Genomic DNA, 57671 nt, shown 5'->3' with positions numbered 1-57671 from the left:
ATTTTTCGCGCCGGAAGTGTTTGGCAGCAGGGTGACGCCCGCGTCTATCAGCGGCTGCAAAATAGCGTCATTACGCTGGCGTAAATCGACGCGCTTCATTGCCAGCGTCACCAGCTCGCTGCCCGCCGCCTGAATCGACTCCACCATCAGCTGCGGTGTGGCGAATTTCCCCGTGCCGGTAAAGAGGCGTGAAGAAAAGCTTTTATCTGCAATACGTAACATCTCAACCCCCTGCGATAACCTGAAACAGCAGGATGCGATCGCCATCCTGCAACTGTTGCTCTCCCCAGCGATCGCGCGGCAGAATCGCCTCGTTTAGCGCCAGCGCGACGCCCGGCTTTAACTGTTCAAGCGCCTTAAGCAGGTCGGCAACACTGAGCGCCTGTGCGCAGCTCATCGGTTCGTCATTAACGCGTATTTGCATGATGTCCTCCGCAGACCGGGCAGGTGCTGGCGCGCTGTAATGCGAGGGTGCGCCACAGGTTGGTGCGGGCGTCAAACAGCCGCAGCTCTCCCTGTGCCGCCTGCATGCCGGTTAACAACTTGATCGCTTCCAGCGCCTGCATCGCCCCCATGATGCCAACCACCGGGCCGAGAATGCCCGCCGTGCGGCAGTTGCGTTCCGGCTCGCGCTCGTCGGGCCACAAACAGCGGTAACAGCCCTGCTCCCAGGGCGGGGTGAGCACCAGTAACTGGCCGCCAAAACCGACGGCGCTAGCGGAAACCAGCGGCGTATTACGCGCCACGCAGGCGGCGTTGATCGCCTGGCGGGTCTGCATGTTATCGCTGCAATCAAGCACCACATCGGCGCGTGACACCTCTTCCAGCAGCGCGTCGCCGCTGAGCCGCTGTGAGAGAGAGACCAGTTCAATCTCCGGGTTCAACTGATGCAGCCGCTCGGCCGTCACCCTGGCTTTGGGCTGATTAATATCGCGCGAGGTAAAGAGGATCTGCCGTTGCAGGTTGCTCAGGTGCACGGCGTCATCATCCGCCAGCACCAGCATGCCGACACCCGCGCCCGCCAGGTAGGCGGCGGCAGGCGCACCAAGACCGCCAAGTCCGACAATCAACACCCGGCTGTCGAGCAGCTTCTGTTGTCCGGCGATGGCGATCTCCTCCAGCAAGATCTGGCGGCTGTAGCGCATAAAGTCGTGATCATTCATCGCCCACCCCCGCGAGATCCAACAGCTGCCGCGTGGCCTGCTGCCACTCATCCGCCTGGGTAATGGCGCTCACCACGGCGATGCTGCCGACGCCCGTAGCCAACACCTCTGGCGCGCGCGCGAGGCTGATGCCGCCAATTGCCACTGTCGGGTAGTCGCCGAGCCGCGCAACGTGGCGTGTCAGTTGTGCCAGCCCCTGCGGAGCGGAAGGCATCTGCTTGGTTTGCGTCGGGAAAACGTGCCCGAGGGCGATGTAGGAGGGGCGTGCCGCCAGCGCGACATCAATTTCCATATCATCATGGGTCGAGAGGCCGAGCCGCAGCCCGGCCTGGCGAATGGCGCTTAAGTCGGTGGTGGCCAGATCCTCCTGACCGAGATGCACGCCGTAGGCCTGGTGTTTAATCGCTAGCTGCCAGTAATCATTGATAAACAGCCGCGCGTTGTAACGGCGCGCAAGGGCAATGGCAGCTATCACCTCCGCTTCCACCTCTTCGTCGCGCTTGTCTTTGATCCGCAGTTGCACGGTACGCACGCCTGCATCCAGCAGACGGGCGATCCACTCTACGCTATCGACCACCGGATAGAGTCCGAGGCGAAAGGGCACCGGCGGGAAATCAGGCTGGTACATTACGCCTCCTCCTGTTTCAGGTAGATCTCCCCGCCGCGGGCGCGGAAGTCACTGGCTTTATCCGCCATGCCCGCGTCGATGCTCTGCGCGGCGGCGTAATCACGCACCTCCTGCGAAATCTTCATCGAGCAGAATTTCGGCCCGCACATCGAGCAGAAGTGCGCCACTTTGCCCGACTCCTGCGGCAGGGTTTCATCGTGATAGGCGCGGGCGGTGAAGGGGTCGAGGGCGAGGTTGAACTGATCTTCCCAGCGGAACTCAAATCGCGCTTTTGACATGGCGTTATCGCGGATCTGCGCGCCAGGATGGCCTTTGGCCAGATCTGCGGCATGGGCGGCAATCTTGTAGGTAATCAGCCCCTGTTTGACATCCTCTTTGTTCGGCAGGCCTAAGTGCTCTTTCGGCGTGACGTAGCAGAGCATCGCGCAGCCAAACCAGCCAATCATTGCCGCGCCGATACCAGAGGTGAAGTGGTCATAACCCGGCGCGATATCGGTAGTGAGCGGCCCAAGAGTGTAGAAGGGCGCTTCGTGGCAGCTCTCCAGCTCCTCGGTCATATTGCGGCGGATCATCTGCATCGGCACATGGCCGGGGCCTTCAATCATCACCTGCACGTCATACTCCCAGGCGATTTTGGTCAGTTCACCGAGCGTATGTAGCTCGGCGAATTGCGCTTCGTCATTGGCGTCCTGAATCGATCCCGGCCGCAGGCCGTCGCCGAGTGATAAAGAGACATCGTAAGCCGCGCAGATTTCGCAGATTTCACGGAAATGGGTGTAGAGGAAGTTCTCCTGGTGGTGCGAGAGGCACCACTTCGCCATGATCGAGCCGCCGCGCGAGACAATGCCCGTCAGGCGCTGCGCGGTCATCGGCACATAGCGCAGCAGCACACCGGCGTGGATGGTGAAGTAGTCGACCCCCTGTTCCGCCTGCTCCAGCAGGGTGTCGCGGAAGACTGACCAGCTCAGATCTTCAGCGATCCCGTTGACCTTCTCCAGTGCCTGATAGATCGGAACCGTGCCGATCGGCACCGGGCTATTACGCAAGATCCACTCGCGGGTTTCATGAATGTAGCGCCCGGTGGAGAGATCCATCACCGTATCCGCGCCCCAGCGGGTTGACCACACCAGCTTCTCCACTTCTTCTTCAATCGATGAGGTGACGGCAGAGTTGCCGATATTGGCGTTCACCTTTACGAGGAAGTTGCGACCAATGATCATCGGCTCTGATTCTGGATGGTTGATGTTGGCGGGAATGATGGCCCGGCCCGCCGCCACTTCCGCGCGGACAAACTCCGGCGTAATGTTCTCCGGCAGCCGCGCGCCAAACCCTTCGCCCGGGTGCTGTCGGCGCAGCACTTCACTACGAATGCGCTCGCGCCCCATGTTTTCACGCAGGGCGATAAACTCCATCTCCGGGGTAATGATGCCCAAACGGGCATAGTGCAACTGCGTCACGCATTTACCCGCTTTGGCGCGGCGCGGCGTCAGCAGGCCGTTAAAACGCAAGGCATCAAGGCCGTCATCTGCCAGGCGTTGGTTGGTATAGGCTGAACTGCGATGGTCCAGCTCTTCGCTATCATCACGCGCCGCGATCCACGCTGCGCGCAGCTTAGCCAGGCCCTGCTGCACATTGATGGCAATCGCCGGATCGCCGTAGGGGCCAGAGGTGTCATACACCGGCACCGCTTCGTTCTCTTCGTACTGCGGGGCGGTTTTGGAGCCGCCGACAAGCGTCGGGCTGAGCTGGATTTCGCGCATCGGCACGCGAATATCGGGCTGTGAGCCGGTGAGGTAGATGCGGCGGGAGTTGGGGAAAGCGGTGCCTTCCAGCGTATCGATAAAGTGTTGCGCCTGGGCGCGTTGTTCACGGCGTGAACGTTGAGTAGTAGACATAGCTCATTCCAGTGTCAAAGGAGATGGCTTGTCAGACGACGGATGGAGTAATGGCAGCAAACCGCCCGTAAGGGTGGTGTTGAGGATGGATTACTCTTGTTCCCTTCGCAGGTATTAGCCTGATCAGGTTCCGCGGATCCCGAATTAACGGTCTCAGCCTTTTTACACTTCAACTTTCAGCAAGCGTGGGTGTAAAAGAGTGGCACTCCGACAAGAAAAACCCCCGCCCGAAGCGGGGGACTGTTTTTTAAACTACGCGTTAATGCTTAAGAACTCAAGCCGGGCGCGCCATCCCGCTTTCATCATTGGCGCTTTCGCTGAGCTGGTTGTCGTACGCCAGTGTGATCAGCTGATCTTCCAGCGTAAAACGCGCCGCCAGCGCTTCACCGATGTCTGAGAGAGCCTGCTGGAACTCCATGCAGTTATCATCATCGATGGATTGTTCGAGGCTGGAATCATAATGTTTCATGATTTCAACAGTGTTAGCCTCCAGCTGTGGGTAGAGCTGGGTAGCCGCTAAAAGGGGGCTGGCACCTTCCATTTCCTTGATGATGCGTTCATAAATAGTGAAATGACCGGCGGAAAGATATTCAACCAGATTATGGCAAAAATCATCCAGCGCTTTTTCGTTGAGCTGCATGTACGATCCTTTGCCCGGCTTGATCCCCACCAGGTTGTAATAGGAGATAAGAAGCTGCTTACGCTCGTTGAGCCAGAAATCGACAAGCTTGTTACTTCCCCCCAGTCGTTCTGTCAGGCTTTCTAACTGGTTCAGCATAAATGACTCCGCAAAATGTAAGATTAAAAATGATGTAATAATAATGTTAATAACATGCCAGTGAAGCTAAGGTCGCGCAATGGTACAAACTCTTGAAGCTCATCACCGTGGCTGGTGGATAGTCAGCCATGAACAAAAATTATGGTTGCCCGCTGGAGAATTACCACATGGAGAGGCAGGAAATTTCGATCTTGTGGGTCAACCCGCGCAAATTATCGGCGAATGGCAGGGAGAGAGCGTTTGGCTTGTTCGCCAGCAGCGTTCCCACGAGATGGGATCGGTACGTTTACTGATCGATCAGGATACCGCGCTGTTCCAGTTAGCCGGGCGCGGCGTACAGCTGGCCGAGTTTTACCGATCGCATAAGTTTTGCGGCTACTGCGGGCACACCATGCACCCCAGTAAAACCGAATGGGCGATGCTCTGCGACCACTGCCGGGAACGCTACTATCCACAAATTGCCCCCTGCATTATTGTCGCTATTCGCCGCGATGACAGTCTACTACTTGCCCAGCATACGCGTCATCGCAATGGCGTGTATACCGTGCTGGCCGGATTTGTTGAAGTCGGCGAGACGCTGGAGCAGGCGGTAGCGCGCGAGGTGATGGAGGAGAGCGGGATTAAAATCAAGAACCTGCGTTATGTCACCTCTCAGCCGTGGCCCTTCCCGCAATCATTAATGACTGCCTTTATGGCCGAGTACGAGAGCGGGGAGATCGTCATTGATACCAAAGAGCTAATTGATGCTGGCTGGTATCGCTATGACGACCTGCCGCTGCTTCCGCCGCCGGGTACCGTCGCGCGCCGCCTGATCGAGGATACCGTGGCGATGTGTCGGGCAGAGAGCGAATAAGGTGTATATACTGGCGGCCTGACGCTTGAGGAACTGACAATGACCGAACTGAAAAACGATCGTTACCTGCGCGCGCTTCAGCGCCAGCCAGTAGATATGACGCCGGTATGGATGATGCGCCAGGCAGGCCGCTATTTGCCGGAATATAAGGCAACCCGTGCGCAAGCGGGCGATTTTATGTCGCTGTGCCGCAATGCGGAGCTGGCCTGTGAAGTGACGATGCAACCCCTGCGCCGCTACAAGCTGGATGCGGCGATCCTCTTCTCCGACATTCTGACCGTGCCAGACGCGATGGGGCTGGGGCTCTATTTCGAAGCCGGTGAAGGGCCGCGTTTTAGCCATCCCATCACCTGTAAAGCGGACGTCGATAAGCTGCCGATTCCCGATCCGGAAGATGAGCTGGGTTACGTAATGAACGCTGTGCGTACGATTCGCCGTGAACTGAAAGGCGAAGTGCCGCTGATTGGCTTCTCCGGCAGCCCGTGGACGCTGGCGACCTACATGATCGAAGGCGGCAGCAGCAAAGCGTTCACAAAAATCAAAAAGATGATGTACGCCGAGCCGCTGGTGCTCCATGCGCTGCTGGATAAGCTGGCGCAGAGCGTGACCTCCTATCTCAACGCGCAAATCCGCGCGGGCGCGCAGTCGGTAATGATTTTCGACACCTGGGGCGGCGTGCTGACCGGGCGCGACTATCAGCAGTTCTCTCTCTACTACATGCATAAAATCGTCGATGGCCTGCTGCGTGAAAACGAAGGGCGTCGCGTGCCGGTGACCCTGTTTACTAAAGGCGGTGGCCAGTGGCTGGAAGCGATGGCGGCAACCGGCTGCGACGCGCTCGGCCTCGACTGGACCACCGACATTGGCGATGCGCGCCGCCGCGTTGGCGACAAAGTGGCGCTGCAGGGCAACATGGATCCCTCCATGCTTTATGCCCCGCCCGCACGGATTGAGGAAGAAGTGTCTACAATTCTCTCTGGCTTTGGCAAAGGCGAAGGCCATGTGTTTAACCTCGGTCACGGCATCCATCAGGATGTGCCACCAGAACATGCAGGAGTCTTTGTCGAGGCGGTTCACCGTCTGTCGGCCCCCTGGCATCAATAAGGAGTGAATATGGATCTCGCGTCGCTACGCGCACAACAACTTGAACTGGCCTCTTCCGTGATCCGCGAGGATCGTCTTGATAAAGATCCGCCGACGTTGATCGGCGGGGCGGATGTCGGTTTCGAGCAGGGTGGCGAAGTGACGCGGGCGGCAATGGTGCTGCTTACCTGGCCTTCGCTGGAACTGGTTGAGTACCAGGTGGCGCGGATCGCCACTACCATGCCCTATATTCCCGGCTTCCTTTCGTTCCGTGAATATCCCGCGCTGCTGGCGGCGTGGGAGATGCTGTCGCAAAAACCCGATTTACTCTTTGTCGACGGGCATGGGATCTCCCACCCGCGTCGTCTTGGCGTCGCCAGCCATTTTGGCCTGCTGGTGGATGTACCAACCATTGGCGTGGCAAAAAAACGGCTGTGCGGCAAGTTCGAACCGCTGGCCGATGAGCCGGGTGCGCTGTCGCCGCTGGTGGATAAAGGTGAACAGCTGGCGTGGGTATGGCGTAGTAAAGCGCGCTGCAATCCGCTCTTTGTCGCCACCGGCCATCGCGTCAGCCAGGATACCGCGCTGGCGTGGGTGCAGCGCTGCATGAAGGGCTACCGCTTGCCGGAGCCAACGCGCTGGGCAGATGCCGTGGCATCGGGTCGCCCCGCCTTTGCGCGATGGCAGGCAATTCAGCGCGATATCGGGTAAACTGCGGCGCATTACCGTTTTTGAGAAGCGATCATGTTACAAAACCCGATTCATCTGCGACTGGAAAAGCAGGAAAGCTGGCAGCACGTTGTTTTCATGGCCTGCCTGTGTGAGCGCATGTACCCCAACTATGCGCTCTTCTGCCGCCAGACCGGCTTTGGCGATGCGCAGCTCTATCGCCGTATCCTTGACCTGGTGTGGGAAACAGAGACCGTCAAAGATGCGAAGGTCAATTTCGACAGCCAGCTTGAGAAGCTGGAAGAGGGGATCCCCTCGGCAGAGGACTACGATCTCTACGGTGTCTACCCGGCGATTGACGCCTGTGTTGCACTGAGCGAATTGATTCATTCGCGCCTGAGCGGTGAAACGCTGGAACACGCCATTGAGGTCAGCAAGACCTCGATCACCACCGTGGCGATGCTGGAAATGACGCAGCAGGGCCGCGAAATGAGCGACGAAGAGCTGGGTCTCAACCCCGCTGTAGAGCAGGAATGGGACATTCAGTGGGAGATTTTCCGCCTTTTGGCCGCCTGCGAAGAGCGTGATGTTGACCTGATCAAAGGCTTGCGCGCCGACCTGCGTGAGGCAGGCGAGAGTAATATCGGTATAAATTTGCAGCAATGAGACAATAAAACGTGATTTAAGGCCTGTTTTGTCGCGCCTGAAGGCTTCCCTTCTGACCCCCGTCTGGTCTACATTTGGGGGGCGAAAAAAAGTGGCTATCGGTGCGTGTATGCAGGAGAGTGCTTTTGAGGCATTTCCGTCGCACTCGATGCTTAGCAAGCGATAAACACATTGAAAGGATAACTTATGAACAAGACTCAACTGATTGATGTAATTGCAGACAAGGCTGATCTGTCTAAAGCGCAAGCGAAAGCTGCACTGGAATCCACCCTGGCTGCCATTACTGAGTCTCTGAAAGAAGGCGATGCGGTACAACTGGTTGGTTTCGGCACTTTCAAAGTGAACCACCGCGCTGAGCGTACTGGCCGCAACCCGCAGACCGGTAAAGAAATCAAAATCGCCGCAGCTAACGTGCCGGCATTTGTTTCTGGCAAAGCACTGAAAGACGCTGTTAAGTAAGACAGCATGGCAGTGAACAGTTTTGTCGAAGGGGCGGTAACGCCCCTTTTGTCATACTGGCGTCGCCCGCTTTTGCTGGTCGGCGCACTGCTGCTTGCCGCCTGTAGCCACGATTCGTCACTGCCGCCCTTTACTGCCAGCGGTTTTGCCGGCGATCAGGGCGCGATACGTATCTGGCGTAAAGATTCAGGCGGTGAGACCCATCTGCTTTCCGCATTTAGCCCGTGGCACCGCGGGAACACCTCTTTAGCTGAGTATCGCTGGCAAGGCGATGCGCTCACCCTTATTGAACTCAATATCTACACTAAGCCGCCTGAGCATATTCGCGTGCGTTTCGACGATCGCGGCGAGTTGAGCTTTATGCAGCGTGAAGTGGACGGCCAGAAGCAGCAGCTCTCGAGCGATCAGATCGCGCTGTATCGCTACCGCGCCGAGCAGATCCGCCAGACCAGCGATGCGCTGCGTCAGGGACGGGTGGTGCTGCGCCAGGGGCGCTGGCAGGCAAACAACACGGTACAGACCTGCGAAGGGCAGACCGTGAAGCCTGAACTCGATACGTGGGCGTTAAACCATATTGCGCAGCGCCAGAGCCGTTCGTCGCTGGCCGTGAGCGTGGCGTGGCTGGAAGCGCCGGAAGGGGCGCAGCTGTTGTTGGTGGCGAATGAGGATTTCTGTCACTGGCAGCCGACAGAGAAGACCTTTTAGCGAAGGCGTCATCTGCGTGTTGCCGATGGCGGCGATGCTTTATCGGGCCTACGAAAAGCGATCTCACGGAAATAATGTAGGCCGGATAAGCGAAGCGCCATCCGGCAATGGTTGCTCCCTGGGTCGGGTTCGAAAAACGCCACCCGACCGTTAACCACATACTACTTGTTGCCCTGCTCGCGGGCGATCGCGCGGTAACCAATATCGCTGCGGCTAAAGCTGCCATCCCAGTGAATATCGGTCATCAGGGCGTAAGCGCGCTGCTGCGCTTCGGCAACGGTGTCACCCAGCGCGGTTACACACAGCACACGCCCGCCGTTGGTCAGCACCCGATCGTCATCAGCAAGCGTGGTACCGGCGTGGAACACTTTCCCATCCATAACCTCTTCTAACGGCAGACCGTGGATCTGGTCCCCATTGCGATAGTTGCCTGGATAGCCTCCGGCTGCCATCACCACGCCAAGCGACGCGCGTGGATCCCATTTCGAGACCTTCTCATCCAACTTGCCGTCACAGGCCGCCAGGCAGAGCTCAACCAGGTCCGACTGCAGGCGCAGCATGATCGGCTGCGTCTCCGGATCGCCAAAGCGGCAGTTGAACTCAATCACCTTCGGGTTGCCCTGCTTATCGATCATCAGCCCGGCATAGAGGAAACCGGTATAGGTGTTTCCTTCTGCCGCCATGCCGCGCACGGTTGGCCAGATAACCTGGTCCATTGCCCGCTGATGGACTTCATCGGTCACTACCGGCGCGGGGGAATACGCGCCCATACCGCCGGTATTCGGGCCGGTATCGCCGTCGCCGACGCGCTTGTGATCCTGGCTGGTCGCCATCGGCAGCACATGCTCGCCGTCGACCATCACAATAAAGCTCGCCTCTTCGCCGTCGAGAAACTCCTCAATCACAATGCGATGACCCGCATCGCCAAAGGCGTTACCGGCCAGCATATCGTGGACTGCCGCTTCCGCCTCTTCCTGCGTCATGGCGACAATTACCCCTTTGCCCGCTGCCAGACCGTCAGCTTTAATGACGATCGGCGCGCCTTTCTCGCGCAGGTAAGCCAGTGCGGGCTCAATCTCGGTGAAGTTCTGATATTCCGCCGTCGGAATGTTGTGGCGGGCGAGGAAATCTTTGGTGAAGGCTTTTGAGCCTTCCAGCTGTGCCGCGGCCTGCGTTGGACCAAAGATTTTCAGCCCCTGCGCACGAAATGCATCGACCACGCCAATCACCAGCGGCGCTTCCGGGCCGACGATGGTCAGATCGATGCCCTCGTTCTGGGCGAAGCTGAGTAGTGCAGGAATATCCGTCGCGCTAATCGCCACGTTTTGCAGCGTCGGCTCGAGCGCCGTGCCGGCGTTACCCGGTGCGACAAAGACAGTTTCAACCCGCGGTGACTGCGCCGCTTTCCAGGCCAGCGCGTGTTCGCGCCCGCCGTTACCAATCACTAATACTTTCATTCTCTGCTCCGTGGATTAATGGCGGAAGTGACGCATGTCGGTGAAGATCATCGCGATGCCGTGCTCGTCGGCGGCGGCAATCACTTCATCATCGCGGATAGATCCGCCCGGCTGGATAACGCAGCTCACGCCGACAGCGGCGGCGGCATCGATACCATCACGGAACGGGAAGAAGGCGTCAGAGGCCATTGCTGAACCTTTTACTTCCAGCCCTTCGTCCGCGGCTTTGATACCGGCGATCTTTGCAGAGTAGACGCGGCTCATCTGGCCTGCGCCAATGCCGATGGTCACATTCTCTTTGGCATAGACGATCGCGTTGGATTTAACGAACTTCGCCACTTTCCAGCAGAAGAGCGCATCGCGCAGCTCCTGCTCTGTCGGTTGGCGCTTGCTGACCACGCGCAGCTCATTGGCGGTCACCATGCCCAGATCGCGATCCTGAACCAGCAGGCCGCCATTAACGCGTTTGAAATCGAGGCCCGGCACGCGCGCTGCCCACTGACCGCAGACCAGCACACGGACGTTCTGTTTGGTGGCGGTGATGCTCAGCGCTTCTTCAGTGGCAGAAGGGGCAATAATCACCTCCACAAACTGGCGGGAAATAATGGCTTGCGCCGTTTCAGCATCCAACTCGCGGTTGAAGGCAATGATGCCGCCGAACGCTGAGGTTGGGTCGGTTTTATAAGCGCGGTCGTAGGCCTCGAGGATCGAGCCGCCAACGGCAACGCCGCACGGGTTGGCGTGTTTCACAATCACGCAGGCGGGTTCATCAAACTCTTTTACGCACTCCAGCGCCGCGTCGGTATCGGCGATGTTGTTATAGGAGAGCGCTTTGCCCTGCAGCTGCTGCGCGGTGGCAACGGAAGCCTCTTTGATCTCTTCTTCTATATAGAAGGCCGCGTGCTGGTGGCTGTTTTCACCGTAGCGCATATCCTGCTTCTTGATGAAGTTGAGGTTCAACGTGCGCGGGAAGCGGCCGGCTGGCTCTTTGCTCTCTCCATGATAGGCGGGTACCAGGCTGCCGAAGTAGTTGGCGATCATGCTGTCGTAAGCGGCGGTGTGCTCAAAGGCTTTGATCGCGAGGTCGAAACGGGTTTCCAGCGTCAGCGAGCCATCGTTGGCATCCATTTCATTAATGATGGTGGTGTAGTCGCTGCTCTTAACCACGATGGCGACATCTTTATGGTTCTTCGCGGCGGAGCGCACCATGGTCGGGCCGCCGATATCAATATTCTCAACGGCGTCTTCCAGCGAACACCCTTCACGGGCAACGGTCTGGGCGAAGGGGTAGAGGTTAACCACTACCATATCGATTGGCGCAATGGCGTGCTGCGCCATGATGTCATCATCCTGGCCGCGACGGCCAAGAATACCGCCGTGCACTTTCGGGTGCAGGGTTTTTACGCGTCCATCCATCATTTCCGGGAAACCGGTGTAGTCGGAGACTTCGGTCACCGGCAGGCCTTTATCTGCCAGCAGACGAGCGGTCCCGCCAGTAGAGAGCAGTTCGACGCCGCGCTGGGAGAGCGCCTGGGCGAATTCGACGATACCGGCCTTATCAGAAACACTGAGCAGGGCGCGGCGGACTGGACGAGGTTGTTGCATGGTAAATCCCCTGGATTTGACTTTAACAGAGAGCGTTAGCTGAATTTTCGCTTCTTTATTATGGGAAGATTCAGCTAACACCCCAGGCAGGGCGGATTAATTTTGCGCGGGCATTGTAACGAAAACGTTTGCGCAACGCTCGGGAATTTTTCCACTTTTGGCGCTTTGTGGATAACTCTGTGTGTAAACGCGTATAAGGGCGGCTTTTGCTGTGGAATGCAGCAGTCAGTCATTTTTATGTCATTTTTCTATTGCGGGGTGCGGAGAACTCCCTATAATGCGCCTCCATCGACACGGCGCTAAGCAAACAACAGCTTGCAGCGACGTTAAGTCGGAAGAGAAAAAATCCTGAAATTGAGGGTTGACTCTGAAAGAGGAAAGCGTAATATACGCCACCTCGCGACAGAGCGCTGAAGCGCGTCGCAACTGCTCTTTAACAATTTATCAGACAATCTGTGTGGGCACTCAGGTGACATGGATTCTTAATGTCCTCGGACACTAAATGAATACCAAGTCTCACGGGTGAACACGTAATTCATTACGGTTTAATTCGATGAGCATCAAACTTTAAATTGAAGAGTTTGATCATGGCTCAGATTGAACGCTGGCGGCAGGCCTAACACATGCAAGTCGAACGGTAACAGGAAGCAGCTTGCTGCTTTGCTGACGAGTGGCGGACGGGTGAGTAATGTCTGGGAAACTGCCTGATGGAGGGGGATAACTACTGGAAACGGTAGCTAATACCGCATAACGTCGCAAGACCAAAGAGGGGGACCTTCGGGCCTCTTGCCATCAGATGTGCCCAGATGGGATTAGCTAGTAGGTGGGGTAACGGCTCACCTAGGCGACGATCCCTAGCTGGTCTGAGAGGATGACCAGCCACACTGGAACTGAGACACGGTCCAGACTCCTACGGGAGGCAGCAGTGGGGAATATTGCACAATGGGCGCAAGCCTGATGCAGCCATGCCGCGTGTATGAAGAAGGCCTTCGGGTTGTAAAGTACTTTCAGCGGGGAGGAAGGCGATGCGGTTAATAACCGCGTCGATTGACGTTACCCGCAGAAGAAGCACCGGCTAACTCCGTGCCAGCAGCCGCGGTAATACGGAGGGTGCAAGCGTTAATCGGAATTACTGGGCGTAAAGCGCACGCAGGCGGTCTGTCAAGTCGGATGTGAAATCCCCGGGCTCAACCTGGGAACTGCATCCGAAACTGGCAGGCTTGAGTCTCGTAGAGGGGGGTAGAATTCCAGGTGTAGCGGTGAAATGCGTAGAGATCTGGAGGAATACCGGTGGCGAAGGCGGCCCCCTGGACGAAGACTGACGCTCAGGTGCGAAAGCGTGGGGAGCAAACAGGATTAGATACCCTGGTAGTCCACGCCGTAAACGATGTCGACTTGGAGGTTGTGCCCTTGAGGCGTGGCTTCCGGAGCTAACGCGTTAAGTCGACCGCCTGGGGAGTACGGCCGCAAGGTTAAAACTCAAATGAATTGACGGGGGCCCGCACAAGCGGTGGAGCATGTGGTTTAATTCGATGCAACGCGAAGAACCTTACCTGGTCTTGACATCCACAGAACTTTCCAGAGATGGATTGGTGCCTTCGGGAACTGTGAGACAGGTGCTGCATGGCTGTCGTCAGCTCGTGTTGTGAAATGTTGGGTTAAGTCCCGCAACGAGCGCAACCCTTATCCTTTGTTGCCAGCGGTTAGGCCGGGAACTCAAAGGAGACTGCCAGTGATAAACTGGAGGAAGGTGGGGATGACGTCAAGTCATCATGGCCCTTACGACCAGGGCTACACACGTGCTACAATGGCGCATACAAAGAGAAGCGACCTCGCGAGAGCAAGCGGACCTCATAAAGTGCGTCGTAGTCCGGATTGGAGTCTGCAACTCGACTCCATGAAGTCGGAATCGCTAGTAATCGTGAATCAGAATGTCACGGTGAATACGTTCCCGGGCCTTGTACACACCGCCCGTCACACCATGGGAGTGGGTTGCAAAAGAAGTAGGTAGCTTAACCTTCGGGAGGGCGCTTACCACTTTGTGATTCATGACTGGGGTGAAGTCGTAACAAGGTAACCGTAGGGGAACCTGCGGTTGGATCACCTCCTTACCTTAAAGAACCTTTCCCTGTAGTGCTCACACAGATTGTCTGATGAAAAGTAAATAGCAAGGCGTCTTGCGAGTGAGACTTTGTGTCCCCTTCGTCTAGAGGCCCAGGACACCGCCCTTTCACGGCGGTAACAGGGGTTCGAATCCCCTAGGGGACGCCACTTGCTGGTCTGTGAGTGAAAGTCACCTGCCGATGTATCTCAAACCTGATTCCTGTGTGAACAGCGAGTCATGTCTGAGATATTTGCTCTTTAAAAATCTGGATCAAGCTGAAAATTGAAACACTGAACAATGCGAATTGTTCGTGAGTCTCTCAAATTTTCGCAACTTAAGGTGTTCTCGAAACATCTTCGGGTTGTGAGGTTAAGCGACTAAGCGTACACGGTGGATGCCCTGGCAGTCAGAGGCGATGAAGGACGTGCTAATCTGCGAAAAGCGCCGGTAAGGTGATATGAACCGTTACAGCCGGCGATGTCCGAATGGGGAAACCCAGTGCAATCCGTTGCACTATCGTTAACTGAATACATAGGTTAACGAGGCGAACCGGGGGAACTGAAACATCTAAGTACCCCGAGGAAAAGAAATCAACCGAGATTCCCCCAGTAGCGGCGAGCGAACGGGGAACAGCCCAGAGCCTGAATCAGCCTGAGTGTTAGTGGAAGCGTCTGGAAAGTCGCGCGATACAGGGTGACAGCCCCGTACACAAAAGCACTCTGGCTGTGAGCTCGATGAGTAGGGCGGGACACGTGGTATCCTGTCTGAATATGGGGGGACCATCCTCCAAGGCTAAATACTCCTGACTGACCGATAGTGAACCAGTACCGTGAGGGAAAGGCGAAAAGAACCCCGGCGAGGGGAGTGAAAAAGAACCTGAAACCGTGTACGTACAAGCAGTGGGAGCCTCTTTATGGGGTGACTGCGTACCTTTTGTATAATGGGTCAGCGACTTATATTCTGTAGCAAGGTTAACCGTATAGGGGAGCCGAAGGGAAACCGAGTCTTAACTGGGCGTTAAGTTGCAGGGTATAGACCCGAAACCCGGTGATCTAGCCATGGGCAGGTTGAAGGTTGGGTAACACTAACTGGAGGACCGAACCGACTAATGTTGAAAAATTAGCGGATGACCTGTGGCTGGGGGTGAAAGGCCAATCAAACCGGGAGATAGCTGGTTCTCCCCGAAAGCTATTTAGGTAGCGCCTCGTGAATTCATCTCCGGGGGTAGAGCACTGTTTCGGCTAGGGGGCCATCCCGGCTTACCAACCCGATGCAAACTACGAATACCGGAGAATGTTATCACGGGAGACACACGGCGGGTGCTAACGTCCGTCGTGAAGAGGGAAACAACCCAGACCGCCAGCTAAGGTCCCAAAGTCATGGTTAAGTGGGAAACGATGTGGGAAGGCCCAGACAGCCAGGATGTTGGCTTAGAAGCAGCCATCATTTAAAGAAAGCGTAATAGCTCACTGGTCGAGTCGGCCTGCGCGGAAGATGTAACGGGGCTAAACCATGCACCGAAGCTGCGGCAGCGACACTATGTGTTGTTGGGTAGGGGAGCGTTCTGTAAGCCTGCGAAGGTGTGCTGTGAGGCATGCTGGAGGTATCAGAAGTGCGAATGCTGACATAAGTAACGATAAAGCGGGTGAAAAGCCCGCTCGCCGGAAGACCAAGGGTTCCTGTCCAACGTTAATCGGGGCAGGGTGAGTCGACCCCTAAGGCGAGGCCGAAAGGCGTAGTCGATGGGAAACAGGTTAATATTCCTGTACTTGGTGTTACTGCGAAGGGGGGACGGAGAAGGCTATGTCGGCCGGGCGACGGTTGTCCCGGTTTAAGCGTGTAGGTGTGTGTTCCAGGTAAATCCGGTTCACTCTAACACTGAGGCGTGATGACGAGGCACTACGGTGCTGAAGTGACAAATGCCCTGCTTCCAGGAAAAGCCTCTAAGCATCAGGTAACACGAAATCGTACCCCAAACCGACACAGGTGGTCAGGTAGAGAATACCAAGGCGCTTGAGAGAACTCGGGTGAAGGAACTAGGCAAAATGGTGCCGTAACTTCGGGAGAAGGCACGCTGGTGCGTAGGTGAAGTGACTTGCTCACGGAGCTGAAACCAGTCGAAGATACCAGCTGGCTGCAACTGTTTATTAAAAACACAGCACTGTGCAAACACGAAAGTGGACGTATACGGTGTGACGCCTGCCCGGTGCCGGAAGGTTAATTGATGGGGTCAACCGCAAGGTGAAGCTCTTGATCGAAGCCCCGGTAAACGGCGGCCGTAACTATAACGGTCCTAAGGTAGCGAAATTCCTTGTCGGGTAAGTTCCGACCTGCACGAATGGCGTAATGATGGCCAGGCTGTCTCCACCCGAGACTCAGTGAAATTGAACTCGCTGTGAAGATGCAGTGTACCCGCGGCAAGACGGAAAGACCCCGTGAACCTTTACTATAGCTTGACACTGAACATTGAGCCTTGATGTGTAGGATAGGTGGGAGGCTTTGAAGCGTGGACGCCAGTCTGCGTGGAGCCAACCTTGAAATACCACCCTTTAATGTTTGATGTTCTAACGTGGACCCGTGATCCGGGTTGCGGACAGTGTCTGGTGGGTAGTTTGACTGGGGCGGTCTCCTCCTAAAGCGTAACGGAGGAGCACGAAGGTCAGCTAATCCTGGTCGGACATCAGGAGGTTAGTGCAATGGCATAAGCTGGCTTGACTGCGAGCGTGACGGCGCGAGCAGGTGCGAAAGCAGGTCATAGTGATCCGGTGGTTCTGAATGGAAGGGCCATCGCTCAACGGATAAAAGGTACTCCGGGGATAACAGGCTGATACCGCCCAAGAGTTCATATCGACGGCGGTGTTTGGCACCTCGATGTCGGCTCATCACATCCTGGGGCTGAAGTAGGTCCCAAGGGTATGGCTGTTCGCCATTTAAAGTGGTACGCGAGCTGGGTTTAGAACGTCGTGAGACAGTTCGGTCCCTATCTGCCGTGGGCGCTGGAGAATTGAGGGGGGCTGCTCCTAGTACGAGAGGACCGGAGTGGACGCATCACTGGTGTTCGGGTTGTCATGCCAATGGCACTGCCCGGTAGCTAAATGCGGAAGAGATAAGTGCTGAAAGCATCTAAGCACGAAACTTGCCCCGAGATGAGTTCTCCCTGAGACTTTAAGTCTCCTGAAGGAACGTTGAAGACGACGACGTTGATAGGCCGGGTGTGTAAGCGCAGCGATGCGTTGAGCTAACCGGTACTAATGAACCGTGAGGCTTAACCTTACAACGCCGAAGATGTTTTGGCGTGAGAGACAGATTTTCAGCTGATACCAGATTTGAAGGAACGAACGCTTTTGCGCTGAGGCAAGGCGGCCAGTGACGGAAAGGAAGGAGCATACTGAAGTATGTGACTGACTTTACGAGCGCAGCCAACGCCGCATCAGGGTAAAAGAGACGTTCCGGGCACAAAGAATTTGCCTGGCGGCACTAGCGCGGTGGTCCCACCTGACCCCATGCCGAACTCAGAAGTGAAACGCCGTAGCGCCGATGGTAGTGTGGGGTCTCCCCATGCGAGAGTAGGGAACTGCCAGGCATCAAACAAAGCGAAAGCCTCATGCGAAAGCATGAGGCTTTTTGCTATTCTTTTTCCACGCGTTTTAATCCTCCCCTTCACCGCTAAAGGAAGTAGCCATGGTCACGCTTTACGTTCAGCTGTATAAAAACCGCATGGTTGTACGCAATCTCGCAACGCAGCGGCAGGCCTTCGGCAATAAGCCCTTCAGCAACCAGCGCATCATCGTTGCCGATTTCTTCCTTGCAGAGAAACTACTCCATGATTTGATCCTGGAAGTCGCACCCCGCTCTTTCTGGCATGCTCTGCCCGGGGCCGGTAAGCTGGCGATTCTCGCTCATGCGCTGGAGATGAACGAAGGGGGTTTATCAGCGGTAGAAGAGCGCGCCATCATGGAAATGACCTTCGGGGCAGCACATGGCAGGTGTCGCGCGCCTTATGTCATCGCCAATCCCGCCCCACTTAGCGATCCTCAGATTTTAGAGGCACTACAGCATGTTAAAAAGCCAAAACCGCCTGGCAATAACAACCCCACTATCATCAGCTAGAGCGTCACGGCGCAAGCCGTGACGTGAAACTTTCTCACCTTCCACCGGCAGGCTCGACATTCAGACCATTTATGGGTATTGTCAGCTGTCTGGATGTCTAAACGTATAAACGTATGTTGTGAGGATATAAGTTATGCCGATTCGGGTGCAGGACGAGCTGCCGGCCGTCAATCTTCTCCGGGATGAAAACGTCTTTGTGATGACGACTTCACGCGCGACAGTGCAGGAAATTCGTCCCCTGAAGGTGCTTATCCTCAACCTGATGCCGAAAAAGATCGAGACGGAAAACCAGTTTCTGCGCCTGCTCTCCAACTCTCCGCTGCAGGTTGATGTCCGCCTGCTGCGAATCGATTCACGCGAATCGCGTAATACGCCCGCTGAGCACCTCAACACCTTTTATTGTAACTTCGATGAAGTATGCGACGAGAACTTCGACGGCCTGATTGTCACCGGCGCGCCGTTAGGTCTGGTCGAGTTTAACGACGTTGCCTACTGGCCGCAGATCGAGCAGGTGCTGGCATGGGCAAAAGATCACGTTACCTCGACGCTCTTTGTCTGTTGGGCCGTGCAGGCAGCACTCAATATCCTTTACGGCATTCCAAAACAGACCCGCAGCGACAAGCTTTCTGGCGTTTACGAGCACCACCTCCTGCAGCCTCATGCCCTGCTGACGCGCGGTTTTGATGACTATTTTCTCGCGCCGCACTCGCGTTATGCCGATTTCCCCGCTGCGCTGATCCGTGATTACACCGATCTTGATATCCTGGCGGAAACGGCAGATGGCGATGCCTACCTCTTCGCCAGCAAAGATAAGCGCATCGCATTTGTTACCGGCCATCCGGAATACGACCCGGATACGCTGGCGAGTGAATACTTCCGCGACGTCGAAGCGGGTCTGAAACCTGAACTGCCGCACAACTATTTCCCGCACAACGATCCGCAAAATAAGCCTCGTGCTTCCTGGCGCAGCCACGGTAATTTGCTGTTCATCAACTGGCTCAACTACTACGTCTACCAGATCACGCCATACGATCTGCGCCATATGAATCCGACGCTGGATTAAGCGTTTCAGCACCAGACAACAGGCACCTTCGGGTGCCTTTTTTGTTTGCGAAAATCACTTCACTACCCAATGAAAATTTATCTGCTTTCTAATCAATCACTTATCATGAAACTGTAATTAAAATGGAAATTGTTTTTGATTTTGGAAAATTTATTGGCCAGGATTGATCCTGCTGCACGAAAACTGCACAACCGATCTTCGTTTGCCCTGGAAAATGAGTTTGCTGCCAAAAGAGGAGACTGCACCATGACACAACAGGCGACCACAACTGAAGAACTGGCTTTTACCCAGCCCTTTGGCGCACAGGAGGAGCAGATCCTGACGCCGGCAGCAGTAGAATTTTTGAGCGACCTGGTCGCGCGCTTTACCCCGAAACGCAATCAGCTACTGGCCGCGCGTGTTCAGCAGCAGCAAGAGATTGATAATGGCAAGCTGCCAGGATTTATTTCGGAAACCACTTCCATCCGTGAAGGCGACTGGACGATCCGCGGTATTCCTGACGATCTGCTGGACCGTCGCGTGGAGATCACCGGGCCGGTTGAGCGCAAAATGGTCATCAACGCGCTGAATGCAAACGTGAAAGTATTTATGGCGGATTTTGAAGATTCGCTGGCACCAAACTGGGGAAAAGTGATCGACGGACAGATCAACCTGCGCGATGCGGTCAAGGGCACTATCAGCTACACCAATGAAGCGGGAAAAATTTATCAGTTGAAGCCCAATCCGGCGGTACTGGTGTGCCGCGTGCGTGGCTTACACCTGCCGGAAAAACATGTCACCTGGCGCGGAGAAGCGATCCCGGGCAGCCTGTTCGACTTCGCACTCTACTTCTTCCACAACCATAAAAATCTGCTCGCCAAAGGCAGCGGCCCCTACTTCTACCTGCCTAAAACCCAGGCCTGGCAAGAGGCCGCCTGGTGGAGCGAGGTCTTCAGCTTCACAGAGGATCGCTTCAACCTGCCGCGCGGCACCATCAAAGCGACGCTGCTGATTGAAACGCTGCCGGCCGTTTTCCAGATGGATGAGATCCTCCATGCGCTGCGCGACCATATTGTCGGGCTGAACTGCGGCCGCTGGGATTACATCTTCAGCTACATCAAAACCCTGAAAAACTACCCGGACCGCGTGCTGCCGGATCGCCAGGTAGTGACGATGGATAAGCCCTTCCTCAGCGCCTACTCCCGCCTGCTGATCAAAACCTGTCATCGTCGCGGCGCGTTTGCCATGGGCGGCATGGCGGCTTTCATCCCCAGCAAAGATGCTGAGCGCAATAACTGGGTGCTGAACAAAGTAAAAGCCGACAAGCAGCTGGAAGCAGATAACGGGCATGACGGGACGTGGATTGCACACCCCGGCCTTGGCGATAGCGTGATGGAGATCTTCAATGCGGCGCTGGGCGAGCACAAAAACCAGCTTTTTGTCACCCGCGAAGAGGATGCGCCGATCCGCGCGGAAGAGCTGCTGACCCCCTGTGAAGGGGAGCGCACGGAAGAGGGGATGCGCGCCAATATCCGCGTGGCGGTGCAGTACATCGAAGCGTGGATCACCGGCAACGGCTGTGTGCCCATTTACGGCCTGATGGAAGATGCCGCCACCGCGGAAATCTCCCGAACCTCTATCTGGCAGTGGATCCACCACCAGAAGACGCTGAGCAACGGCAAACCGGTGACCAAAGCGCTCTTCCGCCAGATGCTGGCGGAAGAGATGCAGGTCATCCAGGAGGAGCTGGGTGAGCATCGTTACAGCAGCGGCCGTTTTGACGACGCCGCGCGGCTAATGGAGCAGATCACCACCTCCGATGAGCTGATTGATTTCTTAACCCTGCCGGGCTACCGCCTGCTGGCGTAACTACCCGGGCTAATTTGTTCGCCACGTTGGCCAGGGTAGTGCAGTGCCCACCATTCCCGCCTATGACAAACAGGCTGAGGTGTGTGCGCTGGCCCTGAGCAAACGGCCTTCATCAATAACACCTGGTACGCCAGGAGAAGAATAGGGAGCATCTGCATATGAAAACCCGTACCCAACAAATTGAAGCGCTGCAACAGGAATGGACACAATCACGCTGGGAAGGCATTCGCCGTCCCTATAGCGCGGAAGAGGTGGTGAAGTTACGCGGCTCGGTCAACCCGGAGTGCACACTGGCGCAGCTTGGCGCCGCCAAAATCTGGCGTCTGCTGAACGGTGAGTCGAAAAAGGGTTATGTGAACAGCCTTGGCGCATTGACCGGCGGGCAGGCGTTGCAGCAGGCGAAAGCGGGCATCGAGGCGGTCTACCTCTCCGGCTGGCAAGTAGCAGCGGACGCCAACCTTGCTGCCAGCATGTACCCGGATCAGTCCCTCTATCCGGCTAACTCCGTACCAGCGGTGGTTGAGCGCATCAATAACACCTTTCGCCGCGCGGATCAGATCCAGTGGTCGAGCGGCATTGAGCCTGGCGATCCGCGCTATGTCGACTATTTTCTGCCGATCGTAGCCGATGCAGAAGCGGGTTTTGGCGGCGTGCTGAACGCCTTTGAACTGATGAAATCGATGATTGAGGCCGGTGCAGCGGCAGTTCACTTCGAAGATCAGCTCGCCTCGGTGAAAAAGTGCGGTCATATGGGCGGTAAAGTGCTGGTGCCGACGCAGGAAGCGGTGCAAAAACTGGTGGCTGCGCGTCTGGCCGCTGACGTGCTTGGCGTGCCGACGCTCGTGGTCGCGCGCACCGATGCGGATGCTGCCGACCTTATCACCTCTGACTGCGATCCCTATGACAGCACCTTTATTACCGGGGAGCGTACCAGTGAAGGGTTCTACCGTACCCATGCCGGCATTGAGCAGGCGATCAGCCGCGGCCTCGCTTATGCCCCTTACGCTGATCTGGTGTGGTGTGAAACCTCGACGCCTGACCTGGCGCTGGCGCGCCGCTTTGCTGATGCTATTCATGCGAAATTCCCCGGCAAGCTGCTGGCCTACAACTGCTCGCCCTCCTTTAACTGGAAGAAGAACCTCGACGACGACACCATCGCGCGCTTCCAGCAGGAGCTGTCGGATATGGGCTACAAATTCCAGTTCATCACCCTCGCGGGTATTCACAGCATGTGGTTCAACATGTTCGACCTTGCGCACGCCTATGCACAGGGCGAAGGGATGAAGCACTACGTTGAGAAGGTACAACAGCCGGAGTTTGCCGCCGGGAAAGAGGGCTACACCTTCGTCTCGCACCAGCAGGAAGTCGGCACCGGTTACTTCGACAAAGTGACCACCATTATTCAGGGCGGAACCTCGTCGGTCACGGCATTAACCGGATCGACAGAAGAGGCGCAGTTCGGCGTCTAATGCGCCCGACTGCATTGTGGCTGCCGGATGGCGCGGGCGCGTCTCCGGCTTACACACTTATCCCGCCGTCACCTGGAGGAGCCCATGTCGCGTGGCCTGGCGTTGTTAATTGCACAAACCATCCTGCAGGGTTTTGACGCGCAGTATGGGCGCTTTCTGGAAGTGACCGCCGGAGCGCAGCAGCGCTTTGAGCAGGCGGACTGGCACGCCGTGCAGCAGGCGATGAAACAGCGTATCCACCTCTACGATCACCACGTCGGTCTGGTGGTGGAGCAACTGCGCTGTATCACCGACAGCCAGCATCCGGACGCGGAATTTCTGCAAGAGGTGAAAGCCCACTACACGCAGCTGCTGCCCGACTATCCCCGCTTTGAAATTGCCGAAAGCTTCTTTAACTCGGTCTATTGCCGTTTATTCGATCATCGCTCGCTGTCGCCCGAGCGCCTTTTCATCTTCAGTTCACAGCCCGAACGCCGTTTTCGCACCATTCCGCGCCCGCTGGCGAAAGCTTTCTGGCCGGAGCGTGGCTGGGAGGCGTTGCTGACAAAAGTGTTATCGGACCTGCCGCTGCGGCTGCCGTGGCAGGACAAAGCGCGCGACGTGCGTTATATCAGCGCCCATCTGCTGGAGGCGTTTGGCATGGATGCGCTTAACCACGCGCATTTACAGGTAGCGAACGAACTTTTCTACCGCAACAAGGCCGCCTGGCTGGTGGGCAAACTCATCACCCCGGCGGGAACGCTGCCGTTTCTGCTGCCGATCCATCGCAGCGACGAAGGGGAGTTGTTCGTTGATACCTGCCTCACCACGCACGCCGAAGCGAGTATCGTGTTTGGCTTCGCCCGCTCCTACTTTATGGTCTATGCGCCGCTCCCGGCGGCCACCGTCGAGTGGTTGCGCGAGATCCTGCCGGGTAAAACCACCGCCGAGCTCTATATGGCGATTGGCTGCCAGAAACACGCAAAAACAGAGAGTTACCGCGAATATCTTACCTACGTGACTCACAGCGACGAGCAGTTTATTGAAGCGCCGGGCATTCGCGGCATGGTGATGCTGGTGTTTACCCTACCGGGGTTCGATCGCGTCTTCAAAGTGATCAAAGATATCTTCCCGCCGCAAAAAGAGATGAGCGCCGCCCACGTTCGCGCCTGTTATCAACTGGTGAAGGAGCACGATCGCGTCGGACGCATGGCAGACACTCAGGAGTTTGAAAATTTTGTACTGGAGAAGCGGCAGATTGCGCCGCCGCTAATGGCGCTGCTGCTGGAGCAGGCACCGGGTAAGATTACCGATCTCGGCGATCGGATTGCCATCAGCCATCTCTATATTGAACGGCGTATGGTGCCGCTCAATCTCTGGTTCGAGCAGGTGAAAGGCCAGCAGCTGCGCGACGCGGTGGAAGAGTATGGCAATGCCATCCGTCAGCTTGCCGCCGCCAATATTTTCCCCGGCGATATGCTGTTTAAAAACTTCGGTGTGACGCGCCACGGGCGGGTGGTCTTTTATGACTACGACGAAATCTGCTACATGACAGAAGTGAATTTCCGCGATATCCCCGCCCCGCGTTACCCGGAAGATGAGCTCAGCGCTGAACCGTGGTACAGCGTCGCGCCAGGCGATGTCTTCCCTGAGGAGTTTCGCCACTGGCTCTGCGCCGACCCGGAAATCGGCCCGCTGTTTGAAGAGATGCACGCCGATCTCTTTCGCGCCGACTACTGGCGTGGTTTGCAGGCGCGCATTCGCCAGGGGCACGTGGAGGATGTCTACGCCTACCGCAAGCGCCAGCGCTTCTGCATTCGCTTCGCCCAAAGTACGCTGCGGCAGGCCGGTTAATGCAGGTGGGTGTTGTACTGCAACACCGAGTAGCTCAGTGCGCCAAACAGTAGCAGCGTCAGCAGCATCGCCAGAAAGGCGGCGGTGTTTGCTGCGGCGCTGCGAAACAGCACGGTCTCCCGTGGCGTAAGCAGGATCGCCACCAGCGGCACAATAAAGGCGAAGTGGCCGACCACGTCCGTGATGCCAAAGGGGATAAAGGCCAGCACTGCGACCAGCGCGAAGAGAGTGATGCAGGCATAGCTTGCCAGTTTGCCGCTGTAGATATGCCAAATCAGACACAGCTCCACAAACCCGCAGCCACGCACGAAGAAAGCGCGGTCAAACCCCATTGTCAGCCATGGGTGCGCGTCCAGCAGCTGGAAATAGAGATTCGGCTGCATAAACTTCTCCACGCCGCCCCATAAAAAGGAGTAGCAGAGAACCAGCCGCACAAAGGCCATCACCCGCTCGTCGTTTTCTACCGGCAGAAAGGTCTGGCTGATGAGATAGATACCGAGAGCGACAAACAGCAGGTAATCAAGCATGTGGAACGCGCCATAGAGCTGCACCGCATAGCTATAGAGAAACAGCATCAGCAACCCGGCGAGAAAGCTGGTTTTCCGCGTCACGGCGGTGATGGCAATAGTGAGGTGAATAAAGGTCAACCACGGGTTTGCCACGATCAGCTCTGGCGTAAGGATCACCTGCGGGTAGAAGAGGCCAAGGATGAGAAAAAAGAGGCCGGTCCCCACGCGCATAATCACCGGAACCCACTGTTGGGCACGCAGAAGCGGCGGGCGAAAGCGTGGGATCTCAGGTAAGGAGGGGAGGCGGCGGTCGGCCAGAGAAGTGGCGAAAATCACCAGCGTGGCGAGAGCCAGCAGCGCGCAAAAACTGAGCGAACCGGCAATCGTCGTCAGCGAGGCCGGGGCAAGTTTGACGTCATAATCCACAAACCACTTCACATGTGCCCACACCGGTGCAGGCAGCGCCAGCGCGAGGGCGGCAAGCGTACGATTATTACACTTCATAAAGCAGAACCTCAGAAAGGGCATTGCCGCCAAAGTGCCACTGCCTGAGGGGGGATAACAATTAGAGATCCCTTCTATCGCCTGCGAGAGTGCTCGCGTATATAGAGAACGCTCTCTTTAGGTACGGATGCCGCCGTAAGCCAGCGTCACCTCTTTTGCCGCGCGGATCACCATCGCACCCAGCTCCGTGACGCGATCGTCAGTGATGCGCGAAATCGGCCCGGAAATAGAGATGGCGGCGAACGGCTCGCCATGCTCATCAAAGATGCAGGCGGCGACGCAGCGCAGGCCGAGGGCATGCTCTTCATCATCAAAGGAGTAACCGCGTTTACGCGTCTGGGCGAGATCCTCTTTCAGATGCAGCGGCGACACCAGTGTGGCGTGGGTATAAGCGTGCAGCCCCTGGCGGTGCAACAGATTACCGACCTGCTCATCATCCAGCCGGGAGAGAAACGCTTTCCCTGCTCCGGAAGCGTGCATCGGCAGCTTGCCGCCAATCGGTGCAGACATGCGCATCAGCTGCGTACACTGCACCTGATCGATAATGATCGCCTGATGATCGCTCTTATCCAGCACCGCGAGGTTCACCGTTTCGCCGGACTCCTCCATCAGCTTGCGCAGAATCGGGTGCACAATCGCCATCAGGTTGCGGCTTTGCAGAAAGCTGCTGCCCACGATAAAGGCATGCGCGCCAATCGCCCAGTGCCCCAGCTCGCCCACCTGGCGGACAAAGCCCAGCTGCTGCATAGTGGTCAATAATCGGTGGGTGGTGGAGTTGGGTAAACCGGCCTGCTGTGCCAGCTCGGTCAGCGCGACGCTACTGTGTGATTCTGCGATCCACTCGAGCAATTTCAGGCCACGCGTTAAGGATTGCACCTGCCCGCCAGCGGGCGCGGCGGGAGCGGCGGCTTTTCTGCCACGTTTTGCGGGGACGGAGGCGACCATAGGAGCTCCTTTTCTGTATCGTGGAAATGATTTTCGATTTGCCAGAGTATAACCTAACTCCTCGCTCTACTCATCGGATGAGTGATGCTGAACATCTCTCATATTCCCCCCGCGTCGCTTTTCCACCCTGTGACTTTATGCCAGTATGTCCTGCTGGCCTTTTGGCCTGATCTGGCGCCGTCGGGAGTGAGTGTGAGCAGCAACGTTGAGCAACTGAAACAGCAGTTAAGTGAACGCATTCTGGTTCTGGATGGGGGCATGGGCACCATGATCCAGAGCTATCGTTTAAGCGAACAGGATTTCCGCGGCGAACGCTTCGCCGACTGGCCCTGCGATCTGAAAGGCAACAATGACCTGCTGGTGCTCAGCAAACCGCAGGTCATTGCCGATATCCACGATGCCTACTTTGCAGCGGGCGCGGATATCATTGAAACCAACACCTTTAACTCCACCACCATCGCCATGGCGGATTACCAGATGGAATCCCTGTCGGCGGAGATCAACCTGGCTGCCGCGAAGCTGGCGCGTGCCAGTGCCGATAAGTGGACCGCGCAGACGCCGGATAAACCGCGCTATGTAGCCGGCGTGCTCGGCCCGACCAACCGCACCGCATCCATTTCACCTGACGTTAACGACCCGGCGTTTCGTAATATCTCCTTCGATCAGTTAGTTACTGCCTATCGCGAATCGACCCGCGCGCTGGTGGAGGGGGGAGCCGATCTGATCATGATCGAAACGGTGTTCGATACCCTCAACGCCAAAGCGGCGATCTTCGCGGTAAAAGAGGCGTTCGATGCGCTGGGCATCGATCTGCCGATCATGATCTCCGGCACCATTACCGACGCTTCCGGGCGCACGCTCTCCGGGCAGACCACCGAAGCGTTCTATAACTCTTTGCGCCATGCCGATGCGCTCACCTTCGGCCTCAACTGTGCGCTGGGGCCGGACGAGCTGCGCCAGTATGTGCAGGAGTTATCACGCATTGCCGAGTGTTACGTCACCGCGCACCCGAACGCCGGATTGCCGAATGCGTTTGGCGAATACGATCTCGACGCCGACACCATGGCGGCGCAAATCGGTGAATGGGCGCAGGCCGGTTTCCTCAACATTGTAGGCGGCTGCTGCGGCACCACGCCGGAACATATTGCGGCGATGAGCCGCGCGGTTGCCGGTGTACCGCCGCGCAAGCTGCCGGAGTTGCCCGTCGCCTGTCGTCTCGCCGGTCTTGAGCCGCTCAATATTGGCGATGAGAGCCTGTTTGTTAACGTCGGCGAACGCACTAACGTGACCGGCTCAGCCAAGTTCAAGCGTCTGATTAAAGAAGAGAAGTACAGCGAAGCGCTGGATGTCGCTCGTCAGCAGGTGGAGAGCGGCGCGCAGATCATTGATATCAATATGGATGAAGGGATGCTCGACGCCGAAGCGGCGATGGTGCGTTTCCTCAACCTGATTGCCGGTGAGCCGGATATTGCCCGCGTGCCCATCATGATTGACTCCTCCAAGTGGGAGGTGATTGAAAAAGGGCTGAAGTGCATCCAGGGGAAGGGCATTGTTAACTCCATTTCAATGAAAGAGGGCGTTGAGGCCTTTATCCATCACGCGAAGCTGGTGCGCCGCTATGGCGCGGCGGTGGTGGTGATGGCCTTCGATGAAGTGGGCCAGGCAGACACCCGCGCACGCAAGATTGAGATTTGCCGCCGTGCGTACCAGATTTTGACCCAGGAAGTAGGTTTCCCGCCGGAAGATATCATTTTCGACCCCAACATTTTCGCCGTGGCGACGGGGATCGAAGAGCACAACAACTATGCGCAGGACTTTATCGGCGCCTGTGAAGATATCAAACGCGAACTGCCTCACGCGCTGATCTCCGGTGGCGTGTCGAACGTCTCCTTCTCGTTTCGTGGTAACGACCCGGTGCGTGAAGCGATCCACGCCGTGTTCCTCTATTACGCCATTCGTAACGGGATGGACATGGGTATCGTCAACGCCGGTCAGCTGGCGATTTATGACGATCTACCCGCCGAGCTGCGCGATGCGGTAGAAGATGTGATCCTTAATCGCCGGGATGACGCCACCGAGCGCATGCTGGAGTTAGCAGAGAAGTATCGCGGCAGTAAAGGTGCCGATGAGGGCGCTGCCGCTCAGCAGGCGGAGTGGCGCAGCTGGGAGGTGAAAAAGCGTCTCGAATATTCGCTGGTAAAAGGCATCACCGAATTTATTGAGCAGGATACCGAAGAGGCCCGCCAGCAGGCCGCACGCCCCATCGAAGTGATTGAAGGGCCGCTGATGGACGGCATGAACGTGGTCGGCGATCTGTTTGGCGAGGGCAAAATGTTTCTGCCGCAGGTGGTGAAATCCGCCCGCGTGATGAAGCAGGCGGTGGCCTATCTGGAGCCGTATATCGAAGCCAGTAAAGAGAAGGGCAGCAGCAACGGCAAGATGGTGATCGCCACGGTAAAAGGTGATGTACACGATATCGGCAAGAACATCGTTGGCGTGGTGCTGCAGTGCAACAACTACGAAATTATCGATCTTGGCGTAATGGTGCCGGCGGATAAAATCCTCAAAACCGCCCGCGAAGTGAATGCCGATCTGATTGGTCTTTCCGGCCTTATCACCCCTTCGCTCGATGAGATGGTCAACGTGGCGAAAGAGATGGAGCGTCAGGGCTTCACCATCCCGCTGCTGATTGGTGGCGCGACCACCTCGAAAGCCCATACGGCGGTCAAAATCGAACAGAACTACAGCGGGCCGACGGTCTATGTGCAGAACGCCTCGCGCACCGTTGGCGTTGTCTCTGCGCTGCTCTCTGCCACGCAGCACGATGATTTTGTCTCCCGCACCCGCAAAGAGTATGAAACGGTGCGCATCCAGCATGCGCGTAAAAAACCGCGCACGCCACCGGTGACGCTGCAGGCCGCGCGCGAAAACGATCTCGCCTTCGACTGGGCGAGTTACACGCCGCCGGTCGCGCACCGTTTAGGTGTGCAGGAGGTCACGGCCAGTATTGAGACGCTGCGTAATTACATCGACTGGACACCCTTCTTTATGACCTGGTCGCTGGCGGGCAAATATCCGCGCATTCTTGAAGATGAGGTGGTGGGCGAAGAGGCAAAACGACTTTTTGTCGATGCGAACGCCATGCTCGATATGCTCGGCGCAGAAAAGCGGCTCAACCCGCGCGGCGTAGTCGGGTTATTTCCGGCGAACCGCGTCGGCGATGACGTTGAGATCTACCACGATGAAACCCGCACGGCGCTGCTGGCGCTGGGCTGCCATCTGCGTCAGCAGACGGAAAAAATCGGCTTTGCTAACTATTGTCTCGCCGATTTCGTTGCGCCGAAACAGAGCGGTAAAGCGGACTACATTGGCGCTTTCGCCGTAACCGGCGGGCTGGAGGAGGACGCGCTGGCAGAGGCCTATGACGCGGCGCACGACGACTACAACAAGATCATGGTCAAAGCACTAGCCGACAGGCTGGCAGAAGCCTTCGCTGAGTACCTGCACGAGCGGGTGCGCAAAGTCTACTGGGGTTATGCGCCGAATGAGAACCTCAGCAACGAGGAGCTGATCCGCGAGAATTACCAAGGGATCCGTCCGGCGCCGGGCTACCCGGCCTGCCCGGAGCACACGGAAAAAGAGACGATCTGGCAGCTGCTGGATGTGGAAACACATACCGGCATGAAGCTGACGGAGTCCTTCGCCATGTGGCCGGGTGCCTCGGTCTCCGGCTGGTACTTCAGCCATCCGGAGAGTAAATATTTCGCGGTAGCGCAAATTCAGCGCGATCAGGTGGAAGATTATGCCCGTCGCAAAGAGATGAGCGTGGCGGAAGTGGAGCGCTGGCTGGCGCCCCATTTAGGCTACGATGCGGATTAAATTAAATGGGGCAGGTCGATGCCCCATTTTTTTCATTTCATTTTCACAGAACTATCGCAAATCAGACATAATACAAATTTGAACTAAGAACATTCTTAAAGTGAGATATTTTCTTAGACCCTTATTCCGCTTCATGCGTATGATGGGGCGATTAGAAAGTAAAGTTGCTCTCTCTTTTGCGCTGCTTTTGGCCGTCACCAATTAAACGCGAGTATTATAAAATGGATATTTATGATATCAGGAAAAGAAATTTATTGCCGAAGGATTATGAGAATATCCTCGCGCCGGACATTGCTAAGAATATCATTAAAAAAGAGTATGTTATTGAAAGCAGCCCTAACAATATTTTAGGCAGCATTGATGGTTACACCATTAAACCCCATCACGGTTTTAAATATGGCTTACCGCACGATCCGCTGGGTCACCAAAAAGAGAACTATATCGATAGCCTGATTGATAAAGGAACGGTGGTGGTGGTCAGGCCAAATGTGAGCGCGCGTAACCGCTTCTATTACCCCTTCTTTATCTCCGAAAGCGCTGAACTGTTCTGCGTGCAGAGTCTGTCGTTTAACGCCGTCTTCGTCCGTACGATTATCAACGGCTTTAAAGACAGCGTAGCGGTGCACGGCCGACCGGCACCTACTCGCAGCGATTTTGCGCCGGTAACGGATGAGTTTGGCCCCGGCTACTGGAAAACCAGCGAAACGGACTTCCACGGCGTGAAAAATGCGGCAGTGATGCTGCTTAACCGTGCAACCAGCATGGGCGACGAGGGGCGTGTATTTGGCTCCGACGGTAAAGATTATATGAACACCTCGCGCGATAAAATTCAGCTCTGGACGCCGCTGCCAGCGGATCTGGCTTCTGATACGCGTGAGTTCATCTATAATCGTTCGGTAATCCGCCGCTATGGCGAAAAGCGGACGATCTACCAGAAATACCTTGAGGGTGATGATGCCTGGGCGGTGTCGGGTAAATCATGGCACTGGATTCCAGGCGTAAGAGATGAAGATTATGAATTTAAGAAATAAAATTTTTATTTTTTGGGGTGTCATGGACGTGCTGGCGCTGCTCGGGTATCTCTTTTATTCGCTGCAAAGCGGCAACGTGCCTTTTTATTTTGATATCCGCGCGTTTTATTCCAATTATGCACATTTAGACGTCAGCGGTGGGACGGGCGGATTAATCCAGTTAATATTTTTTATTAATACTGCATTAGTTTTTTCGTTACTTTTTTCGGCGTGGTCGTTTCTGGCGAAGAAAAATATCAATATGGTTTTCTTGGTGGCGCAGGAAATTGCCCGTGTGTGCTCATTAAAATGCTCTGTTGCGCTGATCCCGATGATGCTGCATCTGACGGGATTGCGCTCTGCGCTGGTAGCGATAGTTCTGTTTGTATTGTCGGAAGCGTTAAAAATTGGCTCAGTGGTCTGGGCGAAACGCAACGGCACCCCACGCGCGGATGCCGTTTTAACGCGTTAGCCGGCAACGCCTCGCCTCCGTCACATAACTGTCATCTATTCTTACTACTCACAGGGCGCTGGTTTTGCGCCCTGCGCCCGTCTCAGTCTTAACGCCATATACTTACTTCATAAAGCTGCCGTGCCCCATGTGGACGTCAGGCAGCGCATAACGATAAGGAGAAGCTGATTCCGTGTTAACTTTGCTACATCTTCTTTCTGCCGTCGCCCTGCTGGTGTGGGGGACACATATTGTGCGAACCGGCGTCATGCGCGTATTTGGTGCGCGTTTACGCACGGTGCTTAGCCGCAGCGTAGAGAAAAAACCGCTCGCCTTCTGCGCAGGTATTGGCGTCACCGCGCTGGTGCAGAGCAGCAATGCCACCACCATGCTGGTGGCCTCTTTTGTCGCTCAGGATTTGGTGGCGCTAACGCCTGCGCTGGTGATCGTACTCGGCGCGGATGTGGGCACCGCGCTAATGGCGCGCGTGCTGACCTTCGATCTCTCCTGGCTTTCACCGCTACTCATTTTTGTCGGCGTGATCTTTTTTCTGGGGCGTAAACAGACCCGCGAGGGGCAGCTTGGGCGCGTCAGTATCGGCCTTGGGCTGATCCTGCTGGCGCTGGAGTTGATTGTGCAGGCAGTGACGCCGATTACCCAGGCGAACGGGGTGCAGGTGATTTTCGCCTCGCTGACCGGCGATATCATGCTCGACGCGCTGATTGGCGCGGTATTTGCCATCATCAGCTACTCCAGCCTTGCCGCAGTATTGCTGACCGCAACCTTAACCGCGGCCGGTATCATCTCTTTCCCGGTGGCGCTCTGTCTGGTGATTGGTGCCAACCTCGGCTCCGGTCTGCTGGCAATGCTGAATAACAGCGGAGCCAATGCCGCCGCACGCCGCGTTGCGCTCGGCAGCCTGCTCTTCAAGCTGGTGGGCAGCCTGCTTATCCTGCCTTTCGTTCATCTCCTTGCTGATGGGATGCAGAAACTGCCGCTGCCAGAATCGGAGCTGGTGATCTATTTCCATGTCTTTTACAACGTTATCCGCTGCCTGGCGATGGTGCCGTTTGCCAGCCCAATGGCGCGATTCTGTAAACGTATTATTCGCGAAGAGCCGGAGCTGGAGGCGCGGCTTAAACCAAAGCATCTCGATAGTTCAGCGCTCGATACACCAACGCTGGCTCTGGCCAACGCCGCGCGCGAAACGCTGCGCATGGGCGACGCGCTGGAGCAGATGCTGGAAGGGCTGCACAAAGTGATGCATGGCGAACCGCGTCAGGAGAAGGAGCTGCGTAAGCAGGCCGACGATGTCAATGTACTCTACACCGCCATCAAACTCTATCTGGCGCGCATGCCGAAAGATGAGCTGGCGGAAGAGGAGTCGAAGCGCTGGGGCGAGGTCATTGAGATGTCCCTCAACCTTGAGCAGGCCTCCGATATTATCGAACGCATGGGCAGTGAAGTTGCGGATAAATCTCTCGCCGCACGACGCGCGTTCTCCTTTGAAGGGCTGAAAGAGCTGGATGCCCTCCATGAGCAGCTGCTTAACAACCTGAAGCTGGCGATGTCGGTCTTTTTCTCCCGCGATGTCACCAGCGCGCGACGGTTGCGCCGCAGTAAGCACCGCTTCCGCATTCTGAACCGCCGTTACTCCCATGCGCACGTCGATCGTCTGCATCAGCAAAATGTGCAGAGCATTGAAACCAGCTCGCTGCACCTCGGCCTGCTCGGCGATATGAAGCGCCTCAATTCGCTCTTCTGCTCGGTGGCCTACAGCGTACTGGAGCAGCCTGACCAGGACGAATCCCGCGAAGAGTATTAATCCACGCCGTGCCTGCGGGCACGGCAGCTTAGCGTTTTACTGTCAGTTCAATGCCCAGCGCTTTCATTACGGAGAGTGTCGTCTTCAGTGTCGGATTCCCCTTTTCGCTGAAAGAGCGATAGAGCTGCTCGCGTGACAAACCGGTTTCTGCAGCGATGTCGGTCATCCCTTTAGCCCGAGCGATCACCCCCAATGCTCGGGCGATATAAGCCGCATCGCCGGTTTCCAGTGCATCCGCCATGAAGAGCGCTATCGCCTCATCGTTAACCAGTGCCGCTGCGGGATCATAAGGGGTTAATTTATTCATGGTAATCACCTGATGGTTAAACACATTTTGCCAGGTATTTGGCGTAGATAATGTCTTTTGGTTGGGTACTTTTATCCCCCCCACACAACAACACGACAACGGTATTACCCCCGCAGCTGGAAATAGATGCGGTAACCGGCACCATAATGTATTCGTAATTCGCTTATCCCTTCCCCGACTTGTTTCACATCTCCGGTGAGGCCATTTGCCAATCTAAAAAGACGCGCTGAGATAATCGCTCGCAATTTCGCATCGCGTAATGATGACTCCCAGAGTTTAAACGCGTCGGTTTGGACTATCTCTTTCATGCCTGTTGCCTTGTAGTTTATAAACTACGGTTGTTTTGTTCAAGGCAAAATCATGGCATGCCCGGCGCACCAAAAAAGCGATTCATTTTCAGTCTGGAAAGCGTCTCGCAGACGACTTTGCTCGCTTTCACATAGTGCATATATTTTAACGAGTTAGCGCACACTTCTTCGCCGCTGGGGCAAAAATCCATTTTTCTCTTCTGCCTAACAACGTTATATTCCGCTTTCAGAGGAGAACTTATGCTGCCAACCCAATCAACACGTTTAAATAAATACATTAGCGAAAGCGGAATCTGCTCACGCCGCGAGGCTGACCGTTACATCGAACAGGGTAACGTCTTTATCAACGGCAAACGCGCCGGCATCGGCGACCAGGTAGTGGCCGGGGACGTGGTGAAAGTGAATGGGCAACTTATCGAACCGCGAAATGAAGAAGATCTGGTGTTTATCGCGCTGAATAAACCCGTTGGCATCGTCAGTACCACCGAAGAGGGCGAAAAAGACAATATCGTCGATTTCGTTAACCACAGTAGCCGCATTTTCCCCATCGGTCGGCTCGATAAAGATTCACAGGGGCTGATTTTCCTGACCAACCACGGCGATCTGGTGAATAAGATCCTGCGGGCGGGAAACGATCACGAAAAAGAGTATCTGGTTACGGTCAACAAGCCGGTTACCGATGAGTTTGTGCGTGGAATGGGCGCGGGTGTGCCGATCCTCGGTACGGTAACCAAAAAGTGCAAAGTAAAAAGGGAAGCGCCTTTTACCTTCCGCATCACGCTGGTTCAGGGGCTTAACCGCCAGATTCGCCGCATGTGCGAGCACTTCGGCTATGAGGTGACCAAACTTGAGCGCACGCGCATTATGAACGTCAGCCTCACCGGATTGCCGCCCGGCGAGTGGCGCGACCTTACTGATGATGAGCTGATTGCGCTGTTTAAGCTAATTGAGAACTCTACCTCGGAAGCCAAACCGAAAGCGAAGAGCAAAGCGAAACCGCAGGCGGCGAAAAAGCCCGCGGCAAAAGCGGCGAAGCCGGAAGAGAGAAGCCGGGCGAAACCGGCCGGTAAGCGCTTTACCCAGCCGGGGCGGAAAAAGAAAGGGCGCTAATCAGCGGCGGCCGCGCGTTTGCGTGGTTGCCGACCATGAAAAGGTGCTGTTCTCATCGGGTTTGTAAGCCTGCTGCTTTTTCACCTGGCGGGCTTTCTTCGCAGTCGCTTCACGCTGTGCCATTAGCTTATCGATTCTTCACATGGTTTGCCTCAGAGTTGCTCAGCGGGCGTCCATGCGCAATGCGGGCGCGATCGAGCAGGGTTTTAAGCTCCCGCTGTTCACTTTCGGTCATCTCTTTCTGCGTCAGTCTGGTCACGGCCATGGCATGTTCTCCTGGGAAAGTCTCACGAGTCTACGCGATAACGCGTCAAAAGCGCAGGCCAGAACGTCATAACTGAAAATTGGCTCGCAGGATATCGCGCAGCCAGAATCAGCGGATCGCCGCGCGACGATCCGCTCTCTCTTTATGCGTTACCTCGCGTTACGCTTGTCTGCCTGACGACCCTCTACCGGTTTACCCGACCAGTAGCCCGCCAGCAGCGAGCCGGAAAGGTTATGCCAGACAGAGAAGAGCGCGCCTGGCAGGGCGGCGAGCGGCGAGAAGTAGAGCTTGCCGAGCGCGGCAGCCAGCCCCGAGTTCTGCATTCCCACTTCGATAGCCAGCGTCCGGCAGGTGGACTCATCAAAACCAAACAGACGCCCGCCCCAGTAACCGCTGAGTAGCCCAATCGCGTTGTGCAGGATCACCGCCACAATCACCATCAGCCCAACAGAAGCAATATGCGATGCGGAACCAGCGACCACCGCGCTGATGATGGCCAGAATACAGACCATCGAAAAGGCGGGCAGCCAGGGCTCTACCGCCTTCACCACGCGCGGGAAGAGATAGTGAACAATCAACCCCAGGCCAATCGGGATCACCACGATTTGCAGAATGCTCAGTAGCATCCCTATCACATCGACCTGAATATGGGCATCGACATAGAGACGCGTCAGCAGCGGCGTGGCGATAACCCCTACCAGCGTTGAGACCGAAGAGATGGTCACCGACAGCGCAACATCGCCTTTAGCGAGATAGATCATCACGTTGGATGCGGTGCCGCTGGCGACGCTGCCGACCAGCACCATCCCCGCCGAGAGATCAGGCGGCATCTTGAAAATCATCGCCAGCAGCCACGCCGCCAGTGGCATCACCAGGTAGTGAAGAAATGTACCCGCCGCGACGGGGGCCGGGCGCGAGAGTACGCGCTTAAAGTCGTCAAGCGTGAGATGCACGCCCATGCCGAACATAATCAGCATCAGCAGCGTGGTGACCCACGGGCCGATAGCGACAAACGTCGGCGGGAAAAAGTAGGCGAGAACGGAGAGCAGCACGGCCCAGAGCGGGAACAGCCGCGTGAAGGTTGCGAGCATGGGGATTTCCTTGCGATAACATTGTGTTGTGTTATTCCCCGTTCTCGTGACCGATTCGGGGGTTTATTAACGGCCGGGTTCTAGCCCGGCCATAGCCAATGTTTATCGTGCTAAGGATTAATATTCAAACGAATTATGATGAAGATCGTTTATGTTGCGCCACGCACGCTCTCCCAGCTCAGGCCAAAGCGGGCAAGATATTTACGTAGCCGGTCGGCATCGTTGGGGTTGGCCTTTTTCTGCCGCGAGACCGCAAACAGCTCGCGGCCCGCTTCAGAGAGGCTATGGGTGCGGCGACACACCTCCACTACGCTCTCCAGCTGACGTCTGTCGAAGAGATCCAGCGTCTCAAGATCGACCGGAAGATCGCCCGTTGATGGCGCACCGCGCCAGTTGTACTCCAGCCGTGCGATCTCCTCCGCCACCAGCGTATCGGTGATGCGGCCCTGTTCCGCCAGTGTCGCCATGCGGGCGATGGAGGTGCTCAGCTCGCGAAAGTTGCCGCGCCATGCTGCCTGCGCCGAGCAGGCAAACGCCAGGTAACGCTCGCGCGCCCCTTTGTCGAAGCGAATCTGCGTCTGCTGCTCAAGGCCAAAGCGTTGCAACTCATACTCAATATTGGGGGCGATATCCTCCCGCCGCTGCGCCAGCCCCGGCAGTTCAAAGGTCCACATATTGATACGCGCGTAGAGATCCTCCCTGAAGCGCCCTTCATCCACCCACTGCTGCATATTGCGATGGGTACCGGCGATCAGCTGGAAATCACTCTGCACCTCTTTATCCGAGCCGAACGGGAAAAAGGTTTTCTCTTCAATCGCTTTTAACAGCATCGCCTGTTCATCCAGCCCCAGCTCCGCGATCTCATCAAGAAACAGCACCCCGCCATCCGCTTCGCGCAGCAGTCCGGTTCGCGCCTGTTGTGCGCCGGTAAACGCGCCCTTCACATGACCAAACAGCGTCGACATGGCGTTATCACCGCGCAACGTCGCGCAGTTGACTGCCACCAGCCGCCCGGCGACTAAATGGCGGGCGTGGCGTAGCTGAAAGATGCGTTTTGCCAGAAATGATTTTCCCGCCCCGGTCGGGCCGGTAAGCAGAATCGGCGCAGAGGAGCGCAGCGCGACGCGCTCAATCTGATCGATCATGCGGTTAAAGGTGGCGTTGCGCGTATCGATACCCGATTTCAGGAACGAGACCGACTGCTGCTGCTCGCGCTGAAAGCGGCTGGTCAGCGTGGCATAGCGGCTCAAATCGAGGTCGATAACTGAGCAGACGCCCGCCGCCACCTCTTTGTCGTTCGCTCCTCTCGCCGCCGGGCCGGTCTGCAACAGGCTGGCGGGCAGGTAGCGCGCTTCGGTGAGCAGGAACCAGCAGATCTGCGCCACGTGCGTCCCGGTGGTGATATGCACCAGGTACTCTTCATTGTCGGTATCGAAAGGGTAGTGGGTAGCGAAATCGAGAAACGCGGCGTAGACCTCTTCAAAATCCCACGGGTTTTTGATCGCCACCGGATGGCTGCGTACCTCGGTGTGCGGCGAGATCACTGCGATGTCCTCTGCGGTTTGCGTCGCAAGCCCTTCATCGCGCGGCTGGTGGATCAGCTCCAGGCGGTCGACAGGAAAATCTGCTTGCTGGCAGAGCGCCACCGTCGGCCGCCATTTGCGAAAGCGGTTATGCCGTTTCCCGCGTTTATCCAGCACTGTCCCCAGTACCCCAATCACAACCCGACGTTTCATCTTTATCCTGAATAATAAAAAACGATATATAAAGATAAGAAATCAAGAGAGCTGGCACAACGTCTGATATCGGCTTAAAAAATTAACTCTTTTATTTTCAGTAAGATAAAAATTTATTTTTTTAAGTTACCCATTTTGGCACGTCTCTCGCAATAGCTATCTTGTCAACACGCTGAGTTCGCAGGGGTTACTCACCCCGCCGGCGCATCAGGAGCGGCAAGCGCCGTTTTCCCGGAGGCGTACCGTCAGTGCAGAGACATCTGCGGAAAGTCGGTTATTGATCGGGTTCGACTCCCGAATTCGCAACCATTATCTCCCCCAGATAATCATGATGCAGTACCCCGTCGCCGCGCAGTTTACGGTGACATGAGACGCCCGCCGATAATGGTGCCGGGCGGCAGGCAAAACAGTGTTTCCCCTGTCGCTTCGCCCCTGCATCCGCGGTCGTTACAACAAAAACAAGAGGGAACAGAGATGACCAACAAAATCACAATTCGAAAAGGTCAGTTAGCGTTACTGGCAAAAGAGGGCGACTACTACCAGGTTCTGGAAACCGGAGAGCACCGTCTGCCATGGTTTAGCAAAAAACCGGATGTGCTGATCGTCAACCGTGACGGCAGTGAAGTGCCGGCCGGTCTTGCCGAGTATTTACGCCGCTTCCAGCCAGACTGGGTGGAAAAATATTGCCTGGCGGCCGATCTGAGCGATAACGAAGCGGGCGCGCTCTACCTCAATGGCATGCTGCTGGAGATCCTGCCGCCCGCCACGCGTCGGCTTTACTGGAAAGCGGACGATACCCTGACGCTGGTGCGTATGGATACTGGCGAAGTGAGCGTACCGATTGAGATCCTTAATGCGGTATTGCAGCCGAAACGCGGCGCGGCGGTAAAAGGGCGCGACGCAATTCTCGTGGTGCAGGTTCCCGCCTGGCATGCGGGTGTGCTGAAAATCGATGGTGAAACCCAGGCGCTGTTACCGGCAGGTATCAGCGGTTACTGGAAAGTGAACCACCTGGTGGAAGCGGAAGTAGTCGATCTGCGCCTGCAGGTGCTGGAAGTGAGCGGTCAGGAGATCCTGACTAAAGATAAAGTGTCCCTGCGCCTCAACCTGGCGGCGAACTGGCGTTACAGCGACGTGCTGAGCGCGTTTGCCCAGTTGAGCAAACCGCTGGATCACCTCTACCGCGAGCTGCAATTTGCCCTGCGTGAAGCGATCGGCACCCGCACGCTGGATGAGCTGCTGGAAGATAAGCAGATCATTGCTGATGTCGTTAGCGTACAGGTGGCAAACCGCATGGCGGCCTTCGGCATTGAAGTGGCGTCGCTTGGCGTGAAAGACATCATCCTGCCGGGCGAGATGAAAACCATTCTGTCGCGCTTAGTCGAGGCAGAAAAGTCGGCGCAGGCGAATGTGATCCGCCGTCGCGAAGAGACCGCCGCCACCCGTTCGTTGCTGAACACAGCGAAAGTGATGGAGAGCAACCCGGTGGCGTTACGCCTGAAAGAGCTGGAAACCCTGGAGCGTGTCGCAGAGCGCATCGATAAGATTTCGGTCTTCGGTGGTCTCGACCAGGTATTGCACGGCCTTGTAAACATTAAAGGAAAAGAGAATGCAGCATAACGATTACAACCTGCTGTCGCGTGAAAACAGCGCGCCGGTGAAGATGTGGACCCACGGCGTGCCGGTCGAGCCAGAAGCGCGTGAACAACTGCTTAATACCGCAAAAATGCCGTTTATCTTCAAACATTTGGCGGTGATGCCGGATGTGCACCTCGGCAAAGGTTCCACCATCGGTAGCGTTATTCCGACCAAAGGGGCGATTATCCCGGCGGCAGTCGGCGTGGATATCGGTTGCGGCATGATCGCCGTGCGCACTTCGCTGCTGGCAAGCGATCTGCCCGATAACCTGAGCGGGCTGCGCAGCGCCATTGAGCAAGCCGTGCCGCACGGGCGCTCGGTGAACCGCTCGAAGCGTGATAAGGGCGCGTGGTCAACGCCACCGGAAGAGGTGGATGCGCACTGGGCGTCGCTTGCGCCGCGCTTTAAGCGGCTGACGGATAAATATCCGCGCTTGCTGAAAACCAACAACTATCAGCATCTGGGAACATTGGGCACCGGTAACCACTTTATTGAAGTGTGTCTGGATGAGCAGCAGCGGGTCTGGGTGATGTTGCACAGCGGTTCGCGCGGCGTGGGTAACGCTATCGGCAACGTCTTTATCACCCTGGCCCAGCAGGATATGCAGCAGCATATCGCCAATCTGCCGGACCGAAACCTTGCCTATTTCCGCGAGGGGAGCAAGCACTATGAGGACTATCTGGAGGCGGTCGAGTGGGCGCAGGATTTCGCCCGTCATAACCGGGAAGTGATGATGTCGCGCGTGCTGGCAGCGTTGTCGAGCATTGTCACTAAACCCTTTATGACCCAGCAGGAAGCGGTGAATTGCCACCATAACTATGTGCAAAAAGAGACGCACTTTGGTGAAGAGGTGCTGGTTACGCGTAAAGGTGCGGTTTCGGCGCAAAAAGGGCAGATGGGGATTATTCCCGGCTCAATGGGTGCGAAAAGCTTTATCGTGCGCGGGCTGGGGAATGAAGAGAGCTTTTGCTCATGCAGCCACGGTGCCGGGCGCACCATGAGCCGTACCGCGGCGAAAAAGCGCTTTACCGTTGAAGATCAGATCCGCGCTACCGCGCATGTGGAGTGTCGTAAAGACAGCGAGGTGATCGATGAGATCCCGATGGCCTATAAAGATATCGACGCCGTGATGGCGGCGCAGGCCTCGCTGGTGGAAGTGGTGCACACCCTTCGTCAGGTGGTGTGCGTAAAAGGATAAAAGGGTGAAAAGATGGAACAGCACGGAGTTGATGCCGCCATGCGTGAACGCGTGCGGCTCGAGTTAGAGGCAGTAGAGCGCAAATATGATGTGAGAGTGCTCTACGCCTGCGAATCGGGCAGTCGCGGCTGGGGCTTTGCCTCACCGGACAGCGATTATGATGTGCGCTTTTTGTATGTGCATAAGCCACGGTGGTATCTGCGCGTTGAGCCGCAGCGCGATGTGATCGAGCTTCCGATAGACGCGGAGCTGGATGTTTGCGGCTGGGAGTGGCGCAAAGCACTGGGGTTATTGAAGGGTGCAAACCCGACGCTTATCGAGTGGCTCGATTCGCCGGTGGTCTATCAGCAGGATGAGGGCGTACTGGCGGCGTTACGCGATCAGGTGCCGCACTGGTTTTCACCGGTTCGCGCGCGCTGGCACTACTACGCGATGGCGAAGAAGAACTTTCGCGGCTACTTACAGGATGAGCAGGTACGGCTGAAAAAATACTTCTATGTGCTGCGCCCGCTGCTGGCGGTACGCTGGATAGAGGCGGGAAAAGGGATGCCGCCGATGCGTTTCGCCACCCTGCTGGCAGGGAGCGATCTCGGCGCGCCGCTGCGGGCTGAAATCGATGAGCTGCTGGAGGTGAAGCAGCGGGCAGGTGAAGCGCAATACGGCGCGCGCCGACCGTTGATGCATGATTTTATCAGCCGGGAGCTGGCGCGCGGTGAAGTGGCAGATGCATTGCCCGAGAGCCGCAGCGGCAATGTCAGCGATCTCGACCAGTTGCTGTTTGAAACGGTGATGGCCTAACCATGCCGGGTGGCGCTGCGCTTACCCGGCCTACAAACGGCATTATTCCCGTAGGCCTGATAAGGCGTAGCCGCCATCAGGCAAGGTTTAGCGCCTGGTTTGGCTCTGCGGTGGCTGCTTGCCGGGTGGCGCTGGGCTTACCCGGCCTGCAAACGGCATCATTCCGTAGGCCTGATAAGGCGCAGCCGCCATCAGGCAAAATCTCACTCAAACAGGTTGTGGTGTAACTTCTGCACCACCTGTTCGGCCTCTTTTCCGGGAACGAGGAAACAGAGGTTATGGCTCGAGGCGCCATAACAGATCATGCGGATATTGAACGGTTCGAGCACGCCGAACACCTCTTTGCCCACGCCGCACGCTTTCGACAAATCGTTGCCAATCAGGGCCACCAGCGCCAGATCCTCTTCCACTTCTACCCGGCAAAGCGCCGACAGCTCCATCAATAGCCCCTGCGTCAGCAGCGTATCGCCCGTGGAGGTAGAACCGGTGGTATCCAGCGTCAGCGCCACGCTCACTTCCGAGGTGGTAATCAGATCGACTGAAATATTGTGCCGTGCCAGGATGCCGAACACTTCGGCGAGGAAGCCGCGCGAGTGGAGCATGTTCAGGCTGTGCAGCGTTAACAGCGTCTGCTTGCGGCGCAGCGCCAGCGCCCGGAACAGCGGCGGATTCGTGGTGTTATTGCACACCAGCGTGCCGCCTGCCTGCGGATCTTTGCTGGAGCCAACAAACACCGGGATATCGCTGCGCACCGCCGGTAACAGCGTCGCCGGATGGAGCACTTTCGCGCCGAAGGTCGCCATCTCTGCCGCCTCTTCAAAGGCGATTTCATCAATGCGTTTTGCCGCCGGCACCACGCGCGGATCGGTGGTGTAAATGCCCGGCACATCGGTCCAGATATCAACGCGCGACGCGCTCAGCGCTTCAGCCAGCAAGGCTGCGGTGTAATCGCTGCCGCCGCGGCCCAGCGTGGTGGTGCGGCCTTTCGCTTCACTGCCGATAAAGCCTTGGGTGATCACCAGACCCTCATCGATGCGCGGCGCAAGCTGCTGCGTGGCAAGCGTTGAGAGGGTCGCCACATCCGGCTCGGCACGGCCAAAGCGATCGCTGGTACGCATCACTTTGCGGATATCAAACCACTGCGCCTGTACGCTACGCTCGCGCAGCACTTCCACAAACAGCAGCGTCGACATCAGTTCGCCGTGGCTCACAAGCTCATCCGTCAGCGCCGCCGAGGTTGCCAGCGAGGCGGCTTCGGCAAGGGTGGTGATATTTTCCAGCAGGCGTTCGATCTCTTCGCGGATCACCGCCTGGCTCTCCATACGCTCCAGAATATCGAACTGAATTTTGCGAATGGCGTCGAGCTTGACGAAACGCTCGGTTGCTTCAAGACCTTCGGCCAGCGCAACCAGTAAGTTGGTCACGCCCGCGGAAGCGGAGAGCACCACCAGACGGACACTGTTATCGGAGAGCACCACATCCGCACTGCGGTTCATGGCATCGTAATCGGCAACACTGGTGCCGCCAAATTTAGCGACAACGAAACTTGACATAACTACCTCGTGTCAGGGGATATCATTTCAGCCATGGCACAAGGTTGAACCTTCGCCTTTCGCCCCACAGCGGTGGTCTGGGTAGATGAAACTGAAGCGTGCAGTTATCCTGCAAAAAACTTCGTAAAACAGCGTATTTATAAATAAATGCTGGGCGGGCACAGTGTCAACGTCGGGATTATGCGGATTTTTCATGCTGCTTTTGCTGTCAGTAAAATGACTTATGTTGTGCCTGTTTTCGCGGTTTTTTGCCTGGGTTTTGCGCACATCGACCGAACCTTTGACATAAAAACCATCACACCTTGCCCGCGCAGGCGCTACAATCGACGGCAGTCTCACTTCTCAAATCAGAAGAGTATTGCTATGAAAAACATCAATCCAACGCAGACTTCTGCCTGGCAGGCACTACAGAAACACTACGCTGAAATGAAGGACGTCACCCTTGCGGATCTCTTCGCAAAAGACAGTGACCGCTTTACCAAATTCTCCGCCACCTTCGACGATCTGATGCTGGTGGACTACTCCAAAAACCGCATCACGCAAGAGACCCTCGACGCGCTGCTGGCGCTGGCAAAAGAGACCGATCTGGCTGGTGCCATTAAATCGATGTTCTCCGGCGAGAAGATCAACCGCACCGAAGATCGCGCCGTGCTGCATGTCGCGCTGCGTAACCGTAGCAATACGCCGATTATGGTCGATGGCAAAGATGTGATGCCGGAAGTGAATGCGGTGCTGGAGAAGATGAAAAGCTTCTCTGAAGCGATCATTTCAGGCAGCTGGAAAGGCTACACCGGCAAGCCGATCACCGACGTGGTTAACATCGGCATTGGCGGCTCAGATCTCGGCCCGTTTATGGTCACCGAAGCGCTGCGCCCGTACAAAAACCACCTCAATATGCACTTTGTTTCTAACGTCGATGGTACCCACATCGCTGAAGTGCTGAAGAAGGTGAACCCGGAAAGCACGCTGTTCCTCGTGGCATCGAAAACCTTCACCACCCAGGAAACCATGACCAACGCCCACAGCGCGCGCGAGTGGTTCCTGAAAACGGCCGGTGACGAAAAGCACGTGGCGAAGCACTTTGCCGCGCTCTCGACCAACGCCAAAGCGGTGGGTGAGTTCGGGATTGATACCGCCAATATGTTTGAGTTCTGGGACTGGGTCGGCGGTCGTTACTCCCTGTGGTCGGCGATTGGCCTGTCGATCATCCTCTCCGTGGGCTTCGACAACTTTGTTGAGCTGCTTTCCGGCGCGCACGCGATGGACAAGCACTTCGCCTCCACCGAGCTGGATAAGAACCTGCCGGTGCTGCTGGCGCTGATCGGTATCTGGTACAACAACTTCTTCGGCGCTGAAACCGAAGCGATCCTGCCGTATGACCAGTACATGCACCGTTTTGCCGCCTACTTCCAGCAGGGCAACATGGAGTCCAACGGCAAATACGTTGACCGTAATGGCGACGCGGTGGATTACCAGACTGGCCCGATCATCTGGGGTGAGCCGGGGACTAACGGCCAGCATGCGTTTTACCAGCTGATTCACCAGGGAACCAAAATGGTGCCGTGCGATTTCATCGCCCCGGCCATCACCCATAACGCCCTTTCCGATCACCACCAGAAGCTGCTCTCTAACTTCTTCGCTCAGACCGAAGCGCTGGCGTTCGGTAAATCCCGCGAGGTGGTTGAGCAAGAGTATCGCGATCAGGGTAAAGATCCGGCAACGTTGGACCACGTGGTGCCGTTCAAGGTGTTTGAAGGCAACCGCCCGACCAACTCCATCCTGCTGCGTGAAATTACGCCGTTTAGCCTCGGCGCGCTGATCGCGCTCTATGAGCACAAAATCTTCACCCAGGGCGCGATCCTCAACATCTTCACCTTTGACCAGTGGGGCGTTGAGCTGGGCAAACAGCTGGCAAACCGTATCCTGCCAGAGCTGGGCGACGATAGCGCCATCTCCAGCCACGACAGCTCGACAAACGGGCTGATTAACCGCTACAAATCCTGGCGCGGTTAACAGAGAAAGCGTCGCTTCGGCGGCGCTTTTTTTTGCCCGCGCAATTATTCCCGCCGCGCCTTAAATATCTGCTGCCTGCACGAATCAATATATAAGTAATTCCAATAATGTTATTTCCGTTAAGGCTAATCCGGGCAGAATAGTCTTCTTTAGTGTGCGTAATATCATTCATCAGGTTTATCCGAAAATCAGGGCGCATGCCGTAACGCCTGCGATCTATTTTAGGACTAGCCTTATTGTATGAATAATTTGTGATTATTTATGTATATGTTTTTTAAGGTATTTAAAAGTTTAGCTGTTTGCTAAATATACGCTCCGGCTAATGTTCCGAAAAGGTTCCCCGCTATTTCCTGATGCGTAATTCATCTGCTTTAGTTGTGTATACTCCCTATCGCCTGAATTTTTTCAGGCAAATCTCCATTCATTCAATGAAGGGAAATTGATATGAAAAAAGCTCTTTATGGCATTTTTGCCATAACCGCGCTTGCGGCGACGTCTGCTTTCGCTGCACCGGTGCAAACCGGTGACGCAGCAGGCTCGGCAGCGACCTCTGTTTCTGCAGGCAGCTCTGCAGCAACGAGTACGAGCACCGTAGGGTCAGCGGTAGGTGTCGCTCTGGCGGCAACCGGTGGCGGTGATGGCTCCAATACGGGGACCACAACCACCACCACAACAAGCACCCAGTAATAGCGGGTGCATTAACTATAACCACACTTCGGTGTGGTTATTTCGTCCCTTTCGGAGAAGAGTCGTGAAGCGACCTGGTATCATTTTGATTTGCCTGCTCCTTCAGGCATGTTCTGGCCCGATCAAAGGCCTCGGGAATTCACTCTGGAATAGCGTATTTGGCACGCCGGGCGTGCAGCTTACCGATGAAGATATCCGTAATATGCCCTACGCCAGCCAATATATGCGGCTTAATAACGGCCCTCAGCTGTTTGTGGTGTTGGCATTTGCCGAAAACGGGCAGCAAAAATGGGTGACGCAAGATCAGGCTGTCATCGTGACGCAAAACTATCGCATCGTTAAAACCCATCTCGGCACCGATAACCTGCTTGATGTTACTAACCTGGCGGCAGACCCGCTGGCGAAACCTAACCAAATTATCGACGGCACCCGCTGGACGCGCACGATAGGCTGGACCGAATACAAGCAGGTGCGTTACGCCACTGCCCGCTCGGTGTTCCACTGGAATGGTACCGATACCGTGCAAGTGGGCAGCGACGAAACCCGCGTTCGTGTGCTTGATGAGGACGTCACCACGGATCAAAAAAGCTGGCGCAACCGCTACTGGGTGGATGAGGCCGGGGTAATCCGCCAGTCTGAACAATACCTTGGCGCGGAGTGGTTCCCGGTGAAAACCACGCTGATTAAGGCGGGCAAACAATGAAAACAGGCGCGCTCCTTTTAATGCTTGCAAGCCTCGCCTCTCCGCTGGCGCTGGCAGCTGGCACTATTGATGTCTACACCGCTGGCGACAGCAAGCCGAAAACCTTAACCAACGCCGAACACCTGGTCGATCTGGTGGGTCAGCCGCGACTGGCGAATAGCTGGTGGCCGGGCGCGGTAATCAGCGAGCGCAAGGCGACGATCGCCGAGCAGGCGCGCCATCAGGCGCTGCTGGCGCGGCTCGCCACGCTCGCGTCAGAAGAGGGCGGCGACAGTGCCGCCGCTATCAACGGCTTGCGTCAGCAGTTGCAGGGAGTAAAGGTCACCGGCAGGCAGCTTGTCGAACTCGACCCCGATTTTTTGCGCACGCACCGTCGCGCGAACCGACCATTGCAAGGCGACTACACCCTGTGGGTGGGACCGCAGCCGACCACAATTACTGTCGTCGGGCTGGTGAGCCGTCCGGGCAAGAAACCCTTTACGCCAGAGCGTGATGTGGTGAGCTATCTCAATGATATGGATCTGTTGAGCGGCGCGGATCGCAGCTATGCATGGGTAGTCTATCCCAACGGTAAAACGCAAAAGGTACCGGTGGCTTACTGGAACCGTCGTCACGTCGAGCCGATGCCCGGCAGCGTGATTTTCGTCGGTTTCGCACCGGGTTTGTGGAGCGATGAGAATGAGGAACTCAATGCCGACATTCTCCAGTCCCTGACGCATCGGATACCGGAATAATAATGAAAAAATCGTTTGTTATTAGCATATTGGCGCTTGGCGTGAGCGCCGCTTGTCACGCGGAGTCCTGGCCGGAACCGATCGGTCCTTCGCAGTCAGATTTCGGCGGCGTCGGCCTGCTGCAAACGCCCACCGCGCGTATGGCGCCCGAGGGTGAACTGAGCCTGAACTACCGCGATAACGATCAGTACCGTTACTACTCTGGCTCGGTGCAGCTCTTCCCGTGGCTGGAAACCACGCTGCGCTACACCGACGTGCGCACGCGCAAATATAGCCCGGTTGAAGCGTTCTCCGGCAACCAGACCTATAAAGACAAAGCATTCGATCTCAAATTACGCCTCTGGGAAGAGAGCTACTGGCTGCCGCAAGTCTCCGTCGGCGCGCGCGATATCGGCGGGACGGGGCTGTTCGACGGCGAATATCTGGTGGCGAATAAAGCCTGGGGGCCGTTTGATTTCTCCCTCGGTATCGGCTGGGGCTATCTCGGCACCAGTGGAAATATTAAAAACCCGATCTGTAGTTACAAGTCATCCTATTGTGTGCGTGATAACCGCTATAAACAGGCCGGTTCAACGGATACCAGCCAGATGTTCCGCGGCCCGAGTGCGCTGTTCGGCGGTGTGGAGTACCAGACGCCATGGAACCCGCTGCGCCTGAAGCTGGAGTATGAAGGCAACAATTACCAGCAGGATTTCGCCGGCAAACTGCCGCAGCGCAGCAAAGTGAATGTCGGTGCTATCTATCGCGTATCGGACTGGGCAGACATCAACCTGAGCTACGAACGCGGCAATACCTGGATGTTTGGCTTTACCCTGCGCAATAACTTCAATAATTTGCGCCCTGCATATAACGATAACTCCCGACCGAAGTATCAACCGCAGCCGCAGGATGCGATCCTGCAGCACTCGGTGGTGGCGAACCAGCTGACGTTGCTGAAGTACAACGCCGGTCTCGCGGAGCCGAAAATTCAGGTGAAGGGGGATACGCTGTATGTCACCGGCGAGCAGGTTAAGTATCGTCATAACCAGGAAGGGGTTGAGCGCGCCAATCGTATCATCATGAATGATTTGCCGGATGGTATTCGCACCATCCGCGTGACGGAAAACCGCCTCCATCTACCAGCCGTGACCACCGAAACGGATGTCGCCAGCCTGAAACGCCACCTTGAGGGCGAACCGCTGGGGCAGGATACGGAGCTGGTGCAAAAACGCGTCACGCCAATTGTGCCGGAGAAAACCGAGCAGGGCTGGTATATCGACCGCACGGCGTTCGACTTCCATCTCGATCCGGTGCTTAACCAGTCTCTCGGCGGCCCGGAAGGCTTCTACATGTATCAGTTGGGGATAATGGCGACCGCCGACTGGTGGGTGACTGACCATCTGCTGACTACCGGCAGCCTGTTCGGCAACATCTCCAATAACTATGACAAGTTTAACTACACCAACCCGCCGAAGGACTCCGGGCTGCCGCGCGTGCGTACCCGCGTGCGTGAATATGTGCAGAACGATGTCTATGTGAACAACCTGCAGGCCAACTATCTCCAGTACCTCGGTAATAACTTCTATGGACAGGTCTATGGTGGTTATCTGGAGACGATGTACGGTGGTGCCGGTGCAGAGGTACTGTGGCGTCCGGTCGACGGGCCGCTGGCCTTCGGCATTGACGCGAACTATGTGAAACAGCGTGACTGGCGCAGCGCGCAGGACATGATGAAGTTCACCGATTACAGCGTAAAAACCGGGCACTTCACCGCTTACTGGACGCCGTGGTTCGCCCAGGATGTGCTGGTTAAAGCGAGCGTCGGACAGTATCTGGCTGGTGATAAAGGCGCAACACTGGAGGTGGCGAAACACTTCGACAGCGGCATTGTGGTCGGAGCGTATGCGACGAAAACCAACGTTTCCGCCGCGCAGTATGGCGAAGGGGATTTCACTAAAGGGGTGTATGTCTCCGTACCGCTGGATCTGTTCAGCGCCAGCCCAACCCGCAGCCGTGCTGCTATCGGCTGGACACCGCTGACGCGTGACGGCGGCCAGAAACTGGGCCGTAAGTTCGATCTCTACAGCCTGACCAGCGATAAGTCGGTTAACTTCCAGTAAGCAAACGCCCTTCTCGTGCTGAGAAGGGCGCTTTTTTACAACCGGCGCAGCAGTCGCGCCGGGTTGCCTGCATAAACCCCTTTCACCGTTATCGACTTTGTCACCACGCTGCCCGCGCCAATTACGCAGCCGTCGCAAATCGAGACCGCCAGGATCGTTGCGCCGCTACCAATCGATACGCCACTGCCAATCGTGATCCGCCCCCAGTTGTTGCGATCGGGATCGGGTTTACCGTCGCGAAAGAGATCGTTGGCGAACATCACCCCGTGGCCGATAAAACAGCCCTCGCCAATGGTGACGTACTCGCAGATAAAGGTGTGGGACTGGATCTTCGTGGCTTTGCCAATCTGCGTATTGCCCTGAATTTCCACAAAGGGGCCGACAAAAACCTCATCCGCTAACGTGCAGTCATACAGATTGGCGGGCTCATAAATCACCACATTTTCACCGCAGGTGACGTTGCTAACGGCGGCGTGGCGAAGAGAGGCGGTATGCATGATGACTCCTTAAAGCGCTTTGCCGAAAATATGCAGTGTGCTTTGTTGGGAAGGGGTGCGAAAGAGGGTGCTCTTGATAAAGGTGAACCCCTGGCGTTGATAGAAACGCTGCGCGTGCGGGTTGGCATCCAGCACCTCCAGCCAGAAAAAGGTCTCGCCACGGCATTGCGCCTCACGCGCTATCTCATTGATGAGATACTCGCCGTAGCCTTTTCCCGTTTTGCCAGGCAAGAGATAGAGCTTATGCAGCAGCGTACCTGCCGGGCCATCATCCGCAATCGCGCAATGCCAGGTGACTTTGGCAAAACCCACCGGTTCAGGATCGCAGACGATAAACCACTCTTCCGCTTCGCTTTGCAGGCTCTGTTGTAGGGATGGCACCGCGTACTCCTGGTGCAGAAATGCCTCCAGTTCACTCTTCTCCTGCCATAGGTGCGCGAAATGGTGGCTGTAGCTGGCATAGCCCATCTTGCTCAACTGCGCGGCATCTTCCACGCTCGCTTTACGTATCGTCATCATCGCTTTTTACTCTCCCGCTTCGCTGGCTCAGCGATACATCTCATCACGGGCTGTCACATAATCTAAGTAAAAAAAGTAGATCAAGATCACATTTACGCGATATACAGAGCATCTCCTGATAATAATGAGGTGCTGTTATGTCGTCGCTAAATCACCCGCGCGTGGCGTTTGTTTCGACCATTTTGCAGGGCATACTCAGCCTGGGTTTACTGGCGCTGGGTGTGATCCTGATTGTTTTTTTAGGCAAAGAGACGCTGCATCTGGCCATCGCGCTCTTCGCGCCGGTGCAAACCACTAAATATGAGCTGGTCGAAGGGTTGGTGGTTTACTTCCTCTACTTCGAATTTATCGCTTTGATTGTGAAGTATTTTCAGTCCGGGCTGCACTTCCCGCTGCGCTACTTTGTCTATATCGGTATTACGGCGATTGTGCGGTTGATCATTATCGATCATGAGTCGCCAATGGATGTGCTGATCTACTCGGCGGCGATCCTGCTGCTGGTGATCACGCTCTGGATCTGTAACTCTCAGCGCCTGCGGCGCGAATAAAAAAGGCGGCCTGTTCAGGCCGCCGAAAGTGAGGGTGCAGTGGCAATAACAACAAGGGTACGACAACGATGAAATTTAGCCCTTCACCCCACCGGCCGTCAGGCCATTGACCAGCCAGCGCTGCGCCAGCAGGAACACCAGGGTAATCGGGATGGCGGAGAGCACCGCCGCGGCGGCGAAATCGCCCCATAAGTAGTTCTGCGGGTTGAGATACTGTTGCATCCCTACCGCCAGCGTGTAGCTATCGACATCGCGCAGCAGCAGCGAGGCGACTGGCACTTCAGTAATGGCCGCAATAAACGACAGAATAAACACCACCGCCAGAATCGGCACCGACAGCGGCAGCAGCACCAGGCGGAACGCCTGCCATGGGGTTGCGCCATCCAGCGAGGCGGCCTCTTCCAGCGAGCTGTCGATCGTCTCGAAATACCCCTTGATCGTCCAGACATGCAGTGCGATCCCACCGAGATAGGCGAAGATCACCCCACCGTGCGTATTCAGCCCAATAAACGGAATGTACTGGCCTAAACGATCAAACAGGGCATAGAGCGCCACCAGCGACAGCACCGCCGGGAACATCTGGAAAATCAGCATCCCTTTCAGCAGCGTCGCTTTACCGCGAAAGCGCATCCGGGCAAAGGCGTAGGCGCAGGTGGTGGAGAGCGCGACAATGCCAATGGCGGTAATCACGGCGATCTTCACCGAGTTCCACAGCCATAACAGCACCGGGAAGGGCGGCGGGGTGACGCGCCCATCGGCATGCTCAACGCTAAAGCCCAGCGCCAGCCGCCAGTGCTCCCAGGAGATGCGCTCCGGGATCAGGCTGCCGGTGGCGAAGTTGCCTTCACGCAGTGAAATGGCGATCACCATCAGCAGCGGGAACATAATTGCGGCGATAAACAGCAGCAGTAATGCATGGGTGAAAAAGAGCCGCAGCTTTTGCGATTTCGCCTGCACCATAGCCATAGTTTTCCTCCTCCTTAATCGAATTTCATGCGCGTGGCTTTCAGATTGACGATGGCCAGCGCGCCCACCAGCAGGAAGATCAGCGTGGCGATCGCCGCCGCAAGACCGAAGTCCTGGCCGCCGCCGCCTTCAAAGGCGATGCGGTAGGTGTAGCTCACCAGCAGGTCGGTATAGCCCGCTGGCGTGGTGGTGCCGATACGATCCGGCCCGCCGTTAGTCAGCAGTTGGATCAGCACGAAGTTGTTAAAGTTGAAGGCAAAGCTGGCGATCATCAGCGGCGTCAGAGGCTTTATCAGCAGCGGGAAGGTGATGCGGAAAAAGTTCTGCAACGGCCCAGCTCCGTCCATTGCCGAGGCTTCATAGAGATCCTCGGGGATCGCTTTTAGCAGGCCCATGCAGAGGATCATCATGTAGGGGTAGCCGAGCCAGGTGTTAACGATCACCACCATTGCACGGGCGGTATTCGGATCGCTAAACCACGCCGGTTTAATGCCGAACAGCGCGCTTAACATCATGTTGATCTCGCCAAAGCTCTGGTTGAACAGCCCTTTGAAGATGAGGATCGAGATAAACGACGGCACGGCGTAAGGCAGGATTAGCAACAGGCGGTAGACTGCTTTACCTTTCAGCGACTCCCACTGCACAAGGCAGGCCAGCACCATGCCGACCGCCACCGTCAACACTACGGTGAGGATGGAGAAGATCACCGTCCAGATAAAAATCTCGATAAACGGTTTCTGAATGCCTTCGTCGGTAAAGACGCGGGTGAAGTTATCCCAGCCGATGGTGACGGTATAACCGGGGCTTAGTTTCTCACTGCCCCAGCTACCGTCAGCGTTAAGCGCCTGGTAGAAGCCGGTCTGGTTGTTCGGGCGATACTTGACGCCGCTCTGGTTATTGAGCAGCGTGCCGTCCTGCTCGACCTGATAGAGCGGGCGGGTACCGGAGAACTGGCGCAGTGAGCTCATCGCCACTTTGCTCTCATCCGGCAAGACCGCGGTAAGCTGGTTCAGCCCCTGGCGGTTTTGCGTAATCACACGCAGATTTGCGCGCTCGCCCGCAGGCAGCGCATCGACCTCTTTGACCTTCAGTTGCTGTTCGCCGCCGGGTTTAAAGGCGTCGGAGAGATAGTGTTTGCCGCTCTCGCCATCCGTCAGCGCTAACTGCCACTTATCCCCGTCCGGATAGAGGCCGAAATTGTAGGCTTTGCCCGCCTGGTATGAGCGGTCGAGCAGCACCTGCTGCGCGCGCTCCTGGGTGAGCTGGTTAGTGCTGCTGTAGTTGGTAAAGGCGATGGCGATGGTGCAAATCAGCGGGAAGAGGACGAACAGCCCCATGCCCGCCAGACCCGGATAGACATAGCGCCAGGCGTACGCTTTACGATTAGCGAAAATGTAGAGGCCCGCCGAACTCAGCACGAGCGTGGTGATGGCAAAAAGGTATTCCCCCTGGGCATACATCATGACGACAAGGTAAGCCACCAGCAGCCCGATCACGGCGATGGCGGCCCATGCAACCTGCGAGCTTTGCCACCAGTGGCGTTTTCTTACAACATCCATGGGAGTGTCCTCTCTACACACCATTTCCACCCTGCCCGTGGTTAGCGAGGCAGCGTGAAATCTGGCATGTATACAGCCTGTCCAGGTAGCCCTGTCCTGAATGGAGCAGGGCCGTTACGTTCTTACTTGGTGATACGGCCCTGCGCATCTTTCAGCGCCGCATCCACGGTCTGGCGACCGGTCACAGCGTTGATCACCGCAGTACGGGTGGCGTACCAGAAGGCGGACATTTGCGGGATATTCGGCATGATTTCACCGGTTTTGGCGTTCGCCATGGTGGCGGCGATGCGCGGATCTTTCGCTAACTGATCCTGATAGGACTTCAGCGCTACCGCACCGAGCGGTTTGTCTTTGTTCACTTCCGCCAGACCTTCATCGGTCAGCAGGTAGTTTTCAAGGAACTCTTTCGCCAGCTCTTTGTTCGGGCTGGCAGCGTTGATGCCTGCGCTCAGTACGCCAACGAAGGTTTTCGACGGTTTACCGTTGAAGGTCGGCAGCTGCGCGACGCCGTAGTTGATTTTGCTCTTGTCGATATTGGTCCACGCCCACGGCCCGTTGATGGTCATCGCCGTTTCGCCTTTATTAAATGCGGCTTCGGCAATCGAGTAATCGGTGTCGGCATTCATGTGCTTATCTTTGATCAGTTTCACCAGGAAGCTGAGACCGGCTTTCGCGCCTGCGTTATCCACGCCAACATCTTTTACATCATATTTGCCGTTTTCATACTTAAAGGCGTAACCCCCATCGGCGGCAATCAGCGGCCAGGTGAAATAGGGCTCTTGCAGGTTGAACATCAGCGCGCTCTTGCCTTTCGCCTTCAGCGCTTTATCCAGCGCCGGGATCTCTTCCCAGGTTTTCGGCGGGTTCGGCACTAAATCTTTGTTATAAATCAGCGACAGGGATTCAACAGAAACCGGGTAGGCGATCAGCTTGCCGTTGTAGCGCACTGCGTCCCAGGTGAAGGGAACCAGTTTCTCCTGGAAGGCTTTGTCCGGCGTCACTTCTGCCAGCAGGCCAGATTGTGCGTAGCCACCAAAACGGTCATGCGCCCAGAAGATGATATCCGGGCCGTCGCCGGTCGCTGCAACCTGCGGGAACTTCTCTTCCAGCTTGTCCGGGTGCTCAACGGTCACTTTGATACCGGTATCTTTCTCGAATTTTTTACCCACTTCGGCCAGGCCGTTATAGCCTTTGTCGCCGTTGATCCAGATAACCAGCTTACCTTCTTCGATTTTGGCAAGGGCAGAGGCGGAGAACATCATCGTTGCCACTGCGGACAATGCGAGGATGCGTGCGCCTGTTTTGATTTTCATATATCCCGTCCTTTAGATGATGTGCTCATGAATACGCATAAGGTGGTTCGACGGGAGTAGTCTCCTTTGTTGGCAAGCGCTTCTCATCCTCCCTAACCCTACGCCCCTGGGGTGATTTGTGTGATCTCTGTTACAGAGATTTTCGTTATGTGTCGCAGCGCACATAAAAATGCGCCGTTTTTTGCAAAGCCGGTCACGAATTTATCCGCCGCCCGCCCGCCGGGGGGGCAGAGCGGCGCGTCTCATCCTCCCATCTCCTCCCCCATAAAAAACGCGGGGGGTGGAGGATTCGCCATGAAAATCGTTACGCCATAGTCAGGCCACTTTGAATGTATCCGTTGGTATCAGGTTGTAACGAAGGGAGATGGGGATGGCGAGCGTACAGCTGCGAAATGTCACGAAAGCCTGGGGCGATGTGGTGGTATCGAGAGATATCAGTCTTGACATTCACGAAGGTGAGTTTGTCGTGTTTGTCGGCCCGTCAGGCTGCGGTAAGTCAACGCTGCTGCGCATGATTGCCGGGCTGGAGACGATTACCAGCGGGGATCTGTTGATTGGTGATACCCGCATGAATGATGTGCCGCCCGCAGAGCGCGGCATTGGAATGGTATTTCAGTCTTATGCGCTCTACCCGCATCTGTCGGTGGCGGAGAATATGTCGTTCGGCCTCACGCTTGCAGGCGCAAAAAAGGATCTGATCAAATCGCGCGTCACCCAGGTCTCTGAAGTGCTGCAACTGGGGCATCTGCTGGAGCGTAAACCGAAGGCGCTCTCTGGCGGTCAGCGCCAGCGCGTGGCAATTGGTCGTACGCTGGTGGCCGAGCCGCGCGTTTTTCTGCTCGATGAACCCCTCTCCAACCTTGATGCCGCGCTGCGCGTGCAGATGCGTATTGAGATCTCCCGTCTGCACAAGCGCCTGCGCCGCACGATGATTTACGTCACCCACGATCAGGTCGAAGCGATGACGCTGGCCGACAAAATCGTGGTGCTGGACGCCGGGCGCGTGGCGCAGGTCGGCAAGCCGCTGGAGCTTTATCACTACCCGGCCGATCGCTTTGTCGCAGGCTTTATCGGCTCACCGAAGATGAACTTCCTGCCGGTAAAAGTGACCGCCACGGCGATTGAGCAGGTGCAGGTTGAGCTGCCAAACCGCCAGCAAGTGTGGCTGCCGGTCGACAGCGCGAATGTGCAGGTCGGCGCCAATATGTCGCTCGGCATTCGCCCGGAGCATCTGCTGCCCAGCGATATCGCCGATGTCACGCTCTCCGGCACCGTTCAGGTGGTCGAGCAGCTCGGTCACGAAACACAGATTCATATCCAGATCCCCGCAATACGTCAGAACCTGGTTTACCGCCAGAACGACGTGGTGCTGGTAGAAGAGGGTGCCACATTCGCCATCGGCTTACCGCCGGAGCGTTGCCATCTGTTCCGTGAAGATGGCACCGCCTGCCGCCGGTTGCATAAAGAACCTGGCGTTTAAGCTACCCCACAAAGAGATTACACAAAGCCATTCGCATGATGTCGAGGCGGCAACGGCATGCACTTGTGCGCATATAAAGGTAGGCGAACGAGTGAATACGGCAGCCAACAACGCGTTAGCCGGACGGGGGCGTGTAAAAAAAGAAAAGCAAGCTCTCAGGAGATAGAACGATGATTACTCTGCGCAAAGTTCCTCTGGCGATCGCCATTACGGCAGGCATTTTGTCTGCTCAGGCGGGTGCTGTTGATTTTAAAGGTTATGCACGTTCCGGCATTGGCTGGACCGGCAGCGGCGGCGAGCAGCAGTGCTTCCAGGCCACCGGTGCAGACGCAAAATATCGTCTTGGTAACGAATGCGAAACCTATGCTGAAATTAAATTAGGTCAGGAAGTGTGGAAAGACGCTGATAAAAGCTTCTATTTCGACTCCAACATCGCCTATAAAACGGCTCAGTTGAATGACTTTGAAAACACCGATACGCCAGCCGTGCGTGAATTTAACGTTGTGGGTAAAAACCTGATCGACGCGCTGCCGGGTGCCAATATGTGGGCCGGTAAACGTTTCTATCAGCGCCATGATGTGCACATGATCGACTTCTACTACTGGGATATCTCCGGCCCGGGCGCAGGTCTCGAAAATATTGACGTTGGCATCGGTAAACTCTCCCTGGCAGCAACCCGTTCCTCTGAATCCGGCGGATCTTCAGCCTTCGGCGATCGTGATACGACCACTGGCCTCAGAACCTATAACAAAGTGGTTCCTAACGATGTGTTCGATGTGCGTTTAGCCGGTCTTGAGACGAACCCGGACGGCGTGCTGGAACTGGGCGTGGATTACGGGCATACCAACATTCCTGACAACTATTACCTGGAGCCTGGTGCCTCGAAAGATGGCTGGATGTTCACCGCAGAACATACCCAAAGCATGCTGAAGGGCTATAACAAGTTCGTGGTGCAATACGCCACTGACGCAATGATTTCTCAGGGTAAAGGCCAGTCGCGCGGCGGCTCGGTGGATAACGATGGACATCTGATCCGCG

General features: G+C 56.3%; 46 protein-coding genes, 1 tRNA gene, 3 rRNA genes, 2 pseudogenes and 1 riboswitch (2 of these 53 cut by a window edge). Of the genes and pseudogenes, 31 read left to right on the top strand and 21 right to left on the bottom strand.

From position 1 onward, the window contains the following. From thiG to rsd, 6 genes are all read right to left on the bottom strand, one after another. Positions 1 to 222, bottom strand: partial view of a thiazole synthase gene (gene thiG / locus HF650_RS22980; protein ID WP_187800507.1) — the beginning only. Its footprint begins 549 nt before the window's first position; 222 of the gene's 771 nt are visible here — the first part of the coding sequence; its start codon is at positions 220 to 222; the stop codon falls past the left edge of the window. Between the two features lies 1 nt (position 223). Further along, positions 224 to 424, bottom strand: coding sequence for a sulfur carrier protein ThiS (gene thiS / locus HF650_RS22975; protein WP_187800506.1), 201 nt, complete (start codon positions 422 to 424; stop codon positions 224 to 226). Beyond that, positions 408 to 1163: a HesA/MoeB/ThiF family protein gene (locus tag HF650_RS22970; protein ID WP_187800505.1), complete on the bottom strand. Its 756-nt coding sequence runs from the start codon at positions 1161 to 1163 to the stop codon at positions 408 to 410. Before HF650_RS22970 ends, thiS begins: the two co-directional genes overlap by 17 nt. Next, the gene (thiE, locus tag HF650_RS22965) at positions 1156 to 1791 is read right to left on the bottom strand and encodes a thiamine phosphate synthase (protein WP_187800504.1); all 636 of its coding nucleotides are present in this window, start codon (positions 1789 to 1791) and stop codon (positions 1156 to 1158) included. Before thiE ends, HF650_RS22970 begins: the two co-directional genes overlap by 8 nt. Next, positions 1791 to 3686 carry a phosphomethylpyrimidine synthase ThiC gene (thiC, locus tag HF650_RS22960; protein ID WP_187800503.1) on the bottom strand — a complete coding sequence of 632 codons (1896 nt, stop codon included), beginning with the start codon at positions 3684 to 3686 and terminating at the stop codon, positions 1791 to 1793. Before thiC ends, thiE begins: the two co-directional genes overlap by 1 nt. An 83-nt stretch (positions 3687 to 3769) precedes the next feature. Continuing rightward, a riboswitch (TPP riboswitch) is annotated at positions 3770 to 3906 on the bottom strand. Positions 3907 to 3960: 54 nt separating this feature from the next. After that, entirely contained in the window at positions 3961 to 4464 is a 504-nt protein-coding gene (gene rsd, locus HF650_RS22955; protein ID WP_187800502.1) for a sigma D regulator, read from the bottom strand. A gap of 79 nt (positions 4465 to 4543) precedes the next feature. Between rsd and nudC the strand changes: the two genes are divergently transcribed. From nudC to HF650_RS22925, 6 genes are all read left to right on the top strand, one after another. Then, a complete protein-coding gene (gene nudC, locus HF650_RS22950) occupies positions 4544 to 5317 on the top strand; it encodes an NAD(+) diphosphatase (protein ID WP_187800501.1) in 774 nt (257 codons plus the stop codon). 39 nt (positions 5318 to 5356) lie between these two features. Further along, a complete protein-coding gene (gene hemE / locus HF650_RS22945; RefSeq protein WP_187800500.1) occupies positions 5357 to 6421 on the top strand; it encodes a uroporphyrinogen decarboxylase in 1065 nt (354 codons plus the stop codon). 9 nt (positions 6422 to 6430) lie between these two features. Further along, positions 6431 to 7111 (top strand): deoxyribonuclease V, encoded by a 681-nt coding sequence (gene nfi, locus HF650_RS22940; RefSeq protein WP_187800499.1) that lies wholly within the window; start codon positions 6431 to 6433, stop codon positions 7109 to 7111. 33 nt (positions 7112 to 7144) lie between these two features. Then, the gene (locus tag HF650_RS22935; RefSeq protein ID WP_187800498.1) at positions 7145 to 7735 is read left to right on the top strand and encodes a YjaG family protein; all 591 of its coding nucleotides are present in this window, start codon (positions 7145 to 7147) and stop codon (positions 7733 to 7735) included. A gap of 186 nt (positions 7736 to 7921) precedes the next feature. Further along, positions 7922 to 8194 (top strand): nucleoid-associated protein HU-alpha, encoded by a 273-nt coding sequence (gene hupA, locus HF650_RS22930; RefSeq protein ID WP_002884342.1) that lies wholly within the window; start codon positions 7922 to 7924, stop codon positions 8192 to 8194. A 12-nt stretch (positions 8195 to 8206) separates the two neighbouring features. Further along, positions 8207 to 8899, top strand: a complete 693-nt coding sequence (locus HF650_RS22925) for a DUF1481 domain-containing protein (RefSeq protein WP_187802796.1) — start codon at positions 8207 to 8209, stop codon at positions 8897 to 8899. 161 nt (positions 8900 to 9060) lie between these two features. Here the strand turns inward: HF650_RS22925 and purD are convergent, their stop codons facing one another. Both purD and purH read right to left on the bottom strand, forming a co-directional pair. Next, on the bottom strand, positions 9061 to 10356 hold the full coding sequence (gene purD / locus HF650_RS22920) for a phosphoribosylamine--glycine ligase (RefSeq protein WP_187800497.1): 1296 nt from the start codon (positions 10354 to 10356) through the stop codon (positions 9061 to 9063). Between the two features lie 15 nt (positions 10357 to 10371). Further along, complete coding sequence (gene purH, locus HF650_RS22915) at positions 10372 to 11961, bottom strand: bifunctional phosphoribosylaminoimidazolecarboxamide formyltransferase/IMP cyclohydrolase (RefSeq protein ID WP_187800496.1); 1590 nt, start codon at positions 11959 to 11961, stop codon at positions 10372 to 10374. 569 nt (positions 11962 to 12530) lie between these two features. Between purH and HF650_RS22910 the strand changes: the two genes are divergently transcribed. The 9 genes from HF650_RS22910 (at position 12531) to aceK (ending at position 24388) form a co-directional block, all read left to right on the top strand. Next, positions 12531 to 14072, top strand: a 16S ribosomal RNA gene (locus tag HF650_RS22910). An 84-nt stretch (positions 14073 to 14156) separates the two neighbouring features. Beyond that, positions 14157 to 14232: transfer RNA gene (locus HF650_RS22905), tRNA-Glu, on the top strand. Between the two features lie 200 nt (positions 14233 to 14432). Further along, positions 14433 to 17338 (top strand): 23S ribosomal RNA (locus HF650_RS22900). Positions 17339 to 17532: 194 nt separating this feature from the next. Then, positions 17533 to 17648: ribosomal RNA gene (rrf, locus tag HF650_RS22895) — 5S ribosomal RNA — on the top strand. Together the 16S, 23S and 5S rRNA genes with 1 tRNA gene alongside form the textbook arrangement of a ribosomal RNA operon. A gap of 98 nt (positions 17649 to 17746) precedes the next feature. After that, positions 17747 to 18175 carry a YjaA family stress response protein gene (locus HF650_RS22890; protein WP_187800495.1) on the top strand — a complete coding sequence of 143 codons (429 nt, stop codon included), beginning with the start codon at positions 17747 to 17749 and terminating at the stop codon, positions 18173 to 18175. 133 nt (positions 18176 to 18308) lie between these two features. Next, positions 18309 to 19238, top strand: a complete 930-nt coding sequence (metA, locus tag HF650_RS22885) for a homoserine O-succinyltransferase (protein ID WP_187800494.1) — start codon at positions 18309 to 18311, stop codon at positions 19236 to 19238. 246 nt (positions 19239 to 19484) lie between these two features. Continuing rightward, positions 19485 to 21086: a malate synthase A gene (gene aceB / locus HF650_RS22880; protein WP_187800493.1), complete on the top strand. Its 1602-nt coding sequence runs from the start codon at positions 19485 to 19487 to the stop codon at positions 21084 to 21086. Positions 21087 to 21244: 158 nt separating this feature from the next. Next, on the top strand, positions 21245 to 22555 hold the full coding sequence (gene aceA, locus HF650_RS22875; RefSeq protein ID WP_187800492.1) for an isocitrate lyase: 1311 nt from the start codon (positions 21245 to 21247) through the stop codon (positions 22553 to 22555). Positions 22556 to 22639: 84 nt separating this feature from the next. Then, positions 22640 to 24388, top strand: coding sequence for a bifunctional isocitrate dehydrogenase kinase/phosphatase (gene aceK, locus HF650_RS22870; protein ID WP_187800491.1), 1749 nt, complete (start codon positions 22640 to 22642; stop codon positions 24386 to 24388). Here the strand turns inward: aceK and HF650_RS22865 are convergent. Together HF650_RS22865 and iclR are read right to left on the bottom strand one after the other, a co-directional pair. Beyond that, a complete protein-coding gene (locus tag HF650_RS22865; RefSeq protein WP_187800490.1) occupies positions 24385 to 25401 on the bottom strand; it encodes a hypothetical protein in 1017 nt (338 codons plus the stop codon). The two genes, aceK and HF650_RS22865, sit on opposite strands and share 4 nt — an antisense overlap. Before the next feature lie 117 nt (positions 25402 to 25518). Next, positions 25519 to 26346, bottom strand: coding sequence for a glyoxylate bypass operon transcriptional repressor IclR (gene iclR, locus HF650_RS22860; protein ID WP_023478496.1), 828 nt, complete (start codon positions 26344 to 26346; stop codon positions 25519 to 25521). Positions 26347 to 26538: 192 nt separating this feature from the next. On the opposite strand from iclR, the gene metH reads away from it, so the two are divergent. The 4 genes from metH (at position 26539) to HF650_RS22840 (ending at position 33511) form a co-directional block, all read left to right on the top strand. Next, positions 26539 to 30225 (top strand): methionine synthase, encoded by a 3687-nt coding sequence (gene metH, locus HF650_RS22855; RefSeq protein ID WP_187800489.1) that lies wholly within the window; start codon positions 26539 to 26541, stop codon positions 30223 to 30225. 254 nt (positions 30226 to 30479) lie between these two features. Further along, positions 30480 to 31256, top strand: coding sequence for a hypothetical protein (locus HF650_RS22850; protein WP_187800488.1), 777 nt, complete (start codon positions 30480 to 30482; stop codon positions 31254 to 31256). Then, on the top strand, positions 31231 to 31707 hold the full coding sequence (locus HF650_RS22845) for a hypothetical protein (RefSeq protein WP_223284233.1): 477 nt from the start codon (positions 31231 to 31233) through the stop codon (positions 31705 to 31707). Before HF650_RS22850 ends, HF650_RS22845 begins: the two co-directional genes overlap by 26 nt. Positions 31708 to 31879: 172 nt before the next feature. After that, the gene (locus tag HF650_RS22840) at positions 31880 to 33511 is read left to right on the top strand and encodes a Na/Pi cotransporter family protein (protein ID WP_187800487.1); all 1632 of its coding nucleotides are present in this window, start codon (positions 31880 to 31882) and stop codon (positions 33509 to 33511) included. Positions 33512 to 33539: 28 nt separating this feature from the next. Here the strand turns inward: HF650_RS22840 and HF650_RS22835 are convergent, their stop codons facing one another. Both HF650_RS22835 and HF650_RS22830 read right to left on the bottom strand, forming a co-directional pair. Beyond that, positions 33540 to 33818 (bottom strand): addiction module antidote protein, encoded by a 279-nt coding sequence (locus HF650_RS22835; protein WP_187800486.1) that lies wholly within the window; start codon positions 33816 to 33818, stop codon positions 33540 to 33542. A gap of 16 nt (positions 33819 to 33834) precedes the next feature. After that, positions 33835 to 34126 (bottom strand): annotated as a pseudogene (locus tag HF650_RS22830) (type II toxin-antitoxin system RelE/ParE family toxin). Positions 34127 to 34366: 240 nt separating this feature from the next. Here HF650_RS22830 and rluF point away from each other — a divergent pair. Next, positions 34367 to 35236 carry a 23S rRNA pseudouridine(2604) synthase RluF gene (rluF, locus tag HF650_RS22825; RefSeq protein ID WP_187800485.1) on the top strand — a complete coding sequence of 290 codons (870 nt, stop codon included), beginning with the start codon at positions 34367 to 34369 and terminating at the stop codon, positions 35234 to 35236. Here rluF and HF650_RS22820 read toward each other — a convergent pair. The 3 genes and pseudogenes from HF650_RS22820 to rtcR all read right to left on the bottom strand — a co-directional run bounded on the left by HF650_RS22820 (position 35237) and on the right by rtcR (position 38328). Continuing rightward, positions 35237 to 35501, bottom strand: a pseudogene (locus HF650_RS22820) (DUF3811 domain-containing protein). 149 nt (positions 35502 to 35650) lie between these two features. Then, complete coding sequence (gene panS / locus HF650_RS22815; protein WP_187800484.1) at positions 35651 to 36592, bottom strand: ketopantoate/pantoate/pantothenate transporter PanS; 942 nt, start codon at positions 36590 to 36592, stop codon at positions 35651 to 35653. Positions 36593 to 36741: 149 nt separating this feature from the next. Continuing rightward, a complete protein-coding gene (gene rtcR, locus HF650_RS22810; RefSeq protein WP_187800483.1) occupies positions 36742 to 38328 on the bottom strand; it encodes an RNA repair transcriptional activator RtcR in 1587 nt (528 codons plus the stop codon). Positions 38329 to 38802: 474 nt separating this feature from the next. On the opposite strand from rtcR, the gene HF650_RS22805 reads away from it, so the two are divergent. Genes HF650_RS22805 through HF650_RS22795 form a run of 3 tightly spaced genes read left to right on the top strand, consistent with a single transcriptional unit; the run spans position 38803 to position 41962 of the window. Beyond that, complete coding sequence (locus HF650_RS22805; protein ID WP_187800482.1) at positions 38803 to 39948, top strand: slipin family protein; 1146 nt, start codon at positions 38803 to 38805, stop codon at positions 39946 to 39948. Then, positions 39938 to 41164 (top strand): RtcB family protein, encoded by a 1227-nt coding sequence (locus HF650_RS22800; protein ID WP_187800481.1) that lies wholly within the window; start codon positions 39938 to 39940, stop codon positions 41162 to 41164. Before HF650_RS22805 ends, HF650_RS22800 begins: the two co-directional genes overlap by 11 nt. A 12-nt stretch (positions 41165 to 41176) precedes the next feature. Next, positions 41177 to 41962 (top strand): nucleotidyltransferase domain-containing protein, encoded by a 786-nt coding sequence (locus HF650_RS22795; RefSeq protein WP_187800480.1) that lies wholly within the window; start codon positions 41177 to 41179, stop codon positions 41960 to 41962. Positions 41963 to 42165: 203 nt separating this feature from the next. Here the strand turns inward: HF650_RS22795 and lysC are convergent, their stop codons facing one another. After that, the gene (lysC, locus tag HF650_RS22790) at positions 42166 to 43515 is read right to left on the bottom strand and encodes a lysine-sensitive aspartokinase 3 (protein WP_187800479.1); all 1350 of its coding nucleotides are present in this window, start codon (positions 43513 to 43515) and stop codon (positions 42166 to 42168) included. A gap of 363 nt (positions 43516 to 43878) precedes the next feature. Here lysC and pgi point away from each other — a divergent pair, with 363 nt between their 5' ends. From pgi to HF650_RS22765, 5 genes are all read left to right on the top strand, one after another. After that, entirely contained in the window at positions 43879 to 45528 is a 1650-nt protein-coding gene (gene pgi, locus HF650_RS22785; RefSeq protein ID WP_187800478.1) for a glucose-6-phosphate isomerase, read from the top strand. A gap of 444 nt (positions 45529 to 45972) precedes the next feature. After that, positions 45973 to 46215 carry an exopolysaccharide production protein YjbE gene (gene yjbE, locus HF650_RS22780; RefSeq protein WP_187800477.1) on the top strand — a complete coding sequence of 81 codons (243 nt, stop codon included), beginning with the start codon at positions 45973 to 45975 and terminating at the stop codon, positions 46213 to 46215. 64 nt (positions 46216 to 46279) lie between these two features. Beyond that, positions 46280 to 46918, top strand: coding sequence for a YjbF family lipoprotein (locus HF650_RS22775; protein WP_187800476.1), 639 nt, complete (start codon positions 46280 to 46282; stop codon positions 46916 to 46918). Then, positions 46915 to 47652 carry a capsule biosynthesis GfcC D2 domain-containing protein gene (locus HF650_RS22770; protein WP_187800475.1) on the top strand — a complete coding sequence of 246 codons (738 nt, stop codon included), beginning with the start codon at positions 46915 to 46917 and terminating at the stop codon, positions 47650 to 47652. The genes HF650_RS22775 and HF650_RS22770 overlap by 4 nt, the downstream gene beginning before the upstream one ends. Positions 47653 to 47654: 2 nt before the next feature. Beyond that, a complete protein-coding gene (locus tag HF650_RS22765; protein WP_187800474.1) occupies positions 47655 to 49751 on the top strand; it encodes a YjbH domain-containing protein in 2097 nt (698 codons plus the stop codon). Positions 49752 to 49786: 35 nt separating this feature from the next. On the opposite strand, the gene HF650_RS22760 is transcribed toward HF650_RS22765, so the two are convergent. After that, positions 49787 to 50248: an acyltransferase gene (locus HF650_RS22760; RefSeq protein ID WP_187800473.1), complete on the bottom strand. Its 462-nt coding sequence runs from the start codon at positions 50246 to 50248 to the stop codon at positions 49787 to 49789. Positions 50249 to 50257: 9 nt separating this feature from the next. Next, positions 50258 to 50767 (bottom strand): GNAT family N-acetyltransferase, encoded by a 510-nt coding sequence (locus tag HF650_RS22755; RefSeq protein WP_187800472.1) that lies wholly within the window; start codon positions 50765 to 50767, stop codon positions 50258 to 50260. A gap of 137 nt (positions 50768 to 50904) precedes the next feature. On the opposite strand from HF650_RS22755, the gene psiE reads away from it, so the two are divergent. Beyond that, on the top strand, positions 50905 to 51315 hold the full coding sequence (gene psiE / locus HF650_RS22750) for a phosphate-starvation-inducible protein PsiE (RefSeq protein WP_187800471.1): 411 nt from the start codon (positions 50905 to 50907) through the stop codon (positions 51313 to 51315). Positions 51316 to 51390: 75 nt separating this feature from the next. Here psiE and malG read toward each other — a convergent pair whose 3' ends face one another. The 3 genes from malG to malE all read right to left on the bottom strand — a co-directional run bounded on the left by malG (position 51391) and on the right by malE (position 55153). Continuing rightward, entirely contained in the window at positions 51391 to 52281 is an 891-nt protein-coding gene (gene malG / locus HF650_RS22745; RefSeq protein WP_023478487.1) for a maltose ABC transporter permease MalG, read from the bottom strand. Positions 52282 to 52295: 14 nt separating this feature from the next. Beyond that, a complete protein-coding gene (gene malF / locus HF650_RS22740; protein WP_187800470.1) occupies positions 52296 to 53840 on the bottom strand; it encodes a maltose ABC transporter permease MalF in 1545 nt (514 codons plus the stop codon). 122 nt (positions 53841 to 53962) lie between these two features. After that, on the bottom strand, positions 53963 to 55153 hold the full coding sequence (gene malE / locus HF650_RS22735; protein ID WP_076769052.1) for a maltose/maltodextrin ABC transporter substrate-binding protein MalE: 1191 nt from the start codon (positions 55151 to 55153) through the stop codon (positions 53963 to 53965). Positions 55154 to 55523: 370 nt separating this feature from the next. Between malE and malK the strand changes: the two genes are divergently transcribed. Both malK and HF650_RS22725 read left to right on the top strand, forming a co-directional pair. Then, the gene (gene malK, locus HF650_RS22730) at positions 55524 to 56633 is read left to right on the top strand and encodes a maltose/maltodextrin ABC transporter ATP-binding protein MalK (protein ID WP_187800469.1); all 1110 of its coding nucleotides are present in this window, start codon (positions 55524 to 55526) and stop codon (positions 56631 to 56633) included. 170 nt (positions 56634 to 56803) lie between these two features. Further along, positions 56804 to 57671: the 5' portion of a maltoporin gene (locus HF650_RS22725; protein ID WP_187800468.1), read on the top strand. It continues 452 nt past the right edge of the window; 868 of the gene's 1320 nt are visible here — the first part of the coding sequence; the start codon lies at positions 56804 to 56806; its stop codon lies beyond the right edge, outside the window.

It is taken from the genome of Kosakonia sp. SMBL-WEM22, assembly GCF_014490785.1.
Lineage (GTDB): Bacteria > Pseudomonadota > Gammaproteobacteria > Enterobacterales > Enterobacteriaceae > Kosakonia.
Note: the sequence above shows the minus strand (reverse complement) of the source record. Positions and strands in the feature narration are given on the sequence as shown.

What these genes read in the sequence shown, in the direction of transcription:
- HF650_RS22935 (WP_187800498.1), top strand. Translation starts at nt 7,145, where the DNA reads ATGTTACAAAACCCGATTCATCTGCGACTGGAAAAGCAGGAAAGCTGG.
- thiE (WP_187800504.1), bottom strand. Translation starts at nt 1,791, where the DNA reads ATGTACCAGCCTGATTTCCCGCCGGTGCCCTTTCGCCTCGGACTCTAT.
- rsd (WP_187800502.1), bottom strand. Translation starts at nt 4,464, where the DNA reads ATGCTGAACCAGTTAGAAAGCCTGACAGAACGACTGGGGGGAAGTAAC.
- HF650_RS22755 (WP_187800472.1), bottom strand. Translation starts at nt 50,767, where the DNA reads ATGATGACGATACGTAAAGCGAGCGTGGAAGATGCCGCGCAGTTGAGC.
- purD (WP_187800497.1), bottom strand. Translation starts at nt 10,356, where the DNA reads ATGAAAGTATTAGTGATTGGTAACGGCGGGCGCGAACACGCGCTGGCC.
- HF650_RS22765 (WP_187800474.1), top strand. Translation starts at nt 47,655, where the DNA reads ATGAAAAAATCGTTTGTTATTAGCATATTGGCGCTTGGCGTGAGCGCC.
- HF650_RS22795 (WP_187800480.1), top strand. Translation starts at nt 41,177, where the DNA reads ATGGAACAGCACGGAGTTGATGCCGCCATGCGTGAACGCGTGCGGCTC.
- HF650_RS22845 (WP_223284233.1), top strand. Translation starts at nt 31,231, where the DNA reads ATGAAGATTATGAATTTAAGAAATAAAATTTTTATTTTTTGGGGTGTC.
- purH (WP_187800496.1), bottom strand. Translation starts at nt 11,961, where the DNA reads ATGCAACAACCTCGTCCAGTCCGCCGCGCCCTGCTCAGTGTTTCTGAT.
- aceA (WP_187800492.1), top strand. Translation starts at nt 21,245, where the DNA reads ATGAAAACCCGTACCCAACAAATTGAAGCGCTGCAACAGGAATGGACA.
- malK (WP_187800469.1), top strand. Translation starts at nt 55,524, where the DNA reads ATGGCGAGCGTACAGCTGCGAAATGTCACGAAAGCCTGGGGCGATGTG.
- aceK (WP_187800491.1), top strand. Translation starts at nt 22,640, where the DNA reads ATGTCGCGTGGCCTGGCGTTGTTAATTGCACAAACCATCCTGCAGGGT.
- malG (WP_023478487.1), bottom strand. Translation starts at nt 52,281, where the DNA reads ATGGCTATGGTGCAGGCGAAATCGCAAAAGCTGCGGCTCTTTTTCACC.
- panS (WP_187800484.1), bottom strand. Translation starts at nt 36,592, where the DNA reads ATGCTCGCAACCTTCACGCGGCTGTTCCCGCTCTGGGCCGTGCTGCTC.
- HF650_RS22800 (WP_187800481.1), top strand. Translation starts at nt 39,938, where the DNA reads ATGCAGCATAACGATTACAACCTGCTGTCGCGTGAAAACAGCGCGCCG.
- HF650_RS22760 (WP_187800473.1), bottom strand. Translation starts at nt 50,248, where the DNA reads ATGCATACCGCCTCTCTTCGCCACGCCGCCGTTAGCAACGTCACCTGC.
- HF650_RS22970 (WP_187800505.1), bottom strand. Translation starts at nt 1,163, where the DNA reads ATGAATGATCACGACTTTATGCGCTACAGCCGCCAGATCTTGCTGGAG.
- nfi (WP_187800499.1), top strand. Translation starts at nt 6,431, where the DNA reads ATGGATCTCGCGTCGCTACGCGCACAACAACTTGAACTGGCCTCTTCC.
- HF650_RS22865 (WP_187800490.1), bottom strand. Translation starts at nt 25,401, where the DNA reads ATGAAGTGTAATAATCGTACGCTTGCCGCCCTCGCGCTGGCGCTGCCT.
- HF650_RS22805 (WP_187800482.1), top strand. Translation starts at nt 38,803, where the DNA reads ATGACCAACAAAATCACAATTCGAAAAGGTCAGTTAGCGTTACTGGCA.
- hemE (WP_187800500.1), top strand. Translation starts at nt 5,357, where the DNA reads ATGACCGAACTGAAAAACGATCGTTACCTGCGCGCGCTTCAGCGCCAG.
- pgi (WP_187800478.1), top strand. Translation starts at nt 43,879, where the DNA reads ATGAAAAACATCAATCCAACGCAGACTTCTGCCTGGCAGGCACTACAG.
- metA (WP_187800494.1), top strand. Translation starts at nt 18,309, where the DNA reads ATGCCGATTCGGGTGCAGGACGAGCTGCCGGCCGTCAATCTTCTCCGG.
- HF650_RS22835 (WP_187800486.1), bottom strand. Translation starts at nt 33,818, where the DNA reads ATGAATAAATTAACCCCTTATGATCCCGCAGCGGCACTGGTTAACGAT.
- malE (WP_076769052.1), bottom strand. Translation starts at nt 55,153, where the DNA reads ATGAAAATCAAAACAGGCGCACGCATCCTCGCATTGTCCGCAGTGGCA.
- rtcR (WP_187800483.1), bottom strand. Translation starts at nt 38,328, where the DNA reads ATGAAACGTCGGGTTGTGATTGGGGTACTGGGGACAGTGCTGGATAAA.
- psiE (WP_187800471.1), top strand. Translation starts at nt 50,905, where the DNA reads ATGTCGTCGCTAAATCACCCGCGCGTGGCGTTTGTTTCGACCATTTTG.
- rluF (WP_187800485.1), top strand. Translation starts at nt 34,367, where the DNA reads ATGCTGCCAACCCAATCAACACGTTTAAATAAATACATTAGCGAAAGC.
- HF650_RS22770 (WP_187800475.1), top strand. Translation starts at nt 46,915, where the DNA reads ATGAAAACAGGCGCGCTCCTTTTAATGCTTGCAAGCCTCGCCTCTCCG.
- yjbE (WP_187800477.1), top strand. Translation starts at nt 45,973, where the DNA reads ATGAAAAAAGCTCTTTATGGCATTTTTGCCATAACCGCGCTTGCGGCG.
- malF (WP_187800470.1), bottom strand. Translation starts at nt 53,840, where the DNA reads ATGGATGTTGTAAGAAAACGCCACTGGTGGCAAAGCTCGCAGGTTGCA.
- HF650_RS22890 (WP_187800495.1), top strand. Translation starts at nt 17,747, where the DNA reads ATGGTCACGCTTTACGTTCAGCTGTATAAAAACCGCATGGTTGTACGC.
- thiC (WP_187800503.1), bottom strand. Translation starts at nt 3,686, where the DNA reads ATGTCTACTACTCAACGTTCACGCCGTGAACAACGCGCCCAGGCGCAA.
- iclR (WP_023478496.1), bottom strand. Translation starts at nt 26,346, where the DNA reads ATGGTCGCCTCCGTCCCCGCAAAACGTGGCAGAAAAGCCGCCGCTCCC.
- aceB (WP_187800493.1), top strand. Translation starts at nt 19,485, where the DNA reads ATGACACAACAGGCGACCACAACTGAAGAACTGGCTTTTACCCAGCCC.
- thiS (WP_187800506.1), bottom strand. Translation starts at nt 424, where the DNA reads ATGCAAATACGCGTTAATGACGAACCGATGAGCTGCGCACAGGCGCTC.
- nudC (WP_187800501.1), top strand. Translation starts at nt 4,544, where the DNA reads ATGGTACAAACTCTTGAAGCTCATCACCGTGGCTGGTGGATAGTCAGC.
- hupA (WP_002884342.1), top strand. Translation starts at nt 7,922, where the DNA reads ATGAACAAGACTCAACTGATTGATGTAATTGCAGACAAGGCTGATCTG.
- lysC (WP_187800479.1), bottom strand. Translation starts at nt 43,515, where the DNA reads ATGTCAAGTTTCGTTGTCGCTAAATTTGGCGGCACCAGTGTTGCCGAT.